Origin of the sequence: Flavobacterium sp. 22659 (assembly GCF_052044235.1) — a bacterium.
Taxonomy (GTDB): domain Bacteria; phylum Bacteroidota; class Bacteroidia; order Flavobacteriales; family Flavobacteriaceae; genus Flavobacterium; species Flavobacterium johnsoniae.
The window spans coordinates 1-57,671 of sequence record NZ_JBQEMU010000030.1; the positions used below are offsets into that span (position 1 = coordinate 1).

The 57,671-nt window shown below is 34.3% G+C and carries 56 protein-coding genes (1 of these 56 running past the window's edge); 29 read left to right on the forward strand and 27 right to left on the reverse strand.

Annotation, left to right across the window (positions count from 1 at the left end; genetic code table 11):
• Positions 1–274 precede the first annotated feature (274 nt).
• From tnpA (ACTJIW_RS22180) to ACTJIW_RS22190, 3 genes are all read left to right on the forward strand, one after another.
• Positions 275–736 (forward strand): IS200/IS605 family transposase, encoded by a 462-nt coding sequence (gene tnpA / locus ACTJIW_RS22180; protein ID WP_440716519.1) that lies wholly within the window; start codon positions 275–277, stop codon positions 734–736.
• Between the two features lie 4 nt (positions 737–740).
• Positions 741–1,484 carry a hypothetical protein gene (locus tag ACTJIW_RS22185; protein WP_440716518.1) on the forward strand — a complete coding sequence of 248 codons (744 nt, stop codon included), beginning with the start codon at positions 741–743 and terminating at the stop codon, positions 1,482–1,484.
• 72 nt (positions 1,485–1,556) lie between these two features.
• Positions 1,557–3,161 (forward strand): fumarate hydratase, encoded by a 1,605-nt coding sequence (locus ACTJIW_RS22190; protein WP_121359790.1) that lies wholly within the window; start codon positions 1,557–1,559, stop codon positions 3,159–3,161.
• A 150-nt stretch (positions 3,162–3,311) separates the two neighbouring features.
• Here ACTJIW_RS22190 and ACTJIW_RS22195 read toward each other — a convergent pair whose 3' ends face one another.
• Positions 3,312–3,812: a PAS domain-containing protein gene (locus ACTJIW_RS22195; RefSeq protein ID WP_440716517.1), complete on the reverse strand. Its 501-nt coding sequence runs from the start codon at positions 3,810–3,812 to the stop codon at positions 3,312–3,314.
• 84 nt (positions 3,813–3,896) lie between these two features.
• Entirely contained in the window at positions 3,897–4,979 is a 1,083-nt protein-coding gene (gene dinB / locus ACTJIW_RS22200) for a DNA polymerase IV (RefSeq protein ID WP_440716516.1), read from the reverse strand.
• Positions 4,980–5,119: 140 nt separating this feature from the next.
• On the opposite strand from dinB, the gene ACTJIW_RS22205 reads away from it, so the two are divergent.
• Together ACTJIW_RS22205 and ACTJIW_RS22210 are read left to right on the forward strand one after the other, a co-directional pair.
• Positions 5,120–5,854 carry a metallophosphoesterase family protein gene (locus ACTJIW_RS22205; RefSeq protein ID WP_012022971.1) on the forward strand — a complete coding sequence of 245 codons (735 nt, stop codon included), beginning with the start codon at positions 5,120–5,122 and terminating at the stop codon, positions 5,852–5,854.
• 49 nt (positions 5,855–5,903) lie between these two features.
• Positions 5,904–6,437 (forward strand): DUF6646 family protein, encoded by a 534-nt coding sequence (locus ACTJIW_RS22210; RefSeq protein WP_012022972.1) that lies wholly within the window; start codon positions 5,904–5,906, stop codon positions 6,435–6,437.
• Positions 6,438–6,598: 161 nt separating this feature from the next.
• On the opposite strand, the gene ACTJIW_RS22215 is transcribed toward ACTJIW_RS22210, so the two are convergent.
• From ACTJIW_RS22215 to ACTJIW_RS22240, 6 genes are all read right to left on the reverse strand, one after another.
• Entirely contained in the window at positions 6,599–9,373 is a 2,775-nt protein-coding gene (locus tag ACTJIW_RS22215; protein ID WP_440716515.1) for a M4 family metallopeptidase, read from the reverse strand.
• Between the two features lie 350 nt (positions 9,374–9,723).
• Entirely contained in the window at positions 9,724–10,380 is a 657-nt protein-coding gene (locus ACTJIW_RS22220) for a CoA transferase subunit B (RefSeq protein ID WP_440716514.1), read from the reverse strand.
• Positions 10,381–10,460: 80 nt separating this feature from the next.
• The gene (locus tag ACTJIW_RS22225) at positions 10,461–11,162 is read right to left on the reverse strand and encodes a CoA transferase subunit A (RefSeq protein WP_012022975.1); all 702 of its coding nucleotides are present in this window, start codon (positions 11,160–11,162) and stop codon (positions 10,461–10,463) included.
• A gap of 168 nt (positions 11,163–11,330) precedes the next feature.
• Positions 11,331–13,637 carry a penicillin-binding protein 1A gene (locus ACTJIW_RS22230; protein WP_012022976.1) on the reverse strand — a complete coding sequence of 769 codons (2,307 nt, stop codon included), beginning with the start codon at positions 13,635–13,637 and terminating at the stop codon, positions 11,331–11,333.
• Between the two features lie 10 nt (positions 13,638–13,647).
• Positions 13,648–14,127 carry a gliding motility lipoprotein GldH gene (locus tag ACTJIW_RS22235; protein ID WP_012022977.1) on the reverse strand — a complete coding sequence of 160 codons (480 nt, stop codon included), beginning with the start codon at positions 14,125–14,127 and terminating at the stop codon, positions 13,648–13,650.
• The gene (locus ACTJIW_RS22240) at positions 14,111–15,481 is read right to left on the reverse strand and encodes a PSP1 domain-containing protein (protein ID WP_073410203.1); all 1,371 of its coding nucleotides are present in this window, start codon (positions 15,479–15,481) and stop codon (positions 14,111–14,113) included. Before ACTJIW_RS22240 ends, ACTJIW_RS22235 begins: the two co-directional genes overlap by 17 nt.
• A gap of 326 nt (positions 15,482–15,807) precedes the next feature.
• On the opposite strand from ACTJIW_RS22240, the gene ACTJIW_RS22245 reads away from it, so the two are divergent.
• The 14 genes from ACTJIW_RS22245 (at position 15,808) to ACTJIW_RS22310 (ending at position 27,440) form a co-directional block, all read left to right on the forward strand.
• Positions 15,808–16,260 (forward strand): hypothetical protein, encoded by a 453-nt coding sequence (locus ACTJIW_RS22245; RefSeq protein WP_440716513.1) that lies wholly within the window; start codon positions 15,808–15,810, stop codon positions 16,258–16,260.
• Between the two features lie 165 nt (positions 16,261–16,425).
• On the forward strand, positions 16,426–16,773 hold the full coding sequence (locus ACTJIW_RS22250; RefSeq protein ID WP_440716512.1) for a hypothetical protein: 348 nt from the start codon (positions 16,426–16,428) through the stop codon (positions 16,771–16,773).
• Complete coding sequence (locus ACTJIW_RS22255; protein ID WP_440716511.1) at positions 16,763–17,113, forward strand: immunity 51 family protein; 351 nt, start codon at positions 16,763–16,765, stop codon at positions 17,111–17,113. The genes ACTJIW_RS22250 and ACTJIW_RS22255 overlap by 11 nt, the downstream gene beginning before the upstream one ends.
• A 162-nt stretch (positions 17,114–17,275) precedes the next feature.
• The gene (locus ACTJIW_RS22260) at positions 17,276–17,746 is read left to right on the forward strand and encodes a DUF4304 domain-containing protein (protein ID WP_440716510.1); all 471 of its coding nucleotides are present in this window, start codon (positions 17,276–17,278) and stop codon (positions 17,744–17,746) included.
• Between the two features lie 36 nt (positions 17,747–17,782).
• Entirely contained in the window at positions 17,783–18,409 is a 627-nt protein-coding gene (locus tag ACTJIW_RS22265; RefSeq protein WP_440716509.1) for a hypothetical protein, read from the forward strand.
• Between the two features lie 123 nt (positions 18,410–18,532).
• The gene (locus ACTJIW_RS22270) at positions 18,533–19,417 is read left to right on the forward strand and encodes a hypothetical protein (RefSeq protein ID WP_440716508.1); all 885 of its coding nucleotides are present in this window, start codon (positions 18,533–18,535) and stop codon (positions 19,415–19,417) included.
• 409 nt (positions 19,418–19,826) lie between these two features.
• Positions 19,827–20,618 carry a hypothetical protein gene (locus ACTJIW_RS22275; RefSeq protein WP_440716507.1) on the forward strand — a complete coding sequence of 264 codons (792 nt, stop codon included), beginning with the start codon at positions 19,827–19,829 and terminating at the stop codon, positions 20,616–20,618.
• A gap of 228 nt (positions 20,619–20,846) precedes the next feature.
• Complete coding sequence (locus ACTJIW_RS22280; RefSeq protein WP_440716506.1) at positions 20,847–22,028, forward strand: ankyrin repeat domain-containing protein; 1,182 nt, start codon at positions 20,847–20,849, stop codon at positions 22,026–22,028.
• A 29-nt stretch (positions 22,029–22,057) separates the two neighbouring features.
• The gene (locus ACTJIW_RS22285) at positions 22,058–23,410 is read left to right on the forward strand and encodes an ankyrin repeat domain-containing protein (protein WP_440716505.1); all 1,353 of its coding nucleotides are present in this window, start codon (positions 22,058–22,060) and stop codon (positions 23,408–23,410) included.
• Positions 23,411–23,427: 17 nt separating this feature from the next.
• Complete coding sequence (locus tag ACTJIW_RS22290; RefSeq protein ID WP_440716504.1) at positions 23,428–23,874, forward strand: hypothetical protein; 447 nt, start codon at positions 23,428–23,430, stop codon at positions 23,872–23,874.
• 143 nt (positions 23,875–24,017) lie between these two features.
• Positions 24,018–24,311 (forward strand): hypothetical protein, encoded by a 294-nt coding sequence (locus ACTJIW_RS22295; RefSeq protein WP_121362794.1) that lies wholly within the window; start codon positions 24,018–24,020, stop codon positions 24,309–24,311.
• A gap of 9 nt (positions 24,312–24,320) precedes the next feature.
• A complete protein-coding gene (locus ACTJIW_RS22300; protein WP_440716503.1) occupies positions 24,321–24,875 on the forward strand; it encodes a hypothetical protein in 555 nt (184 codons plus the stop codon).
• Between the two features lie 16 nt (positions 24,876–24,891).
• Positions 24,892–25,935, forward strand: a complete 1,044-nt coding sequence (locus ACTJIW_RS22305; protein ID WP_440716502.1) for an XAC2610-related protein — start codon at positions 24,892–24,894, stop codon at positions 25,933–25,935.
• Positions 25,936–26,006: 71 nt separating this feature from the next.
• On the forward strand, positions 26,007–27,440 hold the full coding sequence (locus ACTJIW_RS22310) for a hypothetical protein (RefSeq protein ID WP_440716501.1): 1,434 nt from the start codon (positions 26,007–26,009) through the stop codon (positions 27,438–27,440).
• Between the two features lie 86 nt (positions 27,441–27,526).
• On the opposite strand, the gene ACTJIW_RS22315 is transcribed toward ACTJIW_RS22310, so the two are convergent.
• The 4 genes from ACTJIW_RS22315 to trhO form a co-directional block, all read right to left on the reverse strand.
• Positions 27,527–27,757: a ferredoxin gene (locus tag ACTJIW_RS22315; protein ID WP_012022989.1), complete on the reverse strand. Its 231-nt coding sequence runs from the start codon at positions 27,755–27,757 to the stop codon at positions 27,527–27,529.
• Positions 27,757–28,998 (reverse strand): peptidase U32 family protein, encoded by a 1,242-nt coding sequence (locus ACTJIW_RS22320; RefSeq protein WP_440716500.1) that lies wholly within the window; start codon positions 28,996–28,998, stop codon positions 27,757–27,759. The genes ACTJIW_RS22315 and ACTJIW_RS22320 overlap by 1 nt, the downstream gene beginning before the upstream one ends.
• 476 nt (positions 28,999–29,474) lie before the next feature.
• The gene (tnpA, locus tag ACTJIW_RS22325) at positions 29,475–29,909 is read right to left on the reverse strand and encodes an IS200/IS605 family transposase (protein WP_440716499.1); all 435 of its coding nucleotides are present in this window, start codon (positions 29,907–29,909) and stop codon (positions 29,475–29,477) included.
• Between the two features lie 25 nt (positions 29,910–29,934).
• The gene (trhO, locus tag ACTJIW_RS22330; protein ID WP_440716498.1) at positions 29,935–31,293 is read right to left on the reverse strand and encodes an oxygen-dependent tRNA uridine(34) hydroxylase TrhO; all 1,359 of its coding nucleotides are present in this window, start codon (positions 31,291–31,293) and stop codon (positions 29,935–29,937) included.
• A gap of 232 nt (positions 31,294–31,525) precedes the next feature.
• Here trhO and ACTJIW_RS22335 point away from each other — a divergent pair, with 232 nt between their 5' ends.
• From ACTJIW_RS22335 to ACTJIW_RS22345, 3 genes are read left to right on the forward strand one after another with little or no spacing between them, the layout of a single operon-like run.
• A complete protein-coding gene (locus tag ACTJIW_RS22335; RefSeq protein WP_149205913.1) occupies positions 31,526–32,701 on the forward strand; it encodes an efflux RND transporter periplasmic adaptor subunit in 1,176 nt (391 codons plus the stop codon).
• Between the two features lie 3 nt (positions 32,702–32,704).
• Positions 32,705–35,851, forward strand: coding sequence for an efflux RND transporter permease subunit (locus ACTJIW_RS22340; protein WP_440716497.1), 3,147 nt, complete (start codon positions 32,705–32,707; stop codon positions 35,849–35,851).
• Complete coding sequence (locus tag ACTJIW_RS22345; RefSeq protein ID WP_440716496.1) at positions 35,848–37,215, forward strand: efflux transporter outer membrane subunit; 1,368 nt, start codon at positions 35,848–35,850, stop codon at positions 37,213–37,215. Before ACTJIW_RS22340 ends, ACTJIW_RS22345 begins: the two co-directional genes overlap by 4 nt.
• Positions 37,216–37,567: 352 nt before the next feature.
• Here ACTJIW_RS22345 and ACTJIW_RS22350 read toward each other — a convergent pair whose 3' ends face one another.
• From ACTJIW_RS22350 to ACTJIW_RS22380, 7 genes are all read right to left on the reverse strand, one after another.
• The gene (locus ACTJIW_RS22350; protein WP_440716495.1) at positions 37,568–37,978 is read right to left on the reverse strand and encodes a BrxA/BrxB family bacilliredoxin; all 411 of its coding nucleotides are present in this window, start codon (positions 37,976–37,978) and stop codon (positions 37,568–37,570) included.
• A gap of 139 nt (positions 37,979–38,117) precedes the next feature.
• Positions 38,118–38,549 carry an ArsR/SmtB family transcription factor gene (locus tag ACTJIW_RS22355; RefSeq protein WP_440716494.1) on the reverse strand — a complete coding sequence of 144 codons (432 nt, stop codon included), beginning with the start codon at positions 38,547–38,549 and terminating at the stop codon, positions 38,118–38,120.
• Positions 38,550–38,712: 163 nt separating this feature from the next.
• Entirely contained in the window at positions 38,713–39,882 is a 1,170-nt protein-coding gene (locus ACTJIW_RS22360) for a lycopene cyclase family protein (RefSeq protein ID WP_440716493.1), read from the reverse strand.
• Positions 39,883–39,901: 19 nt separating this feature from the next.
• Complete coding sequence (locus ACTJIW_RS22365; RefSeq protein ID WP_440716492.1) at positions 39,902–40,366, reverse strand: thioredoxin family protein; 465 nt, start codon at positions 40,364–40,366, stop codon at positions 39,902–39,904.
• A 184-nt stretch (positions 40,367–40,550) separates the two neighbouring features.
• Entirely contained in the window at positions 40,551–42,803 is a 2,253-nt protein-coding gene (locus tag ACTJIW_RS22370) for a TonB-dependent receptor (RefSeq protein ID WP_440716491.1), read from the reverse strand.
• A gap of 196 nt (positions 42,804–42,999) precedes the next feature.
• Positions 43,000–43,905, reverse strand: coding sequence for an NAD(P)/FAD-dependent oxidoreductase (locus ACTJIW_RS22375; protein WP_440716490.1), 906 nt, complete (start codon positions 43,903–43,905; stop codon positions 43,000–43,002).
• An 11-nt stretch (positions 43,906–43,916) separates the two neighbouring features.
• Entirely contained in the window at positions 43,917–44,270 is a 354-nt protein-coding gene (locus tag ACTJIW_RS22380; RefSeq protein WP_440716489.1) for a MerC domain-containing protein, read from the reverse strand.
• 93 nt (positions 44,271–44,363) lie between these two features.
• Between ACTJIW_RS22380 and ACTJIW_RS22385 the strand changes: the two genes are divergently transcribed.
• From ACTJIW_RS22385 to ACTJIW_RS22395, 3 genes are all read left to right on the forward strand, one after another.
• Entirely contained in the window at positions 44,364–44,756 is a 393-nt protein-coding gene (locus ACTJIW_RS22385; RefSeq protein ID WP_012023018.1) for a Fur family transcriptional regulator, read from the forward strand.
• A 74-nt stretch (positions 44,757–44,830) separates the two neighbouring features.
• Positions 44,831–46,699, forward strand: a complete 1,869-nt coding sequence (locus ACTJIW_RS22390) for an Nramp family divalent metal transporter (RefSeq protein WP_012023019.1) — start codon at positions 44,831–44,833, stop codon at positions 46,697–46,699.
• Positions 46,700–46,795: 96 nt separating this feature from the next.
• Entirely contained in the window at positions 46,796–47,449 is a 654-nt protein-coding gene (locus ACTJIW_RS22395; RefSeq protein WP_073410222.1) for a metal-dependent transcriptional regulator, read from the forward strand.
• A 49-nt stretch (positions 47,450–47,498) separates the two neighbouring features.
• Here the strand turns inward: ACTJIW_RS22395 and ACTJIW_RS22400 are convergent, their stop codons facing one another.
• The 8 genes from ACTJIW_RS22400 to ACTJIW_RS22435 form a co-directional block, all read right to left on the reverse strand.
• Positions 47,499–47,984 (reverse strand): DinB family protein, encoded by a 486-nt coding sequence (locus tag ACTJIW_RS22400; RefSeq protein WP_440716488.1) that lies wholly within the window; start codon positions 47,982–47,984, stop codon positions 47,499–47,501.
• A gap of 9 nt (positions 47,985–47,993) precedes the next feature.
• Positions 47,994–48,392 carry a hypothetical protein gene (locus tag ACTJIW_RS22405; protein ID WP_073410224.1) on the reverse strand — a complete coding sequence of 133 codons (399 nt, stop codon included), beginning with the start codon at positions 48,390–48,392 and terminating at the stop codon, positions 47,994–47,996.
• Positions 48,393–48,614: 222 nt separating this feature from the next.
• Positions 48,615–49,397: an enoyl-CoA hydratase/isomerase family protein gene (locus tag ACTJIW_RS22410; protein WP_073410225.1), complete on the reverse strand. Its 783-nt coding sequence runs from the start codon at positions 49,395–49,397 to the stop codon at positions 48,615–48,617.
• Between the two features lie 11 nt (positions 49,398–49,408).
• Positions 49,409–50,824, reverse strand: coding sequence for a sensor histidine kinase (locus tag ACTJIW_RS22415; protein ID WP_012023024.1), 1,416 nt, complete (start codon positions 50,822–50,824; stop codon positions 49,409–49,411).
• Positions 50,825–51,051: 227 nt separating this feature from the next.
• Positions 51,052–51,600 carry a CopD family protein gene (locus tag ACTJIW_RS22420; RefSeq protein ID WP_121362777.1) on the reverse strand — a complete coding sequence of 183 codons (549 nt, stop codon included), beginning with the start codon at positions 51,598–51,600 and terminating at the stop codon, positions 51,052–51,054.
• A 36-nt stretch (positions 51,601–51,636) separates the two neighbouring features.
• Complete coding sequence (gene hemH, locus ACTJIW_RS22425; RefSeq protein WP_440716487.1) at positions 51,637–52,650, reverse strand: ferrochelatase; 1,014 nt, start codon at positions 52,648–52,650, stop codon at positions 51,637–51,639.
• 135 nt (positions 52,651–52,785) lie between these two features.
• Entirely contained in the window at positions 52,786–53,259 is a 474-nt protein-coding gene (locus ACTJIW_RS22430) for a hypothetical protein (RefSeq protein WP_440716486.1), read from the reverse strand.
• 68 nt (positions 53,260–53,327) lie between these two features.
• Positions 53,328–54,203 carry a helix-turn-helix domain-containing protein gene (locus ACTJIW_RS22435; protein ID WP_440716485.1) on the reverse strand — a complete coding sequence of 292 codons (876 nt, stop codon included), beginning with the start codon at positions 54,201–54,203 and terminating at the stop codon, positions 53,328–53,330.
• A 227-nt stretch (positions 54,204–54,430) separates the two neighbouring features.
• Between ACTJIW_RS22435 and hemA the strand changes: the two genes are divergently transcribed.
• The 4 genes from hemA to hemE form a co-directional block, all read left to right on the forward strand.
• Positions 54,431–55,681 carry a glutamyl-tRNA reductase gene (gene hemA, locus ACTJIW_RS22440; protein WP_012023029.1) on the forward strand — a complete coding sequence of 417 codons (1,251 nt, stop codon included), beginning with the start codon at positions 54,431–54,433 and terminating at the stop codon, positions 55,679–55,681.
• A 110-nt stretch (positions 55,682–55,791) separates the two neighbouring features.
• Positions 55,792–56,715: a hydroxymethylbilane synthase gene (gene hemC, locus ACTJIW_RS22445; protein ID WP_440716484.1), complete on the forward strand. Its 924-nt coding sequence runs from the start codon at positions 55,792–55,794 to the stop codon at positions 56,713–56,715.
• Positions 56,715–57,380 (forward strand): uroporphyrinogen-III synthase, encoded by a 666-nt coding sequence (locus ACTJIW_RS22450; RefSeq protein ID WP_440716483.1) that lies wholly within the window; start codon positions 56,715–56,717, stop codon positions 57,378–57,380. The genes hemC and ACTJIW_RS22450 overlap by 1 nt, the downstream gene beginning before the upstream one ends.
• Before the next feature lie 89 nt (positions 57,381–57,469).
• Positions 57,470–57,671, forward strand: the beginning of a protein-coding gene (gene hemE, locus ACTJIW_RS22455) for a uroporphyrinogen decarboxylase (RefSeq protein WP_073410233.1). It continues 824 nt past the right edge of the window; the window shows 202 of its 1,026 coding nt (coding positions 1–202); its start codon is at positions 57,470–57,472; the stop codon falls past the right edge of the window.

Here is a 57,671-nt window from a genome sequence, read left to right on the forward strand (position 1 = left end):
TTTAAAATTCCCTATTCCAGATAACCGGATTAAAATCCGGTCCTACAATATTGCCGAACCGAAGGTTCTTTTTATTCGAAACCAAAATCAAAAAATTCCAAAGGAATGATTCATCTTGTAGCAACGGATTTTAATCCGTTGATTATAAATATCGCCCCAAATTTAAAGTTCCGTAGGGAACGGCATATTTAAACCAATAAAAAAAAGAAAGTTAAATATTACAAAAAATATTGTTTCAGCCATAAGATTGATTTCATTTGCGAAAAAATTCAAAATGGCAAACACTTATCATCAGGTTTATATTCAGTTTGTTTTTGCAGTAAAATATAGAAATGCAGTAATCGAAGAAAAATGGAAATCAAATTTATGTGGCGTCATTGGAAACCTAATCAATGAAACAGGATGTAAAACAATTATTATCAATGGAGTTGAAGATCATATTCATTGTCTTTTAGCACTTAAACCAACAATAACAATTTCAGAATTGATGAAAACTGTAAAGGCTAAATCTTCCAAATATATCAATGACAACCAATTAACAAAATCAAAGTTTTCCTGGCAGGAAGGTTATGGAGTATTTTCATATAGTCAGTCTCAAATTGATTCCGTTTATAAATACATCCAAAATCAAAAAGAGCATCACAAAAAACAAAATTTCAACGAAGAATATCTAAATTTTCTGAACAAATTCAATGTACAATACGAAGAAAGATATATTTTTGAGGATCTAATGTAATATTATGAAAATACAATATATCTTAATTGCAATTCTTTTTACAGCCTGCCAAAAAGAACAGAAAAAAACAGAGACAGCAGATTTTAATTCTATTGAAATTCCAGAAGTTGCCGAAACTAACGCAAAAGAAACCGAGAAACTTCCGCTGCATATTGACACTATTATTCTTTCTGAGGAGAAAAATGCAAATGTCAGCCGTATTCTGGCAAACTTAATGGAGAAAGAAGTAGATAAAGACAGTATTATAACTTCTAAATTCAGACTTGATTTTTATCAGAATAAAACCAAAGTTGCTTCTTCAAATGTAGAAATCAAACAATATGAAAAAGGCGCTGAATGGTACGGATCATTTGGTTTAAAAGATTCATCAGATAAAAATTCTTCTTTTATAAAAATTACTTCGGGATATCCGGCTTGCGGTTATACTCATGACAACTATCTGTATTACTTAAAAAATAATGATCTGCAGCTTGTTCACCAATGGTATTCAATGTCTGACAGCGGCTGGGGAAGCTGGACTGAATTTGCAAGCGATGAGACTGGAAAAGACCCTAAAAACTTTTATTGCAAAACTGTTGCATTTGAACCTTCAGACGATGATTCTGAGGACTCTGGTATTGTAACTTACTCTGATTCCATTTCATTTTCACTAAAAGGAGACAAATGGAAAAAGAAACTGCTTTCGGCAAAAGAGAAACCTTATTTCGAAAAGAAAATGACTTTTAACGAGTTTCACAACCAGCAATAAAACTGTTTTAAGAGGCCTTATTCAAATTCTTTCTTAGGTAAATAATTTCTAACTTTGTAAAAAAACAAAGAAATGATTGATTTTATATACCAAGATCCTTATCCAATTTTAAAGGATGATACGCAGTACCGCAAAATCACCTCTGATTTTGTAAAAGTTGAAAAATTTGGAGAACGTGAAGTTTTAACCGTTGACCCAAAAGGTTTAGAATTATTAGCTGAAGAAGCTTTAACCGATGTTTCGTTCATGCTTAGAACGTCGCATTTACAAAAACTAAGAAACATTCTTGACGATCCTGAAGCTACAGATAACGATCGTTTTGTTGCCTACAATTTACTTCAAAATGCTTCAGTTGCTGCCGAAGGTCAATTACCAAGCTGTCAGGATACCGGAACAGCAATTGTAATGGCTAAAAAAGGCGAAAGCATCTTTACAGGTGTTGATGATGCTGAATGGTTAAGCAAAGGAATTTTCAATACATACCAAAAACGTAATTTGCGTTATTCGCAGATTGTTCCGATTTCGATGTTTGAAGAGAAAAACTCAGGATCGAATCTTCCGGCACAAATTGATATTTATGCTAAAAAAGGAACTTCTTACGAATTCCTTTTTATGGCAAAAGGAGGCGGATCTGCAAATAAAACATACTTATACCAACAGACAAAATCGTTATTGAACGATAAATCTATGGATGCATTTATCCGCGCCAAAATCAAAGACTTAGGAACTTCGGCTTGTCCGCCTTATCATTTGGCTTTAGTAATTGGAGGAACTTCTGCGGAAGCGAACCTAAGTGCTGTTAAAAAAGCTTCTGCCGGATATTATGACAATCTGCCAACTTCAGGAAACATGGCTGGTCAGGCTTTTCGTGATTTGGAATGGGAAGAACGCGTTCAGAAAATCTGTCAGGAAAGTGAAATTGGAGCTCAGTTTGGAGGAAAATATTTCACGCATGACGTTCGTGTAATACGCTTACCTCGTCACGCTGCTTCTTGCCCGGTTGGGTTAGGGGTTTCTTGCTCTGCTGATAGAAATATTAAAGGAAAAATCACAAAAGACGGAATCTTCGTTGAACAGTTAGAAGTAAATCCAAAACAGTTTTTACCAGAAACGGCGCCGCATTTAGAAGCTCCGGTTGAAGTTGACTTAGATCAGCCAATGGCAGATATTTTGGCTAAACTATCTCAATATCCTATCAAAACTCGTTTAAAACTAAACGGAACTGTAATTGTAGCGAGAGATATTGCTCACGCAAAAATTAAAGAATTATTAGATGCCGGAAAACCAATGCCGGAATATTTTAAAAACCATCCTGTATATTATGCTGGTCCCGCAAAAACTCCGGAAGGAATGGCTTCAGGAAGTTTCGGCCCTACAACAGCCGGACGTATGGACGTTTATGTAGATGAATTCCAGAAAAATGGCGGAAGCATGGTTATGCTTGCTAAAGGAAATCGTACAAAACAAGTTACTGATGCCTGCAACAAATACGGCGGATTCTATCTAGGTTCTATTGGAGGTCCTGCTGCTATTTTGGCACAAGATAATATCTTAAAAGTTGAAGTAGTTGATTTTGAAGAATTAGGAATGGAAGCTGTTCGTAAAATCACTGTTAAAGACTTCCCTGCCTTCATTATTACGGATGATAAAGGAAATGATTTCTTCGAAAATTTATAATTTTTTTTAGTGGCTAAGGTACTGAGGTTCTAAGCTGCTAAGCTTTAAATACAAAACCGCCTGTTGGGCGGTTTTTTTTATTCTTAATTAATAGATCATTTTTCTTTGTGGCTTCGGATTAAAAAGCTGCGTACTTTGCGGTTAAAACCTCTAAGTGGTTTTATCTTCTTTTTCAAATGCTATGAAATGTGAAATTTTGCCTTTTAAATTATAAATCGGCGCTGCATCGACACTGCATTTATAAGTCCTGCCGTCTTTTTTATAGTTTTCTATTGTTTTTTTAAACGGAACTTTTAGTCGGATGGCTTCTTTAATTTCTTTTAAAACAGATTTAGAAGTTGCAGGTCCCTGAAACATTTTAGGCGTTTTTCCTAAAACTTCTTCTTCCTGATATCCTGTCATTCTTTTAATTCGGTTTGATGCAAAGACAATTTTCAAATCTAAATCAGTAATAAGCACTACTTCTTCTTTGATTCTTTCTTCTATTTTGAGATCTTTTTCGTTCCAGGTAAATTGGGAAGCAATTTTATTAACCTTTTTCAAATCGGCAAAAACAGCTTTTAATTCATTTAAATACTCATAATGAAGATCTAAGGCCAGGATTGGCACCAAAGTGCGGTTTGTTATATCTTCAGAGCTATTCTTTTTCATTTTAAATGAATTTTAGAAGTACTTTTCCCTCAAAGATAGCACTAAAATTGCAAATTAGATTACGTTAAAACTTATTTATACGAATTAAAAAGCAAATTTCAATTGCACTACAACCGCTTTTTTTTCTTCGGTATTTAAATTACTGAGTGAAATTCCGAGTAACCGAACCGAATTTTTCATTTTTTCCTGATAAAGCAGTTCTTCTACAATCTCCATAATCAAACTTTTATCTGAAATAAAATAAGGCAGTGTTTTACTTCTTGTCTGCTGGGTAAAATCGCTGTACTTTATTTTTAGAGTCACTGTTTTTCCTGAAACATTATGCTTCTTTAATCGTTTTTCAAGCGAAACAGCTATTCTCTCTAATTGTTCGAGCATGAAAATTTCTGAAGAAAGATTTACATCAAAAGTATGTTCTGCGGCAACAGATTTAGTTATTCGGTGCGGTTTAACTTCGCTGTTATGAATACCGCGAACCACGCTGTAATAAAAAGTACCAGACTTACCAAAGTGTTTTTCAAGAAATTCCAACGATTTGCTTTTAAGATCTAAGCCCGTAAAAATTCCGAGCTGGTACATTTTTTCAGTCGTAACTTTTCCAACACCGTAAAACTTTCTAATAGGCAGTTCTTCTAAAAAAGGAATAATTTCTTCTGGATTAACCGTTTTTTGTCCGTTTGGTTTATTGATATCACTGGCAATTTTAGCTACAAATTTATTGACCGATATTCCTGCCGAAGCGGTTAATCCAACTTCATTAAAAATTCGGTTTCTAATTTCTTGTGCCAATAAACTGGCGCTTGGATTTCCTTTTTTATTTTGGGTTACATCGAGATAAGCTTCGTCGAGCGAAAGCGGTTCGACCAAATCGGTATATTCATGAAAGATTTTATGAATTTTGGATGAAATTTCTTTGTATCTGTCAAATCTTGGGCGGACAAAAATAATTTCGGGACAATATTTTTTGGCCAAAACACCGCTTATAGCACTGCGAACACCAAACTTTCTGGCTTCGTAACTTGCCGCTGCAACTACTCCTCTATTTTCTGAACCGCCTACTGCCAAAGGTTTTCCGCGCAAAGCAGGATTATCCATCTGCTCTACCGAAGCATAAAAAGCATCCATATCAATATGGATAATTTTTCGATATGTTGGCACATCTGACATTATGCAAATTTAAAAAGGAAAAGCAATAAAAAAGCGTTGTCAATAGTTATAAATAGTATCAATTTTTAAAGATTATCAACTAAATGAATCCAAACAAATCATTTTACTTATTTTTGTAGTTACATCCGAAATATTTAAAAATGCGAACATTTGTTATAGGCGACATACACGGAGGATTACTCGCACTTGAACAAGTATTGAAGAAAGCCGAAGTTACTACAAAAGATACTCTTATATTTTTAGGCGATTATGTTGACGGCTGGAGCCAGTCGGCAGAAGTTATTGACTTTTTAATCGACCTTAAAACCAAACAAAACTGCATTTGCATTAGAGGAAATCATGATCAGCTGGCATTAGACTGGCTGGAAAACAGACATGAGGATTTTGATGAAGAAATGTGGTACAAACATGGCGGAAAAGCCACTGTTGAAGGATATTCTAAAATATCTCCTGAAAGAAAAAAAGAACATATAGCGTTTTTTGAATCATTGAAAGATTATTATCTTGATGATGAAAACCGCCTTTTTGTTCATGCCGGATTCACTAATTTAAATGGTGTAGTCTGGGAATATTTTCCAAAATTATTTTACTGGGACAGAACACTTTGGGAATCTGCTTTGGCATTAGACCCAAATTTAAAACCTGACGATTTATATTATCCTAAGCGTTTTACCGTTTATAAAGAAATCTACATTGGTCATACTCCTGTTACAAGAATTGGACAGACTGTTCCTGTAAACAAAGCCTGCGTTTGGAATGTTGATACAGGTGCCGCTTTCAAAGGTCCCTTGACAATTATGGACGTGAATACCAAAGAGTTCTGGCAGAGCGATCCGCTAAACGAATTGTATTCTAACGAAAAAGGTAGGAATTAATCTGTAAAAAACTAAATTTGCACCAGCAAAATAATTAATATTTAAGTTTATGAAAAAAGTTATCATCACATTATTGTTTTTAGTATCATTTGGATTTATTCAGGCACAAGAGGCTTTTACAGGTAAAGGCGACATTAGAGTAAACGTGGGTGCTAATCTTCAAGATGGCGGTTCAGGAATTCAAGGTTCTGTTGATTTTGGTTTAGGAGAAAATTTCTCGTTTGGATTTGTTGCCAATTACTTACTTGGAGTAGATAATTTTAATGGTTTTTACCACAACGACCCAACTCCATACAACGATTACAAACCAGAATTTAAAGATCGTTTTGATGCTAAGGCTAGAATTAATGCTAACTTAAGCAGTGTTATTGGAGTAAAACAATTAGATGTGTATCCTGGTTTAAGTTTAGGGTTACGTAACTTTGGCGGACATGTTGGAGGACGTTACTTTTTTACTGATGGATTTGGTGTTTTCACAGAGCTTGGTTTTCCAATTGCAAAATACAGCACGGAGAAAGATGTATTCGATCATTTAAACAATCAAGTTACTTTCAGCTTAGGAGCTTCTTTTAAACTGAACTAAGTTTATATTATAATCATAGCCGAGGTTTTGTTTGTGATTTAATCATTTAAAAACGTTTCGCAAAGTTTTATAAATTAAAAACCGCTCAATTTAGAGCGGTTTTTCTTTTTCGGGTAATCTGTAAAAACCTTTTAAGGGTTTCTATTTATTAATCTCTGTTTTTATTTTTTAGCAAATTTCTTAACTATTTTTTCTTTACCATTATTCAATTCGATAAGATAAATTCCTGTGCTTAATCTGCTTACATCAATTGCGCCAGAAACTTGTCCAGAACCAAGCTGTTGTCCAAGAGCATTAATAATTTTATACGAATATGCATTTTCTTCTGAAACAGAAACATTTAACTCACTTTCAACAGGGTTTGGATACAATGCAAATCCTTTTGTTTCAGTTTCAACAATTCCTGCAGCAATTGGTTCTGCTTCAATCGTTCCAGAAGCTGTTATGTTTATGGTATAATCTTCAACTTGTCCATAAGAGAATCCTTCACAAGATGTTGGAATAGCATTGTATTTCATAGAAACTCTCATTCTTGTTGCGCCTAAAACTGCAGTTGCCGGAATTGTAATCGTTCCTGTTACCGGAGTAGTTTTTGATGCTGCTTTTGTCCAAACCGTTTCGCCAGAATCTGCAAAATCTCCATCTTGGTTATAATCGATAAATACCGCATAACCTTCATTGTAAGTTGTAGATGTCCAAACCGGAGTTATAGTGATTGTATAAGCACTTCCTCTTGCTGCATTTGTAGAGATAGCAGTATAATTTTCATAACCTGCTGTTCCGGTTGACGTATTATTGATTGTTCCAAAAACTACTTTACTTATTCTTTCATCAGCAGTGCTGTTTCCCTGAGAAGCACAATACGATACTGTCGCTGCTGTTGTAGTTACGCTAACCGCATTACTTGCTTCAGAAACATTTCCGGCAGCGTCTTTAGCTTTTACAGTAAAGCTGTAAGTTGTTAGTGCTGTTAATCCCGTAACATTGTATGAAGTTGTAGTAGATGAACCTTTTAAAGTTGTTCCCTGATAAATATCGTATCCTGTAACAGCAACATTATCTGTTGAAGCTGTCCAGGTCAAATTTGTTGTTGTTCCGGTTGTTCCAGAAGCTGCCAAACCTGTTGGTGCCGATGGTGCTACTGTATCTGTAGTTCCAGAATAAGCCGCGCCTACTCCTATCGCATAAAATGCATTTGTAGTTGCGATAACTTCTGCAGAACCTGCTCCATACAAATCAATTGCAGATTGAATTCCTGATGTTCTTGCATTTGCAAAAGTTGAGTTTGAAGTTAAATAAACATCTTCTAAACGAAATGCAATTTTAGCAGCTTTATCAATTCCAATACCTGTTACGTTGTATGAACTTCCAATATCATTAGTTCCTGTTTTTCCAACAGATAAAATATAAAACCAGTGATTAAAAACGCCAGAGTTGGTATGCACACCGCAATAATCATTACTGCTTGTCGGCGTACAGCTTACACTAATCCAATTTGTTCCTCCATAAGTATCCGGCTGACCTTCTGATTTTGGGTTACTCATTGAACGAAGAGCTACGTGTCCACTTCTTCTTTCAATATCTTCACCTACTAACCAAGTTGACTTTGTCGGTGCGGCACGATATTCAATACAAGCTGCCCAAATATCAGAGAAAGCTTCGTTCATTGCTCCAGATTCTTTTTGATATGCCAAGTTTGCTGTATACGTACAAACTGCATGGCCAATTTCATGTCCGGCAACATCTAATGAAGTTAAAATATCAAATCCGCCTGTACCGCTTCCATCACCGTATGTCATAACACTTCCGTTCCAGAAGGCATTGTTGTTACTTGAATATCCTGCAGCAATTAAATTATAGTGCACATAACTTTTAATTTTTGCTCCAGCATCGTCATAACTGTTTCTGCCGTGTACTGCAGACCAATAATCGTAAGTCATTTCTGCGCCCCAATGTGCATCGAGTGCTCCGTTGTCTTTATTGGTATTATTATATTCTGCTGCTGTCCAGTTATTATCAGCATCCGTAAAGTTTGTTGTTGGATAAGTTGCAGTTCTTGCAGAATTATAGGTTTGAATTCCACTGCCGCGCGTTCCATCCAATAAAATATAAGACGAACCGCTTAAAGTAGTTTGTATAGTCTGCGTTCCACTGTAACGTGTGGCTGCATTTGCGGCAACAATTGTTTTTTTAGAAGAAGAAGCCGTTTCTTTATCAGCACTTTTTGAAGATGAAACTTTTCTTGCATGAACATTATCGTTTAAGTGCTTAATTGCAGCATTGTAAAACAATGCTTTTCCTGTTTGAGCATCTATATACAAATCGCCTCTGCTTAAAGGTTTTGTTGCATAGATATCAAATTTGTAAGCGAGACGAACATTGTCTGTAGTTCTCTTTTCACCCTGTTGTTCCATATCTGGCAGAAGAACCAGTTCGCCAACAGGTTTTTCATATCCAATTTCTTTCGCATCTTGTGGTTTATCCCAAAGATATTCAGACGCGTGTGTATGACTAACTGCTCTGTTAAAAGCTTCCTGGGGAGAAAGAGCTGGAGTAAGTTTTACATTTTCGATGTTGTAATACTCTCCATTCATCGAAACTAATCTTCCGTTTTCAGAATGTAATGTATAATTGGCAAATTCTACTTTAATTCCCTGTTCATACAACTGAAATTTTTCATGCGTGTAACCTTGTTTATCAGTTTCTGTTTTTACTTTTCTAAAAGTCTGATTGTCTTTTAGCCCAAGCTGTTCTTTAAAAACTTTCTGAGAATCTGTTCCTTTATACGTCGATACATCGCTAAAGGTAATTAAACTAGGCTGTCCGTTTTCGGATACATTTTTTTGGCTTATCCTTTTGTCAGTAACCTGCGCAGCTGCAGAAAGTGATAAAATTAGTAAAGCTGCTGTAATAATTCTTGGTAATTTTTTTTCCATAATAATTGGGGGTTTTTAAGTTTGGTTAAATAATTACAAACAAATCAATTAAAGTAAGTAAATACTTAAATTTGAAATAAAAGTATTTTAATTTTGTTAGATAATCGATGAAATTTGCCGTTAATCGATAAAATGCAACAATTTTTACTTTAAATTCACTTTTATTTAACAAACCATAAGAAATTCTCAAATAAAAGTGCGAAATTTTGTATAGTTTAAATATTCAAACAACTGAAAAACAGGACAAAACTCAAAAAAAAGTCAATTTTATGGACAGAATTTTAATTTATTCTTACAAAAAAAGCCGGCTTAATGCCGGCTTTTCAATTTTTCGTAAAATTCTTATTTATTTAGATATTCATTTCCGGAATTTCTCCTTCAATTATCAAATCTGCTTCAGTTGAAGCAATAATATGCTCAACAGACACGCCTGGCGCTCGTTCTAAGAGCTTAAAACCCTTTTCAGTTACTTCTAGAACTGCGAGCTCAGTTACAACCTTTTTTACACATCCTACACCAGTCAACGGCAAAGTGCATTTTTTTAGGATTTTAGATTCTCCTGCTTTATTAACGTGCATCATAGCCACAATGATATTTTCGGCAGAAGCCACCAAATCCATTGCGCCTCCCATTCCTTTTACCATTTTTCCGGGAATCTTCCAATTGGCAATGTCTCCGTTTTCAGAAACTTCCATTGCACCCAAAATGGTTAAATCTACTTTTTGACTGCGGATCATTCCAAAACTAAAAGCCGAATCGAAGAAACTTGCTCCTGGCAATGTTGTTATGGTTTGTTTACCAGCATTAATAATATCGGCATCTTCTTCTCCTTCAAAAGGAAAAGGTCCCATTCCTAAAACGCCGTTTTCGCTTTGAAATTCGACCGCAATATCTTCTCTGACATAATTTGCAACCAGAGTAGGAATTCCAATACCCAGATTCACAAAATATCTGTCTTTAACTTCTTTTGCAATTCGTTTTGCTATATCTTCTTTATTAAGTGCCATATTTATAATGTGTCAATTTGGAAATTAGATGATTAGATAATTCAAAAACAATTATCCAATTGTCTCATTATCTCAATTATCTAATTTCTAGTTCTTACAGTTCGCTGTTCAATTCTTTTTTCAAATTTTTCTCCCTGAAAAATACGCTGTACCATAATTCCGGGAATGTGAATTTGATTTGGATCCAGAGTTCCAACAGGAACCAATTCTTCAACTTCGGCAATCGTGATTTTTCCAGCTCCCGCCATGCAGGCATTAAAGTTTCTTGCAGTCCCTTTAAAAATAAGATTTCCGGCTTCATCACCTTTCCATGCTTTTACAATTGCAAAATCTGCTTTAAAGGCTTCTTCCATAATATGCATTTTGCCGTTAAATTCACGTACTTCTTTGCCTTCGGCAACTTCAGTTCCGTAACCAGCCGGGGTAAAAAATGCCGGAATTCCTGCCTGAGCTGCACGACAGCGTTCAGCCAAAGTTCCCTGCGGTGTTAATTCAACTTCCAGTTCTCCAGAAAGCATCTGACGTTCGAACTCAGCATTTTCTCCAACATACGAAGAAATCATTTTTTTGATTTGTTTTTTCTGCAAAAGCAAACCTAAACCAAAATCATCTACACCTGCATTATTTGAAATACAGGTTAAATCTGAAATTTGAGTATTTACTAATGCAGCGATTGTATTTTCTGGAATACCGCACAAACCAAATCCGCCAAACATAATTGTCATTCCGGTTTCGATTCCTGCAATAGCTTCCTGAACATTATTAACTTTTTTTGTTATCATAACAAATGATCTTTATTACTGTATAATTTTGATAAAAATAAGATTTTTAGATTAAATTATAACGATTTCGTAAAAAATAAATTGAACCATAAAAAAACATCCTTTTGCAATCTTCCTTATCCGGAAAAGTACAAAAGGATGTTACTATTTTAAAGCTGATTCTAAGTTTTACAACTCGAATTCGTCTGTGTTTTGTTCTGTCTGTGTCGTATCTTTTACAATAGCTGGTCTTTGGTAGCAGTCTACTTTTATAGAAAGATTTGCCGGACGTTCAAATTCTCCTTTAGAAACCTGAAGGTTTTTATCTTCATAACATTTCTTCATAAAATACCCCCAAACTGGTAAAGCTGCAGTTGCTCCTTGTCCGTAAGTTAAACTTTTGAAACGTGCTGAACGGTCTTCGCATCCAACCCATACTCCGGTTACTAAGTTTGGAACCATTCCCATAAACCAACCGTCTGATTGGTTTTGTGTTGTTCCGGTTTTACCTGCAATTGGATTTTTAAACATATACGGATAACCTGTCCAGCGATTGTCTCCACTTCCTCCGCCTTGCGTACGTAAACGCACACCAGAACCACTTTCTGTTACCCCTTGAAGTAATTTGATTACTGCAAAGGCAATATCTTTATTTAAAACGTCATGAGACTCTGGAATTGGCTCGTAAATAACCTCACCGCTTTTGTTCTCAATTCTGCTTAAAAACTGTGGCTTTACATAAACTCCCTGGTTTGCAAATGTACTATATGCAGCAACCATGTCTTCAACCGTAATATCTACCGCTCCTAAAGCAATTGAAGGCTGTACCGGGATTTCTGTTTTTACTCCTAATTTTTTAGTCAGTTCTACAACTGCTTCAGGACTTGTTCTGTCAATTAATTTAGCCGAAACTGTATTGATAGAAGCCGCCAAAGCTTGTTTTAAAGTAACCATTCCTCTGTATTTGTAATCAGAGTTTCTTGGTTCCCAGTCTTCTGTTACGTGGTGACGTCCTTTATGGATCATAAAAGGTCCGTCAAGAATAGAGTCGCAAGGAGACATATTCAATTCTTCGATCGCAGTAGCATATACGAAAGGTTTGAAAGTAGATCCTACTTGTCTTGCTCCCTGACCTACGTGATCGTATTGGAAATATTTGTAATTGATTCCTCCAACCCAGGCTTTGATGTTACCTGTTTGAGGTTCCATCGCCATTAATCCTGACTGTAGGAAGTGTTTGTAATAACGAATAGAATCCATTGGTGTCATAACAGTATCACGTTCTCCTTTCCAGGTAAACACTCGCATTCTAGTTTTTATTTTGAAAGAAGCAATAATATCATCTTCGCTTTTATCAGCATCTTTCATTTGAGCCCAGCGTACAGAGTTTTTCATCGCCTGCATCATGATTCTTTCTGTCTCTGCCTGCGTAATATTTACGAATGGTGCATTTTTATTGTTTTTTTGTTCAATAAAAAACTGTTGCTGCAGGTTTTGCATGTGTGCAGAAACTGCTTCTTCAGCATAAGACTGCATTCTCGAATCAATGGTAGTATAAATTCTTAAACCATCTTTATAAATATCATAATCAGATCCGTCTGGTTTCTTGTTTTCAGTTACCCATTTTTTCAAGTAATCACGAAGATATTCTCTAAAATAAGTTGCTGTACCTTCACGGTGGCTTTCTAATTTAAATTTTAATGCAATTGGTAAAGCCTGTAATCTTTCTTTTTCAGCTTCAGAAATCATTTTTGCTTTCACCATCTGCCCCAAAACCACATTACGACGGTTTTTTACTCCTTCAGGATTTCTAATCGGGTTGTATAATCCAGAGTTTTTGAACATTCCAACCAGCATAGCCGATTCGTCGGTTGTTAAATCTTTTGGCTCTTTTGAAAAATAGGTTTGCGCCGCTGAGCTTACTCCTACTGAATAATTTCCAAAATCGTAAACGTTGCAATACATTGCTAAAATCTCATTCTTAGTATATTGTCTTTCTAAACGAATGGCGATAATCCATTCTTTTACTTTTTGCAGAATCCTGAAAGGCAGGAAACGAGAACCTTCTCCGTGAAACAACTGTTTTGCAAGCTGTTGTGTCAATGTACTTGCTCCTCCGTTTGTACCTAAACTAAAAACGGCTCTTAAAGTTCCACGACCGTCAATACCAGAATGTTCATAAAAACGAGCATCTTCGGTAGCAACCAGAGCTTCTACTAAATTTTTTGGAAGATCAGAATATTTAAGCTGTGATCTATTGGTTTTGAAATATTTACCTAATACAACTCCATCCGAAGAAATAACTTCGGTAGCTAAATTAGAATCCGGGTTTTCTAAATCTTCAAAAGAAGGCATTGAACCGAAAAGTCCCCAAGAAGCAAATAAGAAAAATGCCAGAATTCCTAACAGGAAATAGGCGAAGATTCTCCAGAACTTCTTTTTGTAGTAATTAATATCCTTCGTGGTATTTGTTTGATTGTTTTTTTTAGCAGCCATAACTATTTTTCTAATCTTTTTGTTCTATTCTAAAACCTACGTCTGTAATACCCTCCAAAGCCTCGACTCCGGGAATTTTCCCTGATTCTCTAACAGCCTGTTTGATATGAACTTTGTACTTTCCTTTAAACTTCACATCTTCTTTGTAATACAGTTTACTTTCTTTAATATCAGTAAAACCGTTCCCCATTAATGTCCCGTCCGGGTTTGCCATTTGGTATTCTAAAGTATCAACTTTTGTAAAACCGCTTGGTGTTTCAATAGCCACAATTAAAAATAAATTATTGAAAGGATAATTGTTGTTATCTCTCAAATTTACAAACAAATTGTACTTTTTGGTAGAATCTAAAACTGGCAGGTCAAAAGTTACAACGCTGTCTTTGTGCCAGGCACTTCCAACAGATTTGTACTCATCGAATACTCTTTTTTTATCGCACGAAAAAAGAAGTATCGCTGCCAAAAGAAGAATACCGCTATTTTTTATTCTCATTTTTTGTGATAATTATAGGTTTTCTAGGTTCAGCTGGTTTATTATCATTTGAATTCTGCTTATTCGGATTGTTTGAATTATTCGAATTTTTGTGCTTGTTCTTATGATTAGGTTTATTTGGGTTCTGTTTATTCTGCGGATTTGGGTTTCCGCCTGCTGGTTTATTGTTGTTGTTATTTGCCTGTTTTGGTTTTTCCGGCGCAGCAACAACTGCACTTTCAGCATTTTGCTTTTTCTTGCGGTTTGGTTTTTTCTTTCTTTTCGGCTGATCGAAACGTGTTAAACTTTCCTGGCCCATTGCGTTATTAAAGTCTTTTTCAGGTTCTGAAGTAACTTCAATTGCAAAATCTTCTAAAGAAGAAACTTTGTTTTTTTGTTTGTTTTCGGCAATAATTTCTTTTACCTGATCTATTTTTAAAACGTGCCAGTTTGCAAAATTATTGGTATAAGCAAACCACATTAATCCTTTAAAAATATCTTGTTTTTGGCAGACAGCATCTCCTTTTTCGGTTACGAGTTTGGTATCGTAATCCGGAAAATCTTTCAAAGCGTCCATGTAAGTATCTAACTCATAGTTTAGACAGCATTTTAGTTTACCACATTGTCCGGCTAATTTTTGCGGATTAAGTGATAATTGCTGATAACGAGCTGCCGAAGTATTTACACTTCTAAAATCTGTAAGCCATGTTGAACAGCAAAGTTCACGTCCGCAAGAACCAATACCGCCCAAACGAGCTGCTTCCTGACGGAAACCAACTTGCTTCATTTCGACTCTGGTGCTGAATTCTTTTGCAAAATCTTTAATTAAAAGTCTAAAATCGACTCTGTCATTTGCTGTGTAATAAAAAGTTGCTTTCGATCCGTCTCCCTGAAATTCAATATCCGAAATTTTCATTTCCAGTTTATGCTGAATTGCCAGTTCACGTGCGCGAACTTTCATTGGTTCTTCGCGGTCACGTGCTGTAGACCAGATATCGATATCTTTTTGAGATGCTTTTCTATAAATTTTTGGAACTTCGTTACTGTCTGGATTAACTCCTTTTTTCTTCATTTGAATTTTAACCAATTCTCCTGTCAAAGTAACAATTCCAATATCATGACCAGGCGAAGCAACAGTTGCTACAATATCGCCAATGCTTAAACTTAATTTTTCTGAATTTCTAAAAAATTCCTTACGTCCGTTTTTAAAACGAACCTCAACACAATCAAAAATCGCCTCTCCATTAGACGGACTCATGTTCGAAAGCCAGTCAAAAACCGTCAATTTATTGCAGCTATCGGTGCCGCAACTCCCATTATTTTTACAACCCTTAGGCGCGCCGCCATCTGAGGTTGAACAACTTGTACATGCCATAATTATATATGTAGTGCTGCCAGAATGCAGCTTAAGTTCATAAACGTTTGATCGGTAAAGATAGTATTTTTTTTATTTTGCCCTTTATAGATTAGTTCTAAAGGGGTGTTAAATAAAAAATGCCTTGATTTTAAACAAAATTTTGTTCGAAACATCTTCTTTTCTCCAATGAATAGATCAAATAAAAAACTTATTCTGTTTGTTTTATGTCTTATACTGGTCATTTTTACTATTACCCTAAGGTACTTTTGTGAGTTACATTTTGAGTAATTTCTTTCAAACTACAAAAATTATATAAATGCATTAATTTTCAAACATAAACATCAATGGAAAAAAAGCCTTTTTGCATCTCTTTAAGAGAAGGACTCATTATCACAATCTTTAATAATGAACTTGATGAAATTCATGATTACGCTATTGAAGGAGATAATTCACTATGGTATCTTTTAGGTACTGACATATGGTTAGAATTACAAGAGAGAAATGAAAAAATGTTTATTGTGGCGAGAAACTACAACAAGACCTATTTTGAATGTTTTATAAACGATGAAATTTTCAAAAGTATTAAAGTTTATGAAGAATGCGGAATCGTTGTAATGTCATCTTCAAAAGAATTTGAGGAACAAGATTTGCTTACAGATCTAAGTTTTGATTCGACAGAAGATGATCTTGTTGAATGGGCTAACAATAAAATAGAAAATGATTTAAACATGTTTATATGCTGTTATTATACAAAAGAAGCAAGAAAAAAATATCATGACAGTGACTACATCGCATAAAATAAGACAGTATATAAAATTAAATACATCTGAAAAAGACTTAATTGAACATACTTGCCCTCGCTAGCGCGAGCATATTGCATGTAAATTTTCAGACAGGAAAAATTACATGACTTTACAAATAAACTTATTCAAGACATACAAAGAAAACTCAAATAAAAATTCATGAGAATATTTAACACAAATCCCGAAGGTAATGAAATGGCAGAATTAGAAAATGCCCGCTATATTGGTTTAGCTATTAAACAAATTCAAGAAAATGCTGAATGGCTAAAATCCAGTAATAAACCTGTACAAGCACTTTTAACCCATATTGACATATTAGTAATACTTGCAAAAAGATTTCCCGTTAATGCGAATCTATTAATAAAAAAACCTATTGTTAAAGAATGGAATGAAATCTTCAATCAATGGTATGCCAGATCTGGCAGTAAAATACCCGCAAAATTTAGAGATGGGATAAAGACAAATGGAGAGGAGTTATTTAAAGAATTAGATAAATATGGACACTAAAAAATTTACAGAAAAGATAGAGCCTTTTTTTTGGGTAGAACATGATAAAAGTTTTTCTGTTTGTTTAAATGCGGGAATTTTTAAAACAGAAATTTTTAAAATAAGGGAAGATGAAGGCTTTGAAGGTAATGGATATGATTGGACGTCACTTGCAGTCGTATTTTTAAATGAGATTATGCCTAATCTTAAAGGCAAAATTAACTTTGATCCAGAAGCAGGAATGTTTAGTGCATATTCCTCAAATAAATATGATTTACAAGAATTTGCATTATCTTTTAAAAATGCATGTGATAATGACATTGTAATTAGGAATTTATTCTCCCATGTTGAGCTCGATTGATATAATAGACAATTTATATTTTTCCCTCGCTGACGCGAACATCTTGCTCGTGAACACAAATTCTATAAAATTGGGATTATTGATTTAGAAGACGTTCACAAGCAAAATGTTCGCGAAAGCGGGAAAAATGCAAATACACATCGGTCGGTGATATAAAAATCAATGAAAAATAAAAAAATACAAACAGGTAAAATCTTTGGCAAAGCTGCTAAAGAAACCGGATTTAAAGGCAGTGGGGTAACTCGTTATATTGAATTTCCAAATTATTGGTTACTCGTAAATCATCAAAAATCATTTTACAGCATTCATTTTTATGCAAATGTTGGCTTGATTTATAAAGAATTGGTAGATCATACTATTACTGAAGATGAACTAAAAAATGCATTCAAGGGAAAATCTGCTATTTTTCCTCATGTAAAATTTTACATTGAAAGGTGTCCTGAAATGCCAGATGATTTAACTATACAAATTGGCCGTGCAGTTGAAAATGGGCAAGAAGAAAGACTGGAAAATGTACTTAAGGAATCACTAACTAAATTGCTGTCTTTTTTTGAAAAAAACTACAGCAGACAAGATATACGAAAAATGTATGAAGACAAAAAATTATCTGGTTTTGTATATAAGGATGTTTAACGTAGTACAAGTGAATCATATTTGACAATATTACTTATGAATAAACAACAAATGATAGAACTTATGAAACAAAAGGATTCTGCCTATTTTGAGTTCTATAAAAAAGTAAAGGAAAAAACGAATTCATTGCAGTGGGGAGTTGGCGTCACACCTCCATATTCCTTAGAACCTTATCGTTTTGAACTCCTAGGAAATAAACCTGGAAAAATGTTAAAGAAACCATCTAGTCCAGGTAAGAATAGGCATTGTTATTTTTACGACAATCAAGATCGAATCATTCACGCAATTAGTTACGCAAGTTTAGGAGGATCAACTGGAAATAAATCATGGATTCATAATGATGATTTTTATGAATATCATGATAATTCAGTAATACGTTATGTTTATAGCGGAGTATTTGAATCTGGAAATGATAATGAATTGGACAGAGTAGTATTTATTGAAATCAATGACGGACTAATAACTAAAACCTATGAATTAGATAAGCTTAATTTTGAATATATGGAAGCAGAATATTTTTATGAAAATAATAAAATAATCTACATCGATTTTTTGTATCCTGACTCACCTGTAAAAAATAACAAATTTAAATTAATTCATGAACCAAATGAGATCCAAATTATTGAACTTAGAAATGGTATCCAAATTCAGATTTATCCCTGATTGGCAACCCAAACATCTTGTTCATAAGTCCCGTTAAATCATTAAACTTAATCACAATATAATACTCTCAAGTAGAGGGAGAAAGAATTTCACACTTCAAGTCAATTATCGCAACTAAAAAACATGATAGACAGCAAATTAATCAAAATACTTTCTAAAGTATATCAATATAATAATGAGAACTATAACTTTAAAAAAGATATTAGTTTATATAAACTCCCTAACAACTTTAAAGAAAAAGATCTTTCCTTAATACAAAACAGCAGATTTGAAATTAATAGAATAGAACATTACGAACATAATTCTGTTATTAAAGAATTAAAAAAAATAATTACTGAAAATAATTTAGAAACAATTGTCTATAATTTATTCTTAAGAGCTGTTGGAACTGGGTTTCATAGAGGGCTTCAACCCATAATGAGCTATTTATTTGCAATACAAGTTCCTGAGCATGATTTTGAGCCATTGAAAGATCGACATTATCGAAATATTTGTAAAATTTGTGGACTTCCAAAAGAATCATGGGAAAATGATGGAAAAAATCTCTACAATTTATATATAGGATATTGTCCAATGTTTGGTAGTTTAGAGTCTCTTTTAGATCTTAAGGAAGTAGCTGCATTTGAAAACATAAGAGCAACAGATGATGATATTAATATTTTCAAAAAATTAATTACAACCATTGACAATGCAGTCGAAAAAGAAACACCGACCGATTTAAAAAACAGAATATCAAGAGAAAAGATCTTACCGAACAGTAATAGTGTTTCAAGAACATGGCTTATCAAAATTTTGGCTGAGTTGGGTATAATGAAAAATACATTCGATGAAAATTATAGTTCTTTAAATAAGTTTGTTCCATATTATCAGAGATTAGAATGGGAATTTAAACTACATGAAAAGGCTCCAAATCATAGAGTGGAAATTGATTTCCCTATATCAGCATGGCGTGGTAAATTAGGAATAAATTATAGCATTGTCGAACAAATTCTGACAAAATTAGAATAGCATAAATGATTTTCCTTTCTTACTCAAGCATTTTGCTCGTGAACACAAGTTCTATAAAACTGAGATTATTGATTTAGAAGACGTTCACGAGCAAAATGCTCGCGCTAGCAGGGAAATTATTTCTATTATCTTAAAAAAAAGAAAATTCTAATTCAATATTTCTTTGGTTAATAGACGAAAAAGAACTTGTGTTTGTTTGTCAATCTTTTTGACTTATTTATTTCTTATTTGAAAAATGATATTAAATGATAGTTCAATTTCTCGATTGGCTCCCTAACTCAAACTTTTAGCCATAATATTATATCTTTAACTAATATTATATTAAAGAAAATAATAGATTCTTTTAGCCAATTTATTATCATTTTACCCAGCTTATTTTACAAAACAATTAAAAATCAAAATTAAAATCATGCCGTTTTCAATAATTACAAACCGAATCGAAAAAGAAACTAAACTTAAAAATTTCGATACTCTTGAAAGTGAAATAAATAATTGTAAAAACATTGACGATTTTATCATTTTAAACAATGACCCTGCTATTGATAAAGCTATTTATTTACAAGCAATAGTTACAGACAAAGAAAAATTTACGCTGGAAATAAGACTGGAATACGACAATGATTTTTCGCAATATGGAATTGAAAAAGTGTCAAAAACAGAATGTTTACATATTTTCAGGCAATATTACGAGGGCAATTTACCTGATTTAAATCAATGGGAAAACATAACAAAATATCTTCTGGAATATTATTATGATACAGAAATTGGTCTAAATCAAGAAACTGTACATCCATCCTTCAATGATTACTTTAAATCTGATTTTTATTTCAGCATAAGTGACTTTTATTCTCCTTTTGGTAATGATGCCGGTTTTGACGCTATGATCGAAACTGAGAAATTTTTACAAGAAGATGATTCAAACAACTTTCATCTTATCCAGTTTATTAATGAAATCAAGGTTGAGAGTTATGATTATAATGCAAATAAAGACAATGAAAATTTACATTTTTTAGTTTACGATCATAACGCAATTGTATCAATTGGTTTTACAAACTTAAAAGTAAACGGATTTATCATGGAAGATGTGAAAGAAAAAACTCTGGCTTCGCTTAATTTTTTAAATCAGGTTCAAAATCATGAGAATTACCAAATCATGGTTTCAGATTTAAATAAAATTGAAGCCCAAACGTATGGTTTATAAAAGCTGCTGAACTTCGTTTCAGCACTTTTATTTCTGTTTTTAAACATCATTTTTTCAAAAAACCTTATTCTGTCCATTTTATGCCGTAAAGAGGCATTTTAAATTTTTATTCTGAAATATATTTGACAATTTTATGTTTTATCTTACAACATGATTTATGTTCTCATGAATTTAGAATTCTTGAGAATATAAATTACGCTTATATTTCAACTCAAAAATATTTTTTACATGCAGACACAGAATATTATCGAACAGTACATTTTTCAAGGAAATCTTGACGCCGCGAGAGAAGCAATTAAAAATGGCGAATCCTTTTCTGAGCAATATCTTAAAAACAATTTTTCGCAGATAACCGCCAAAATTTTTGAAGCAAAAGCTCTTGATCTTGTAGAAGCTTTGATAAAAACAGGCTTTATAGAAACTGATATTTACGAATTAGACAGTTTTGATAAATCGATTTTCAGTTCATTGGCCCGAAATATAAAAGGTGATGACGAGTCTTTGGCTTTCTTCAAAGAAATAATGTCGAAAATGGACAATGTCAATGACGAAATAAGCGACCAGACTTTATTGGGTTACTGCATCGAAAAGGAAGCTGTTCCGGAAATCATTAAAAGTTTAATAGAAGATTTTGGCTGTAATGCTGATTATAAAAACAATGCACAGGAAAATCTGATTCATAAAATTGTAAACAACTATTCTCTAAATGCAGAGAAAGGCAAAGAATACATCAAAACTCTTGTTGAAAACGGAGTTGACATCAACGAAAAAAATGTTGTTGGTACTACGCCCCTAATGTATGCAGTGAAAAGAAACAAAAAAGAATACATTCCATTGTTATTAGAAAACGGGGCCGATCCTAACGAAAAAGACAATCAGGAAAACAGTTCCTTTTATTATGCCGCTGGCGAACAATTTTCTATGCCAATGTATGAACTTTTAGCAGAATCATCTACGGCAGACTTTAACAGCATCAATAAAGACGGAAGAACTTTGCTGACCGAATTTATCCGTATGATGTCTGATTCAGAAAATGACTTGAATTCACTACAAAGATTATTATCTGATGGTGCTGACTTAAAACACAGCGCTTTATATTATGGAAATCCAAAATCAGGCATAGATTATGTAGCTGAGAAAAAATCCGGTATTCTAAAATCTGTATTAGACAGCGGCTCTATTGATATCAACGAACAGGACAATCAAGGAAACACCATCTTACACAAAGTCTGCGCATACAATGTAAATTATGATGCCGAAGCTGCAAAAGAAATCTATAGAAAAGTAAAACTGCTGCTTGAAAATGGCGCCGATAAAGACATTAGCAACGATAAAGACGAAACAGCCTTAATACTTGCTTCTACAGATAATTTGAAAATCAAAACTGTTGAACTTTTAATGAAAGCCTAATTTTTAGAAATATATAAAATCACGATTATATGTCAATGTCATTTATAATTGCCTGTGAAAACGGCAACCGAAAAATAGCCGAATTACTCCTTCAAAATAAAGAAGTAGATGTAAAATATACCGATGAAAAAGGAAGAACTGCTCTTCATTATGCCGCACATAGAGGATATCTGGATATTGTAAAAATTTTATGCGAAGATGGTGCAGATTTAGATTATGAAGATCATGAAGGCGAAACGCCTTTGTTCTTTGCCTGCCTTCAAAAACAGAAACAAACGGCATTGTATCTTTTAGAAAATGGAGCAAAAATCGAAATCAATGACAAAAGCGGAAACAGTCTTTTGCATTTAACGGTTCAGACAGCACAAATTGAAATTGCAACAAAGTTGCTTGAAGCCGGAGTTGATGTTAATTTACTGAATAACAACGGAGAAACTCCGCTTATATTGGCATCTGCAAGACTAAACAGAGAAATTATACAATTGCTTTTAGACAAAGGAGCCGATATTAATGTAACGGATAAGCAGGGAAATACACCATTACTTTATGCTTGTTACACCAAATCGATTCCAATGGTAACTTTGCTTTTAGACAATGGTGCCGAAGTAAATCATACCAATCATGCCGGAGAAAATGCTCTTTTAATTGCCTGTTACGAAACCAATAGAATGCTTGCCAAATTATTGGTAGAAAGAGGTGCCGATGTATTTACATCAAACAACAATGGATATTCTCCTATTTGGTATGCTTGTTCAAATAATCAGAAAGAAATTGTGGCTTTGTTCCTGGAAAATGGTGTTGATGTAAATTACAGTAAACCAGTCGCAGGCGATACCTTATCAATGAACGATTATTTGGATTGGGTTGTAAGCGCATCTAATATCGCTAACGATTCTAGTTTTACACTCAACGATTCATATAACTATGGCGGAGAAAGCCTTTTGCATGTTGCAACAAAAAAAGGAAATTTAAGTATGGTAAAACTGCTTATCGAAGCCGGAGCGAATATCAATATTCAAGATGAGTCTGGAAATACGCCTCTTCACTACAGTGCTGCCAACGGAAAGAAAGATGTTGTAAAATATCTGCTTGATAATAAAGCCGATGCATCAATCGTAAACGTGAAAGAGCAAAAAGCAATTGACTATTCAAACGTAAAAGGTTTTAATGAAATTACAGAACTAATCTTGAAATATGCTCCTTCGGGAACGGTTGTAAACCTAATAAATACAACAACGCAAACCGAAGCACCAAAAGCCGATTCTTCAAATTCTATGGAAGCAAAGAAAAAAGCATTACTGGATTTAAAAGAACTTCTGGATGCCGGAATTTTAACTTCAGAAGAATTTGAAAATGAGAAAAGTAAAATTTTGAAAGGGTAAAAATAAAACAACAAAATATGACAACCCAAATTAAAACAATCATTACCAACCTTGAGCAATACATTCAAAAAGCATACGAAACGGGAGATGAATATGAATTTATAGATCTTGCTTATGAAATATGTGACGAACTTGAAGCAATAGAAGATAATTTCAACGCAATAGAGCCGCTTTTTGAACTTATTGAACGCAGTCCAGATATAGACTATGGCTGCCCAGGCCCATTAGGCAGTTTCATGGAAAATCATTATAAAAACGGATACGAAGAACTACTTTTAAAATCTATTGAACGTAAGCCAACAGAATACACCTTGTTCTTATTACATCGTCTGATAAACGACAAAAATAATTCTGAACATCAAAAATATCTGGATTTAATGAAGAGCATATCTTTAAATACAGCATATCCTCAAAACATTATCGACAATGCAAAAGACAGTTTGACCTATTTTGAACAAATCTAGAAAAGCTGAAACAAGCATTTCATAAAACAATAAAAAAAGCCTTTATTAGACTTTGAAAGAACTTCCAGATTTATGTCCGAAGAATTTGAAAGTGAGAAAAGTAAAATTTTAAAAGGCTAAATTTTCATTTATAAGATTTTGCAATGAGAAAAATTATATGGATAAGTTTATTAACGGGACCAGTTTTTACTGTACTTACTCTTTCAACCGCCAGTTTACATAGACAGGTTGATGGAAGTGACAGTTACGGTTTTCCTGCTCGTTTCTATACCATTTATAGTGAAATGGTTTACCCTGCTCCAGCTTCAGAAATGACACGTTTCATTTTTCTAAATCTAGTTATTGATATTGTATTCGCTTTTATAATTACAATGCTGATTTTTGGAATTTATAAAAAGTTAAAAAAGATGTTCATCAGAAATAAAGTAAAATCCTAAAACCTTAAAATGATGTTTGATATTGTATCTGTAATCTCAAAACACACTGCATTTTTAGAAGACAAATTAAAGCAGTTAGATCTTAATCAAAGAAAAAGTATTGGTAAAGCTTTTATTCAATTCTATTTTCTATTGCCTGAAACAGTAGAATGTATCGAACATCATTTAAAAATTAAAATTTCTGAACCAAAGCTGATTGAGGATTTAGAGAATAATACTCTTCAGTATTTTAAAGATGCATTAAAAAGCTATGATGCCGAAACAGATGAATATGCCGAAAATTTTGAAGAACTCGATCCTATGGAAGTCAACATTATAAGCGGTTTAGAAAATTCTGTACGTGCTTACGACAAATCAGAATATGCTGTTTACAACTTTTTATTGGTGATTGATATTTTGGATTATTATGAAAATTTCTCTGAAAACCCTGAATACTGGAATAATCTGCTTAAAGAAGAAATTGATTTTCAACAGAAAATTATGGAACAGATTTCAAACGGAGCAGTTATTGACGAAAGCATCTATTTTGAGCGATATAAAGAAGTAAAGTTTGATGAAATCTAAATCAATACGATAACTTATGAAATTAAAATTATGCTTAGCCGTCTTTCTTTTAGCAGAAATCTATCACGCAAATGCTCAAAAAGCTTATATCATTAATGATTTTCTTAAAGATTATACTTTGTATTTTTTTAGTCATAAAACTGAATCTGAAACAAAAGAATATTATAAACTTACAGAGAATCAAACTAAGAAAACAGTACTTGAATATGGTTCGAATGAACTTTCTAAATCAGAAACACTAAAAACAGCTAAAATCACTGCTTTCAAAAGTATTCCAGAAAGTAACATTCGTGTTTTAGGTGATGTAAACTTTGATGGCAGACAAGATATAGTAATCCACGAAACAGAAATAAACGATGATGGCTGTTATACTGCTCAGGCAACAGCGTATGTTTTCATTAATACACCAGGCAATTTTCTCAGCAGTCCAAGTATTAGCCGCTTATATAACGATGCTTATTGTGTACGAGGCGGATCATTTGAAATTGACTCTAAAAACAAACGTGTTATTACTTCGAGCAGCGGCGGAGCAGCGCTTCATGTCTCCTCTTACTACAGTATTTCTGGCATTGAAGCAAAAGAGATAGCTTCTTTTGAGGAAAGAGCGGATGCACTTTCTCCATTTATAACAATAACAGGTAAAAAATGGAAAGACAACAACTGGGTTACCGTTTCAACTTTATCTGTTTATGAACCAGGCTTAGACAAAGTGTTTTCTTTTGACACTAAAAACGGAAAAGGACGGGTGCTTTTATTTAAAGTTAAAGATATTCTGTACTATGCCTTTCAGCAAAACGACGAATATAAATTTATCTCTTTTGCTTATCCTTCTAGTCCTGAAAAAGCGGACAAATCGGTTTTTAAATTTAGAAAACAGAATGCTGCTTATGAATTGGAATTTAACAGCGGTCCCATAAAATATATCGCATATGAAACTCCAACCGAAACAGGTATTAAAATTTATGTAAATGGGAAATTATCTGACTGGCAAGGAATGACCAAAGAGGGAAGTTTACAAGCATTGGTTAAAAGCAAATTTCAGAATGTTCTAAACGACTAATTTGTTTTTAAAACAAGAACATACTGTAAGTATAATATATCCGATTTTAAATAAACTCAAAACTAACCAAAATGAACACCGAAAATTTACTTAACCAGTCAGAAGAAGAAATAAACTATTTTTATCACTTTAATTTTTCAAAGTTTAAGGCGGTAACTTTCCCTCTGGCAATTATTGCCCTTCTTCTTATCATAAAACAGTTTGTCACAAACAATTTTTCCATCTCGCATGGCGGAGGAGCGGGATTGTTAGGCATGCTAACGCCTTTTCGAGGACCACAAAGCCTGCCTATGTGGACAAATATTTTGAATACAATAATCGATATATTAACTCTAATAATAACACTTTGCTGGGAAGCTTTTAATGAAAAGAAATTTGACAAATTAAAATATATTCTCTTATTATGTCTGCCAGCAATATTATCAAATATAATCTCTACTTTTTCAGACCTTCGTGAATCTTACGATAACAGTTCGTTTTTTATAATTTATGTTCTTTTAGGTTATTTGCAACCTTATGCCTTATATGGAGCACTAAGAGGAAAAATACTTTACGGAAAAAAAATTAGCTTTTTAGGTTATTTAATAGGAATGTTTACGCTTATAAACATAGATGCTTTATACCAAAAAACAGTTTCTATATTAACTTTCAGCGATTTTTATGGTTCTGTTCCATCTTACGAAATAGTATTTTCAAGATTATTTGCGATACTGTCTTTTTTCTATTTTATACTTTTATTAGATGCAGGATTTTCTTTTAAGAGTTTTATAAAAATACCTGCTACTGCTTTTCTAAGCTATAAAAAATTTACAATGCATTTTTTCCTGCTGTTTACTTCATTCCTTGCTGTTCATTTTGTTTTTACAGAACAATTCTCTGTGAATTGGTTCAGTTCTTTGGCACCAAGCATTTCGAGAACTTACTATGACATATATACAGCTATTCGCGTGGTTTTTCAACTTACATTTGTCTATTTATTATTCTCTCAACTATTGCTTTTACAGTTAGGTGCTTTGCGCAGAAGACCTTTATGGATATATCTGGTGAGCTTTATACCTATAGTTAATTTGATTCCTTTATTATTCTTTTTTCGCAAAAATACTCCATTGACAGATGCTGAATATTTAGAAATAGAACAAGATGAAAATCAAAGAAAATTATACTTCCAGGCATTTCTTCTGTTTGCAGTAAGTGTTTATGCATTTTACAAATTTATAGGGCTTGGATTAAACCGTCAGAACTTAATTTGCTTAACTGGAATAGTTATCGCATTGTATATTTCTATAATCTATTTTAGAAAAGGTGTTTGGATAGGTTTTGCATTATTAGCTCTAGGATCCCTATTCTTTTTCTATAAGGAAATCCCAAGTGGTTTCTATTATTTCTGCGTCTTTTCTTATGGGGCAATTGGAATATATAATCTTCATATTGCCATATTTTGGGAATCTCCAGAATGGGCTGAAATTGAAGAGAATATTGAAAGAGTAAAAATCGAAGAGGCATAAACATTACCATCGTAATATATTGTTACAATGCGTTAAATGCAAAAGAGTCGCAAAATTGCGACTCTTTTTTATGTGATAAAATATTCCTAGGTTTCTTTAACTGTAATAATCTTTACTGGACAAGCTTTCGCGGCCAATTCACAACTTTCGACAATAGTATGATTTGGAGATTTTAAAGTATAAAAGCCTTTTGCATTCTGCGAATGAATTAAAACCGATTTCCCGTCTTTTTTAGACATTTGAAAATGGACGGGATCCATTTCGACACAGTAATTACAGCCAATGCATTTATCTCTTTGTAAAGTTACGATAACCATTATGCCTCAACAATTTTATATAATTTGTCCGACATTCTGATTCTAAATGGCAGTTTGAAACTGCAGTCATCGCCTTTTGTGGCTTTTTCTCCCGCGACATCATTTACAAACATTTCATCAATAATCATTTCCTGAGCGCCGGTGCTTGGTCCTGTTACTAAGATTTTATCGCCGATTTTAATATCATAAGCCTCAATCTTAAACTGCCCAACCTCAGCTTTTGGAAAATAATGGGTTCCTTTACCCACATACACCTTTTTCTGAGTCGCTGCAGATCCTGGAATATCACTCCATTCTCCTAATTCCTGACCCAAATAATATCCCGACCAGAATCCGCGGTTGTAAACGGTTTCTAATGCTTTCACCCAAACTGCGGTTTTTTCTTTTGAAAAAGTTCCGTCGTAGTACGCGTCGATAGCTTCACGATACGTTTTAGTTACCGTTGCTACATATTCCGGAGCACGACCTCGTCCTTCGATTTTTAAAACTTTAATTCCGGAATCAATTACCTGATCTAAGAAATCCAAAGTGCACAAATCTTTTGGCGACATCATGTATTCGTTATCCAATTCAATTTCAAAACCTGTTTCCTGATCGATAACAGTATATTTTTTTCGGCAGTTTTGTTTGCACGCACCACGATTCGCAGATGAATTATTCGAATGCAGACTCAAATAACATTTCCCCGAAACTGCCATGCATAAAGCGCCATGACCGAAAATTTCGATTTCTACTAAATTTCCGTTTGGTCCTTTGATCTGTTCTTTTTCAATTTGATCTGTGATGTTCTTTACCTGACGTAAGCTTAATTCACGGCTTAAAACCATAGTATCGGCAAATAAGCTGTAGAATTTAATGGTTTCAATATTTGTTATATTCAATTGTGTTGAAATATGAACTTCCATTCCAATTGATCTTGCCATAGCAATTACGGCTTGATCAGAAGCAATTACCGCTGTAATGTTTGCTTCTTTAGCTTTTGTCAATAAGATTTTTACAACTGATAAATCGTGATCGTAAATAATGGTGTTTAAAGTCAAATAGCTTCGAGCGTTTTTGGCTTCGCATCGATTGGCAATTTCTTTTAAATCGTCAATCGTAAAATTCACTGTCGAACGTGCACGCATATTAAGCTGTTCAACTCCAAAATATATGGAATCACAGCCATTATCTAAGGCAGCCTGAAGCGACTCAAAATCTCCCGCTGGAGACATGAGTTCAATTGCATTGTTAATTGTCATTTTTGATTCTATTATTTCAATGAAATGATTTTTTAATCAGTCATCTAACAATTGACAAAAATAATGTGGGTGTAGATTAGATTCCTATGATTTATATCATAGTTTATATTTTAAAAAATATTTGTAAATCCTTACACAATCTTCGTTAAACATAGCCCACGGTTTCAACCGTGGGAAACGTATTGTTGCGTAACGTTGAAGATTCAAATTTTAAAAAATACACAATTGTTGAGGATATCCGTTGCGTTTCTGCGATTGAAACCCCAGGCTATGTTTTATCTAAGAATGTTTTTCAAATATAGCCCGTGGTTGAAACCACGGGGAACGTGTCGAATTCAATCCTACAAAATGCATAATCGTTGAGGAAATTCATTGTGTCCATGCGGTTGAAACCGCAGGCTATGTTTTTCTATCGCATGTTTATTAAATATAGCCCGTGGTTTCAACCACGGGAAACGCATCGTTAAGCCAAACGATCATTTATCCCCCAATCCATGCAATTTTACAAAATCATCAAATTCATCTTGTCCGTTTTTCTTAAGATGATGTTGTTTTTGATTTTTGATATAATTATAAACAGCATCTAACTGAGATTCGCTTACTGCAAAAGCTGCGTAACCAGTTTGCCACGCGAATTTTTCAGGAATTAGATTTACTCCATTTATACAATGAGAAGATCCTCCTTTTGCTTGACGAATTACATCTGATAGAGATTTTTTCGGATTTAATAAAAATAAAACATGTATGTGGTCAGGCATTCCGTTAATGATTCTAACAGGACAATCCAAATCAATTAATTCATCGTGAACATAATCATGCACGTTTTTCTCAATTGAAAAATCAATTAATTCCTTACGATTTTTAGTTGCCCAAATTGCGTGAATCCATAATTTGGTAAAAGAATGTGACATTGTAAATTAGGGTTTTAAAAAACCGCTAATTTACAATTTTATACAACTTATCTGACAAACGAATACGAAATGGAACCTCAAAGGTAACTTTATCACCAATTTTAGCAGTTTGAGTTTCTGCTCCATTAACAATGATTCTATTCAAAACCATTTCCTGATCACCCGTAGTTGGGCCAGAAATTAGGATTTTATCACCGCTGTTTAACTCTTGGTTTTCTATAGTAAATTGTCCAACCTGAGCTTTTACATAATAATGTTCCGCTTTTCCAAGAAGTACTTTCTTTACTTTTATTTTCTGACGAATATCTGCTGGCTTTTGAGCTGTTGCCAAAGCAGTTTCTGGTAATTCTCCTGAATGTTTGAATTTAAGGTTTTCCGATTTTCCTTTTCTAAATACCTTGTTTCCAACTTGTTTTCCAGTTCTTAAACGAACCTGGTCAACCAAAGGCATGTGGATAATCTCTAAACATTCTGTAGAACAGCAGTTTTCCATTGCAGCTTTACAGTCATCACACTGAATAAACAATAAATGACAGCCGTCATTCTCGCAGTTTGTATGGTTATCACAAGGTTTTCCACATTGGTGGCATTGTGAAATAATATCATCTGTAATTCTTTCGCCAAGACGATTATCAAATACAAAGTTTTTACCGATGAATTTACTTTCTAAACCTTCTTCTTTCAATTGTTTAGCGTAATTAATAATACCGCCTTCTAACTGATAAACGTTTTTGAAACCTTGGTGTTTAAAATAAGCACTTGCTTTTTCACATCGAATACCTCCAGTACAATACATTACCAGATTTTTATCGTCTTTGTGATCTTTAAGCTGTTCGTTGATGATTGGCAGACTCTCCCTAAAAGTTTCTACATCTGGAGTAATCGCACCTTTAAAATGACCAACTTCACTTTCGTAGTGATTTCTAAAATCTACCACAATAGTATTTGGATCATCAAGGATTTCGTTGAATTCTTTGGCTTTTAAGTGAACGCCAATATTAGTAACATCAAATGTTTCATCGTTTAAACCGTCGGCAACGATTTTGTGACGCACTTTGATGGTCAATTTTAAAAAGGAATGATCGTCTTGTTCTACAGCAACATTCAATCGTATGCCTTTCATGAAATCATAAGCTTCGAGGGTTTCTCTAAAAGCTTCAAAATTTTCGGCAGGAACACTCATCTGAGCATTAATTCCTTCATGGGCAACGTAAATTCTTCCCAATGCATCTAGTGCATTCCAGGCAAGAAATAAATCGTTACGAAATTTTTGTGGATCTTGAATTTTGGCATACGCATAGAAAGACAACGTTAGTCGTTGTTTACCGGCATCATCGATCATGATGGCTCTTTCTTCTGCGCTTAAAGTGTTATACAGTTGCATGCTATAAACATTTTTAAGTTAAGAATAAATGAATTGCGAATCTATAAATGGAATAAATTCGGGCGCAAAGGTAAGGCTTTCTTTTCAATTTTAAAAACAATAAAAATGCTTGATTTTTGGACCATACTAAGAAATGTAAGTTCATAATTAAAGTGATTTTTATAGGCAACAAAGTTGCTTTAATAAAAAACAATCATTGTTTATCAATTGGTTACAAAAATTTATTAAATTTATGTGTATAATTTTAACATTTATGATTATGAATGCTTTAAAACTACCAATCCTCCCCCTCTTCTTTCTTTTAACCTTATTTACTTCCTGCAAAAAAGAACAGCCCAAAGCTCCTCCTCCAATGCAGGCTCCTTTTGTTACGGTCAAAAGTGAAGATGTCCCCATTTATAAAGATTTTGCAGGACAGACTTTTGGAGATTTAGACATTGAATTAATCGCAAGAGTTGATGGTATTCTCACCGGAATTCATTTCAAAGAAGGCCAGAGAGTCAAAAAAGGCCAGCTTTTATATACCATAGACCCGTTAGAATATGATACCAAAGTAGAGCAGGTTCGCGGACAAGTTGCCGGCGCTCAAAGTAATTTGGTAAATGCCGAAGAAGAATTAAAAAGAATCCGTCCGCTTGCTGATATGAATGCAGTCAGTAAACGTGAATTGGATGCCGCTGTCGCGAAAGACAAAGCCGCACGATCCAACCTCAACAGTGTACAGGCCAGTTTAAGAAATCAGCAGATTGAAAGAAGCTACTGCGATATCAAATCTCCAATTGATGGCGTAATTGGACTTTCGAATGCCCGATTAGGAGATTATATTACCAGAATTGGAAATGATGCAAAACTCAATACCGTTTCTAAACTAGAAAAAGTAAGAGTACAATTTACGGTCAGTGAATCTGATTATTTACGATATCAAAAACAGGTCAAAGCCGGAGAACGTATTACTGATCTTTCTTTAATACTATCTGACGGAAGTACCCACCCATACAAAGGAAGTCTCAATTTCTCCGATACTAAAATAGATCCTACAACCGGAACTGTAACCATCGAAGCACAGTTTCCTAATCCAGATGGCACTTTACGATCCGGACAATTTGCAAAAGTTCGTGTTTTAATTCGTACTCAAAAAGATGCCATTGTTGTTCCTCAAAAAGCAGTAACCGAAATTCAGGGACTTTTTCAGGTTTCAATTATAGATTCTAAAAACACGATTCAAACCCGAATGGTTGAAGTCGGACAAAAAATTGGTGTCGACTGGATTATTACCAAAGGTTTAAAACCCGACGAAAAAGTCGCTATTATTGGAAATCAGTTTATTCAGCCCGGATCAACTGTTGTTCCCGTTCCTTATGTAGCCGACAAAGATAAAAAGCAGATTGCATCATCTCTAAACAACTAGATTATGGATAATTTCTTTGTACGCAGACCAATCGTTGCTATTGTTCTCTCCATTTTCATTGTTTTAATTGGAGGCCTTTCTGTCCTTTCAACACCTATTGCTCAATATCCGGAAATTGCACCGCCTTTGGTACAAGTTTCAACAAGTTATCGTGGAGCAAATGCTTTAAACGTTGAGCAGGCCGTTGCCACGCCAATCGAGCAAAAGGTAAACGGAGTTGAAAACATGCTTTACATGCAGTCCACAAACACAGGTGATGGGAGTATGACGTTAAATATTACGTTTGATATGGGAACGGATTTGGATAATGCTACCATGCTGACCCAGAACCGCGTTAACGAAGCGACCAACAAACTTCCTAATGACGTTAAGACAACAGGAGTTACCACAAAAAAGTCGCTCTCAATGCCCATGCTGATTTTGTCCCTGTATTCTCCCAACAAAACTTTTGATGGAAACTTTCTGACCAATTATGCCAATATCAACATTGTAGATGCTTTGGCGCGTATAAAAGGAGTTGGAGAAGTTACGCTTTATGGAGGAAGTAATTATGCCATGCGAATTTGGGTCAAGCCCGATATTATGGCCAAATACAATTTGACGGTGCCTGATATTATACGATCTATCCAGGATCAAAATGCCATTGCGCCCGGAGGAAAATTTGGTGCTCCGCCGGCAACCGAGAATAACGAGTTTACTTATAACGTCATGCTGAAAGACCGTTTGGTGAATCCAGAAGATTTTGAAAATATCATTTTAAAATCAAACATCAATAATCAGCAGGTTCGTTTAAAAGATATTGGAACGGTAACTTTAGGAACAGAAAGCTATGCTTCAATTGCGAAATTAAATGGAAATCCAGCAGGAACTATCGGAATTAAACAAATGCCGGGTTCTAATGCATTGGAAGTTGCCGAAAATGTAAAAAACACAATCGAAAGACTCAGCAAAAGATTTCCACAGGATTTGAAATATCGTGTTTCATTAGATACTACTCTGGCCATTTCCGAAGGAATCAATGAAATCATGCACACTTTGGTCGAAGCCATTATTCTGGTAATTATCGTGGTTTTTATCTTTCTCCAAAACTGGCGTGCGACTTTAATTCCGCTTTTAACCGTTCCTGTTTCGTTGATTGGGGTTTTTATGCTTTTTCCAATACTTGGATTTTCCATAAATGTACTTTCGCTTTTAGGATTAGTATTGGCCATCGGAATTGTCGTCGACGATGCCATTGTGGTTGTTGAAGCCGTAATGCATCATATAGAACACGGAATGTCTCCCCGCGAAGCCACCAATCAGGCTATGAAAGAAGTTTCGGGTCCCGTAATTGCCATTGCGATTGTATTGACCGCCGTTTTTATTCCCGTAGCTTTAACACCTGGAATTACAGGAAGATTGTATCAACAATTTGCTATTACAATTGCTATATCAGTGATTTTCTCTGCATTAAGCGCTTTAACTTTAAGTCCGGCTTTATGTTCCCTTTTATTAAAACCCAATCAGGAAGCAAAAGGCTGGCTCGGAAAATTCTTTGGATGGTTTAATGATAAATTTGGAAAATTCACCAATAAATACACTGGCTTTTCTGGTTTTCTAATTAAAAAAACGGCTCGAAGCTTAATCTTCATCGGAATTATCGTTGGAGCGATTATTCTGTTGGGAGGGAAAATTCCCGGCGGTTTTGTACCCGAAGAAGATCAAGGCTATATGTTTGTAAACATTGAACTTCCTGGCGCATCATCTTTAGAAAGAACGGGGAAAGTGATTCAGAAAGTAGAACATATCCTTTCAAAAAATCAAGGTGTTGAATATTATACTTCGGTCGCTGGATTTAGTTTAATCAAAAACTCGGTGGCAACCAACAACGGATTTTTCTTCGTTGCTTTAAAAGAATGGAAAGAACGGGAACAAGACGTTTTCCAAATTTTAAAAGAAGTCAACGGAAAAGTGGTTTTCGGAATTCCCGAAGCAACTGTTTTTGCATTTGGTCCTCCGCCGATTACAGGAATTGGAAATGCAGCCGGATTCTCGATGATGCTTCAGGATCGGGAAGGAAATACTCCACAGTATCTCTTTGCAAATGCACAGCAATTTATGGCTGAAGCCAAAAAGAGACCTGAAATTGGAACGATTCGAACGACTTTTAATCCGAATGTGCCACAGATTAGTCTGGACATCGACAGGGAAAAAGTAACAGAACTCAATCTTTCTTTATCTGATGTGAATATCGCTATTGGTGCCAGTTTAGGAGGGCAATACATTAATGAATTCAACAAATTTGGACGACAGTATATCGTATTGCTTCAGGCTGACCCAAGTTATACCGTAAATCCAGAGGACATTAATAAGATATTTGTTCGGAGCAAAGACAACAAAATGATTCCGATTTCGAGTATTGCCACAATCCGAAAAGTAAGCGGTCCAGAATTTACAACTCGTTTCAATTTGTACCGAGCTGCAGAAATTGGCGGAACTCCCGCTCCCGGATTTACTTCGGCGCAAGCCATGACTGCTTTACAGGAAACGGCCGCTAAAGTACTTCCTGCAGGAATGGGTTACGAATGGGCAAACATGAGTTATCAGGAAAAACAGGCAGAAGGAAAAGGAAATACCGTTTTTATCATGGCACTGCTTTTCGTGTTTCTAATTCTCGCCGCCCAATACGAAAGCTGGAAACTGCCTTTCAGTGTTTTACTCGGAACGCCTTTTGCGGTTTTTGGTGCATTTCTAGGATTATACATCTGCCGATTACTCAGCCCGGATTATGTAAATAATGTTTTTGCGCAGATTGGTTTGGTAATGCTGATCGGATTAGCTGCCAAAAATGCGATTCTGATTGTAGAATTTGCAAAAGAAGAATATGAAAAAGGAATGCCTGCCAAAGATGCTGCTTTATATGCTGCAAAACTGCGCTTCCGTCCTATTTTAATGACGGCTTTTGCTTTCATTTTGGGAGTTGTTCCATTGCTGACGGCAACCGGTGCAGGAGCCCAAGCCAGAAAAGTTATGGGTATGACAGTTTTTAGCGGGATGCTTGTCGCTACTATTTTGGGAGTTTGTCTGATTCCCGTATTGTTTGTATTTATTGAAACCTTCGGAAAGAAAAAAACCGATGAAACCGATGAACCTAAAAAGGACGAACAATGAAAACTCTAAAAATACTTCTAGTGATATTTTTGGCAGCTGTTTTTCCTTACGGATGTATGGTTGGACCAAAATATGCCAAACCCGAACAGCCTCAGGCAGATTCTTTCCGTTATAGCCATCAGCCTGCTGATAGTACAAAATCGGTTACGACTATAAAATGGTCATCGATATTTAACGATGATGTCTTAATTGGTTTGATTGAAAAAGGAATCCAGAACAATTATGATCTTAAAATTGCCATTGCTCGACTAGAGCAAGTACAAGCCAATCTTGGAATGGCAAAAGCCGATTTATTTCCTGCTTTTCAATATTCAGGTCAGGTCAATAGTGCCGAAACTTTCATGCAGCCTTCGTCTGTATTTGCCAATATGTCTTGGGAACTTGATTTTTGGGGAAAATACCGTCATCAGACTAAAGCTTTACAAAATGAACTTTTAGCTTCTGATGAAGCCCGAAAAGTAGTGTTGTCTAATATTGTAAGTACAATTGCGACTTCTTATTTTGAACTGCGTGACTTTGATAATCAATTGGAAATTACCATTCACACTTTAGAAACCAGACAAAAAGCGTATGATATTATCAACGAACGTTTTATAAGCGGTTATGTTGCGGAATTGGATAAAGTACAAATCGAACAGCAGGTTGCCATTGCCGAAGCAAATATTCCGCTAATTAAAAGACAGATTACGGCTTTAGAAAATTCAATTTCAATTCTGATTGGACAAGTTCCACAGCCTATTCCAAGAGGAAAAACCAACAGTGAATTATTGATTTTAACAGAGTTCCCAACTTCTGTACCATCTGCATTACTGGAAAACAGGCCCGATGTAAAACGTCAGGAGTATTTATACAAAGCCGCTTTTGAAAGAATTGGTGTTGCACAAGCGTTGCGATATCCGTCATTTAACATTGGGGCGCTTGCCGGTTTTGCAAGTATTACGGTTGGAGATTTATTTAACGACGGTTCTTATACACAAAATGTCGGTGCTGGAGTTGCAGGTCCGATCTTCAACTTTGGAAAAAACAAAAGACGCGTTGAAGTGAATCGACAAATTGCAGAAGAAATGAAATTCAATTTCCAGAAAACCTATTTAACCGCAATTTCTGAAGTCGAGAACTCGCTCCAAAACGTGGCGATGTTTAAAGAAGAATGGACTGCCAGAAACAGACAAGTCGTTGCCGCTCAAAAAAACTACGATCTTTCAAACGCCAGATATTACAACGGTTATGTTTCGTACTTAGAAGTTTTGGACGCACAAAGATCCTTGTTTGAAGCGCAGTTGAGCCTTTCTCAGTTAACTCAAAAACAATTAAGTTCAATGGTTCAGTTATATAAAGCGCTGGGCGGAGGATGGAGCTTTTAAAGGTTCTGAGATGCTAAGAAACTAAGGTTCTAAGATTTTTTTAAGTCGCTAAGATTCTGAGATACTAAGTTTTTTGTTTTTATCTAGCTATGATTCCGTAGGAATGTTTCATCGGTAGAAAAAAAATAGCAATCGCCCATTTACGTTAGGAACGTTTGGACGTCATTTTTTAATTATCTAATGATGTCAAACGTTCCTACGGAACGTAAAACATTTATAACAATATAATTTTCTACCAACGGAATGTTCCTACGGAACAAAATATAGAACGAAAAAGGGCTGTTTCAAAATTGAAACAGCCCTTTTTCTAAACTTTGTATCTCTGTAACTTTGTTACTTTGAACCTATTAAATTAACAAAACTCGTTAAACGCATCTTGCAAATTCTCAGCGATCATTTCAGCTGGACGTCCTTCGATATGATGACGTTCTAACATGTGAACCAATTCTCCGTTTTTGAACAAAGCCATAGATGGCGATGATGGAGGAAAAGGAAACATATGTTGTCTTGCAGCATCAACCGCTTCTCTGTCAACACCAGCAAAAACTGTAATTAGGTGATCTGGTTTTTTAGCTCCTTGTAAACTCATTTTTGCTCCCGGACGTGCATTTCTAGCAGCACAACCGCAAACAGAGTTTACAACAACTAAAGTGGTGCCTTCAGCTTTGATAGCATTCTCAACAGCTTCAGCACTATGTAAATCTTGAAAACCTGCAGCTGTTAATTCAGCTTCCATTGGTTTTACCATGTCTAGTGGATACATATTTTTATTTTTTAAAATTTTACTTTTGATCTGCAAAGTTACAAAGTTTACTCGCAACTAGTTAATTTGAAGTATAAAGTTTTGTTATAGTTCAATATTAAAATTTAAATCAAAAGAAAATTATTACGCCGCAAACAATCTAAAGTGTCTCATCTTTTATTTTCTTATGAGGAAATTCATAATTGTACTGCTTCAAATGGCTGTTTCTTCCTTTTACCTTATGTCTGGTTTTTAAAACGGTAGATTTATCCTGTTCAGAAATATCAATTGTTGAAATGAAATTGGCAAAAAACTTTTTAAGTATTTGTATCTTATCTACTTCGATAGAGTAGATTATTTTTTTCCCTTTATTTTTTATATTTACCAGATTTGCTTTTTTCAGTTCCAGCAAATGTTTAGAAATTGTTGATTGTGCAAATGGCAGTAGTTCGACAATTTCACCACAAGTTCTATTGTTTTTTTTCCATAAAAGAGTCATAATATGAATTCTAGTCGAATGCCCCAGTGCTTTACAAATTTCACCAATTACTTCTGTTTCTTTATCAAATTTTATTTTTTTACGATTTCCCATTAGTTCGTTATCGTTAATAACCGATTATATAAGGCAAATCTAAATGTTATCCTATTTTTATTACCTCCCCCAAAAGTTATTAAAACCAAAAAATAAGACATTTTTTCATCCTTTAGCTCTTTCCTTAAATTTAGGAATCTAAAAGACGTCTTAAACAAAAAAATTATTTTAAAGCCACACGAAACAATGCTTTAATAAAAGGCAGTTTGGGACATTTTAAAATTACTTTAAGATCTTCAGCGAGACTTGTTTCTTCATCAAGGAATTTAAAGATCAAAGCAGGATTTCCTTTTCTGAATAAAGATGAAAAAACAGTACTTCCTAATTCATTATGACGATAAAGTATATCTAAAAGAAGTAAATCATAAAACCAGAATCGGCTTTTCTTATGAAATGCTTTCATATTGAGCGGAGCCGAAGTATTATTTTGAAGAAATTCCACTAATTCCGATGATTTTTTATCCGAGTTTTTAAACGTATAACCTGTGCTGGCTTTTGTCCATCCGCCCGCGGTACCAATATTTAAAACCCGTTTGGTATTTTTTTTCCAAAAAGGGTAACAGGTCATGGGAATACTTCCCTGCTCCTTTTCTGTAATTTCAAATTCATTAATCCCGAGTTTTTTCAAATACAGTTGAATCTCCTTTTCATATTCTTCTGCAGCAAGCAGTTTTTCTGAAAACAGTGTATATTCAACCAATGCTTCGGTTTTAGAAGCTGGCAAAACATACATAAATCTTGTATTCCCTTTCTGCTCTACCGAAAAATCCATGAAAGTTACCTCATCCGGATTAAAAACTTCTGATTCTGATTTTACAAACCAGCCCGCAAAATGCTGCTGCAAAACAGGATATTTCGTTTGGCTTTCGGCGAAAGCCTTAGTATATATGCTGTTGAATAAATAATCGCAGGTATATCGATTTTCTTCAGTTCCAACAAAAACATGTGTTTCGAGTTCGTTGATATCCGTTACTTTTTCATTTAAAAAAGTAATATTCGATTGATTTGAAATGGCTTCGAAAACAAAATTATAAAAATCTAATCCGCTGATTTTATTATATGTGTAAGGCTTCAAATCCAAATTGCGTTTAAAATTTTCATTGGCAAACAAGGCCGAATCCCATTTTTTTGAAACAACCGGATTCCATACACTTTCTGTTTTTTCCCAAAAACACCAGGTTCTGTCATTTGTTTTCTTAAAATCCTGATCCAGCAGCAGAATAGTTTTATCTGTGAATTTTCCAGATAACACCATTTTGTAAATGGTCATTAAAGATGCAAGACCTGTTCCGGTAAAGATGTAATTGAAATGTTTAATTTGCGAAGAGTTCATTCTCAAAAATAAGAAAAATTTATTCTTGTAGTTTTTCTAAAAGTACTTTAAAATCTTTAGACGATAAATAGTTTGAATATTGAAAAACAATCTCATTTTTCTCATTCAAAACACACAAAACCGGATATGCAATTTGATTGTTTTGAGTTCCCAATTGCAAAGCCAGTTCATGAATACCGACATTATTTCCAGAAGGCAGATATTTAAAAGTTTGATTATTAAATGTAATATCCCGTTTTTCTTCGGCATTGAAACTAATGAAATAAAAATCAGAGTTTAATTTTTCGATGATTTCTTGGTTTTTGAAGGTCGCTGTTTTCATTCTTTGGCAAAACTGACACCAATTGGTATGAATGAAAACAATGATTTTTCGTTTTTGAATTTGCTGTAAACTGTCTATTTCTTCAAAAGAATTGTTTTTCAGCTGACAGAAACCCGTTGCTGAAATCCCGAAGAAGAAGATTAATAGAAATAGCTTTTTCATTATTCTTTTGTTTTTTGCCACAGATTATAGGGATTAAAAGGATTTTTTCTAACGTCACCCTGAGCGAAGCCGAAGGGCGCTTCAATTGAAACGAAGGCTTCGACTTCGCTCAGTCTGACAAATTTTTATAAGAAATGAATAAATAAAAATCCGTATAATCCGTATAATCTGTGGCCTAATAAATTTATCTCAAAGTATATCGCAATCCCAAAAATCCTCGAATAGTCTGGTTTTGCCCATAAACATAAGTGGTATCAAACGTCAAACCATACGGATTATCAGGAGTAACCAATACTTTTCCTGCTGAATCGTATTGCACATTTTTATCAAACGGATCATTGGTTCTCGAAATTAAAAAAGGATTATTTTGTTTTGGCGTAAAGTTCAATAAGTTTTTAACTCCGCCATAAACTTCAAAATCTTTCCATCCCGAATAGGTAAACTGAATGTTTTGAATACTGTACCAAGGCGATTTTGGACTTCTTGGATCTGTTTCACTTAATAAAGGAAGTTTCATTGGACTGTAAACATTTCCTGTATAATCTATTGATAAATCCCAAGGCTGAATTTTATATGAAATGCTCCACGTTCCAGTAAAATTCTCAGTCAAATAAGGTCTTTCTGAAATTCCGTTTTCGACATTTTTATTATCTAAAACCGTTGCCCCTACAATAAATTTTAATCCCGATGGAAAATTAAGATCAATATTCGTGCTGATTCCCTGACTTAAAGCGTAGCCTTCAATATTATTATAAATGATTTCGTTTGGATTTGTTTCATAATCTGAAATAATCTTGTTGCTGAATCTGGTATAAAAAGCTGTTGTTTCAATTCCCATAAATGTTCCATTTCCAAAGTTGATTTTCTGAATATAATTCAAATTCACGTTTACTGATTTCTCTGGTTTCAAGTCATTTTTAATTACAACATCTCTCGAACCGGTTAAAGCGGCATGATCTTCGGTAAATAGATTCACAACCCGAAATCCTGTTCCGGCATTTAATCTAAAAATTGTGTTTTCGTCTGCTTTAAATCGATAAGCAAATCTTGGTGTAAATATCGAACCGTGAATCGAGTTATAATCGTATCTGGCTCCCAGCAAAACCTGACTTTTGGGAGAAAATGTAATTTCGTCCTGAACAAAAATTCCGGGAAGCCAGGTATTTTCAGCCTCTTTAGTTGCCGGTGTATTATCGTCATAATACGTATATCGGCTTGCAATTCCCGCCAGCAGATCGTTTCGTCCAATTTTTTTATCCCACGTTAATTGCACAAATCCAATTTTCTGATTGGCAATATATGATGTCGTTCCGTATCGGCTGTCCTGATAATGAACATTTCCAGAGAACGAAAACATTAGTTTTTCTTCAAAAGGTAATTGGTAGCTTCCAATTAATTCGGCTCTTTTGGTATAAATACTTTCGCCGTAGATTTCGTCACCGCCCCGGTATTTCTTTTCCCAGCGAATGTCTCCTCCCCATCGGTCTTCGTACATACCGCGCGCTGCAATAGTAAAAAGGCGATTATGATTTCGTTTAAAACTCCATTTATTAAAAACCGAAATTCGTTCAGAAAGCGTGACATCAGTAAAATTATCTTTGTCTTTATCGATAACCTGATCGTAGTTAAAATAATTAATTCCGATAAGTGAAATTGCTTTTTTACCTGCATTAAACTTCATTCCCAAGTCAAGATTACTTTCAAAATAAGAAGTCGTAAAATAATCCGCAGAAAAAGCCGGCGCATTGGCTGGGTTTTTAGTAATAATATTAATCAAACCTCCAACTGCCTCACTTCCGTAAAGAGACGAAGCGGGGCCTTTTACAATTTCAATTCTTTCAACCAATGAATTTGGAATTCCAGACAAACCGTAAACCGTCGAAAGACTGCTTACAATTGGCATTCCGTCGATCATTACCAAAGTATATGGACCTTCTAATCCGTTTATATGAATATCTCCTGTATTACAGACACCGCAATTCAATTGTGGACGAACGCCGTTTATATTCTGGAGCGCATCATAAATACTTGGGGTTGGGTTTTTCTTGAAAAAAACCGGAGAATACACCTCAACAGGAACAGCACTTTCTAATCGTTTTACAGGTTTTAAAGTTCCCGAAACTACAACTTCGTTCAATTCGTTTTGATCTTCTTCTAATTCAAAATCTAAGTTCAAATCCTGATTTTCTAAAAGGGATATTCTTTGAACTATAGGTTTGAATCCTGCAGAGGTTACTTGTAATTTATAGGTTCCTTTTGGAATATTTAGAAACTGATAAATTCCCAAAGAATCGGTTTTTGTTTTAAAGTTTGTATTTAACAAAATAACATTAATTCCCTGCACAACAGGACTATTTGCAGTTATTTTTCCTGATATATTTTGAGAATATATAGATTTAGATGTTATTATTAATATTGTCAAAAATAAATATTTCATTGTTTTAAAATTAATTTTAGACAAAACTAAAAATTAAATTTGACATACACTTATCCCGAAACATATTTTTTAAAACATTTCATTTTCAATCCGTTAAAAATGTTGTGCAAATTTGAACAGCGTCCAGCAAAAGTCAGGGCTGTGCAATTCTTTCAATAAAACCCGACAGGTTTTAAAACCCTGTCGGGATTATAGCTCAAAAATCTTCATCAATAAGTTCTTTGTTAATCACCGCTCCCGCGAAAGAACCAGTAGAAACGGCAATAGCAACAGATCGCATTGGTGTTGTACAATCTCCACTTGCAAAAATTCCAGAGATATTTGTCTTTTGCATTGCATCAACTTTTAATAAGCCTTGTTCGTTAAGATCACAGCCCAAAGTTTCAGGAATTGCGCAATGCTGTTCAAAAGGCGGTCTGGCATAAATAGCTTTTACTTCTACTTTATCCTGATTTTTGAAAACAATATTTTGAACATAACCTTCTTGATTTTCAAAAGATTCAATTTGTTCTTCAAAAATCTGCACGCCATGATTTTTAAGAATCTGAGTTTGTTCAGGAGTTAGCTCTGATTTTCCATTGGTACATAAGCGGAGATCTTTTGTCCAGTTCGAAATCAATTTGGCATATTCAAACCCCATTTCACCATTGGCAATAATCGCCGTTTTTTCATTTTTAACTTCATACCCATGACAATACGGACAATGTAATACTGAAATTCCCCAACATTCTGCAAAACCATTAATTTTCGGAAGCAAATCTTTAACTCCTGTCGCAAATAATACTTTTCTCGAAGTAAAAACATCGCCTGATTCAGTTGTAATTTCGAAGCCTTTATTTTTTTTAAATGCCTTTACTGCAAGTCCATTAAAAAATTGAACTGTTTTATAAATGTCAACCTGTAATTTGGCTTTCGCCGAAATAACAGCAGGCTTTTCACCGTCTTGTGTAATAAAATTATGAGAATGCGGCGTCTGCTTGTTACAGGGCAGACCGCTGTCGATAACTAAAACCTGACGCAGAGAACGTCCTAAACTCATAGCGGCAGATAATCCGCTGTAACTTCCGCCAATTATAATAACGTCAAAATCATTTCGTTTCATAACTAATACTTTTAATGTTTTTGTTTTCTGTGAAATTTGTAATTAATCAAATGCCCTGTAATCATTCCAATTCCTCCAAAATATATTAAATCCAGATGTATCTCTAAGAAAATATCTGTCAAAATACTAATCCAGATTAGACAAATTGAAACAATCAAAATTGAAGAAACCAAAAGATTTGATTTTTTCGTAATTTTGAGAATTGCAAATAAGCCTATCGAAGCAAATACTAAATCGATAATTGGATTATGACTTATGCCCAATGGAAGGATGGTTAAAATTGGAAAAATCAAACAATGGATCAAACAAATTGAGGCGCTTGAAATTCCTAAAATATCGTAAAAGGATGAGGTAGTTTTCTTCATTTCTTGTACATTTGCTTAATGCAATTTTGTTGCAAATATACACAATAAATTCAATTGCAACATTGTTGCTTTAATTTTTAATACAAAAACAAAATGAAAGCCACGCGTAACACTACAGCAAAGACAGCCGTTTTAGAGGTTTTTGAGAAATCTAAAACTGCACTGTCTCACACCGAAATTCAAAAACAATTGAACGATGTCTGCGACCGCGTCACAATTTATAGAATATTAGATCGTTTGGTAAATGAAGATGTAATTCATAAAATCTCCAATTTAGACGGAACAGTAAAATATGCAAAATGCAATCATTCGCATCAGCGTGTGCACATACATAATCATGCACATTTCAGCTGTGAAAACTGCCATGAAATCACCTGTCTGGAAACTGTAAAACCAAGCTATATTATGCCGCACAATTATAAAGTAAACGAAATTAACTTTACACTTTCAGGATTGTGCCCAAAATGTTTGAATTCTAACATTTAACTTTTAGACTCGTCTAAAAATATTGTTCAGCGAATGTAATTTTTACATATATTTGTTAAAACAATACTTTTACAATGACTAAATCTTTAGAAGAAGTAAACCAATCGGTTGCTACAGAACATAAAAAAACAGGATTCAGGAAAATATTAGCCTTTTTAGGCCCGGCATATTTAGTCAGCGTTGGATATATGGATCCCGGAAACTGGGCAACAGATATTGCAGGCGGAAGCCAGTTTGGCTATACGCTTGTCTGGGTTTTACTTATGAGTAACTTAATGGCTCTGCTTTTGCAGAGTTTAAGTGCACGTCTTGGAATTGTTACACAGCGCGACCTTGCGCAAGCTTCAAGAGAGACTTATTCAAAATACATTAACTACATTTTATATTTTCTGGCAGAGATCGCTATTGCCGCCTGCGATTTGGCAGAAGTTCTGGGAATGGCAATTGGAATCAATCTTTTATTTGGAATTCCGCTTCTTGAGGGTGTTTTAATTACCGTTCTTGACACTTTCCTTCTTTTATTTTTGATTAACAAGGGAATTCGAAAAATGGAAGCGTTTATAATTGCTTTGGTTGCAATTATTGGGTTTTCATTTATTTTTGAAATGATTTTTGCCGAACCTGAAATTCACAAGATCATTGGCGGACTTGTGCCTTCTATTCCAAATTCGGCTGCTTTATATATTGCAATTGGAATTATTGGTGCAACGGTAATGCCTCATAATCTTTATCTGCATTCTTCTTTGGTACAAACGAGAAAATTTGACCGAACCCCTGCCGGAATCAAACAAGCTTTGAAATACAATCTTATTGACTCAACAATTGCTCTTAATCTCGCATTTTTTGTAAATGCTGCGATATTGATTCTGGCTGCCGCTACTTTTCATAAAAATGGAATGTTTGAAGTTGCTGAAATTCAGGATGCGCATCAGTTTTTAGAGCCTTTACTGGGAACTAAATGGGCACCGATTTTATTTGCCGTTGCTTTAATTGCTGCAGGACAAAGCTCAACAGTTACTGGAACTTTGGCGGGACAAATTGTAATGGAAGGTTATCTCCATTTTAGAATTCAGCCATGGGTCCGCAGAATCATTACACGTTTAATTGCTATTGTTCCGGCCTTAATTGTGATTTACATTTATGGTGAAGATATAACCGGGAAATTATTAATCTTAAGTCAGGTAATTTTGAGCCTTCAATTGGGATTTGCCATTATTCCGCTGATTCACTTTGTGAGCGACAAATCGAAAATGAATGGTTTTCATATCTCTAAAACTACTCAGGTGGTATCGTGGATTATTGCTTCAATCATTGTTTCATTGAATGCAAAATTAGTTTATGACGAAATCACTTCATGGCTCGAAACTTCTAACAATCCCGCCTTGTTATGGTTTACTGTTGTTCCGCTGGCTTTTGGATTTTCGGCATTATTGCTGTACATTATTTTTAAACCGTTTATCGCTAAATTCAAAGCAAAAACAATCAATCACTCTCCACACAACCTGAAACTTCATTTTTCTCAAAAGAAAACTCAGGAAGTTAAAAACATTGCGGTTTCTGTAGATTTTTCTCATGCCGATGAAGCTGCACTTAACCATGCCTTCGAGTTGGGCGGAATGGATGCAAAATATACGTTAATCCATATTGTTGAAACAGTAGGCGCTTTAGTGTATGGCACTCATGTTCACGATCATGAAACTACTATCGACGAAAAATTATTATTAGGATACAAAGAAATGCTTTCAGAAAAAGGATTCAATATTGAAACTGAACTTGGTTTTGGAAAACCAGCTAAGATAATTCCGGAAATCATAAACAATGGACTTTTCGATATTCTGGTAATGGGAACCCACGGCCACACTGGACTAAAAGATATTCTTTTCGGTACAACGGTAGATAAATTGAGACATAAAATTTCTATACCTTTGTTGATTGTTAAATAAAAAGGCTCAAAGGTTCAGAGTTACAAAGGGACAAAGATTTTCGACTTTGAACCTTTGAGCCTTTGCAACTTTGTCGCTCAAAAAGAAAAAAAAAAAATGACCTTTTCAGAAGAAAACTACTTAAAATCGATATATCATCTTACGGCTTCGTTAGAAACTGAAGTAAGCACTAATGCTATTGCTGAAATGATGGAAACGAAAGCTTCCTCTGTAACAGATATGCTGAAAAAACTCGCAGAAAAGGATTTGGTTAATTATAAAAAGTACCAAGGCGTTTCATTGACAGAAAACGGAAAACTTGCTGCTAAAATGATCGTAAGAAAACATCGCTTATGGGAAGTTTTTCTGGTTGAAAAACTCAATTTCAGCTGGGATGAAGTTCATGATATTGCAGAACAGCTGGAACACATTAAATCAGAACAGCTGATTAACCGTTTGGATGATTTTCTGGGAAATCCAACTGAAGATCCGCATGGTGATCCAATTCCGGATGCAAACGGCCGAATCATTAAAATAGAAAAACAGCTTTTATCTGAATTAGAAGAAAATCAAACCGGAGTTTGTGTAGGCGTAAAAGATACTTCATCAGAATTTTTGAAATACCTCGATAAACAAGAAATCGCTTTGGGTTCTAAAATCGAGTTTTTATCTAAAGAATCATTCGATTTATCAGTCAAAATTAAAGTTGACGGAAGAGAATTATCTATTTCGAATAAAATTGCTTCTAATTTGTTTGTAAAGCTGGTTTAGAGGGATGTTTTCAAGAAATAAACTAAGAGGTTCTTAGAGTATTCATAAATCAATATTTTTTATCAGTTTGTGAAACCCATTTTCCTGCTGTATCAACATTTTGTCTCAACAATAAATTTAGCTGGCCAACATGATGCTGGACATGTCTCATGTTGTATAAAATCATTTCAATTCTGTTATAATTTTTCTTCTTTGTGATGAATCTTTCTTTTGAAGTTTCTTCGTTTAGTCCTTCAATTAAAAAGAAAACCTTTTTACGGCAATGCTCAAGATATTCAAGCAATTCTTCCTTTAGGTAAATTCTTTCCGGTAAAATTCCTTTTGGATCAAATTCAGATAAAGAAAATGGTTGTGGTGGAGAAAATTCGTCTGGTTTTACAGATGAATAATAATCAAGCCAAAAAATGGTGTGATAAGCAGAATACCAAAAATCTTTTTTATCCCAAAAACTCTCAGGACACACTAAGATTGAACTCTCGAGCATATCTATTACAGCTCCAAATTGCCTCCATAATATTTCCTTAATTTCCTCCATCGTTTAATTTTAAACAATTCCTTTCTCAATCATTTCCAACATTACAGGCGATGCATTTTTAAATGTCGGCGGCTGTTCGATAATACTTCCTGCATTCTTTTTATTTACCTTAAAAGTCACATCGTTATCTGTTGTAAATAAAAGTGCAGTTAAAAAAGGCTTTTTGATGTAAGTACCTAAAACCAATAACGCTTCATCTAAGGTATGAATGCTTTCAATTTCTTCTGTTTTATAACGAGAAGTTAAGGAAATAGAAAACGTATTGTCTTCGTTGAGAACCAAGCGGAAATAGATATTTTTAATTTCAGTATCGCCCATCGTTTTGGCCAAAGTAAGTTTAGCGAAAGTTCCTGCTTGGATACTTTCTTTAACTCGTTCACAAAAAAGGGCAAATATTGGTTCGTACATTTTTTTAAAAGGTGCTAAGGTTCTGAGATGTTGAGGTTCTAAGTTTTTAAAACCTTTGTTTATTATTTAACCGCAAAGTTCGCAAAGATTTACGCAAAGAACACAAGAATTGAGCAAAAAAAATCAGCCACAGATTATAGAGATTAACACAGATTCCTGTAAATCCTTTTAATCCAAATAATCTGTGGCTAAAAATTAATATTTTTTGCGGTTAAGAAAAAATTACTTTCCTGTAAATTCAGCTTTACGTTTTTCTAAAAAGGCTGTTGTTCCTTCTTTAAAATCCTGTGTTCCGAAACATTCTCCAAATGATTTGATTTCAGTATCGAAACCATTTTTGCCATCTTTGAAATTAGCATTGATTGCTTTTATAGCTTTTCCTATTGCAAATGGCGCATTCTTAATGATTTTTTGAGCGATTACGTTTGTAAACGAAAGTAATTCTTCCTGAGGCACAACATAATTTACCAAACCGTAATCTTTTGCTTGTTCAGCAGTAATCATTGCTGCAGTCATAATCATTTCCATCGCACGGCCTTTTCCAATTAATTGCGGCAAACGCTGTGTTCCTCCATAACCAGGAATCAATCCTAAAGTTACTTCTGGAAGTCCCATTTTAGCATTGTCTGACGCTACTCTAAAATGACAAGCCATAGCCAATTCTAATCCGCCTCCAAGAGCAAACCCGTTAACGGCAGCGATAACCGGTTTTTTAAGGTTTTCGATAAAATCAAATAAAGACTCCTGCCCTTCTGCCGCTAATTGTGCACCTTCTACAGTTGTATAATTAGCAAATTCCGAAATATCTGCTCCAGCCACAAAAGCTTTTTCACCGCTTCCGGTTAAAACAATAACACGAACATCATCATTTTTAGATAACGACTCAACGGCATTACTTAAATCACTAATTGTTGCTTTGTTTAAAGCATTTAACTTAGTTGGTCTGTTAATGGTAATGGTTGCAACTTTTTCTTCAATTGAAATTAAGATATTTTCGTAGTTCATAACAACTGGTTTTATGAGTTTGTGATAGGTAAAGAAACCCTGAAAGTCGTTCCTTTTCCGTAAGTTGATTCAAAGGTAATTGTTCCTTTGTAATTTTCTATAATGTTTTTGATAATTCCGAGTCCAAGTCCCATACCGCTGGTTTTAGTGGTAAATTTTGGTTCGAAGATTCTTCCGATATCTTGTTTCTGGATTCCAATTCCGTTGTCTTTTACCGCGATTTCAACATTATTGTTGCGTCGTTTTACGGTAACAATAATAGACTTTTGAAACTGACTTTCCGGAATTGCCTGCGTAGCATTTTTAACCAAATTGGTAATGACACGAATCAGTTGTGTACGATCCATTTTAGAAATGATTTCTTCTTCTTCTTTTTCAAAAGAGATATAATCTTCGTTGAAAATATCCAGAGCCAGTTCGACAACCTCAACAACATTCAATGTTTCATTTTGCTGAGCCGGCATTGAAGCGAAGTTCGAAAATGCCGAAGCAACTGAAGTCATCGTATCGATCTGCTGAATTAAGGTTTCAGAATAATCATTCATCTTTTGTTTCACATCAGGATCATTCGGATCAAACTTTCGTTGAAAACTCTGAACCGTTAATCGCATCGGCGTAAGCGGATTTTTAATTTCGTGCGCAACCTGTTTTGCCATTTCGCGCCAGGCTTCCTCACGTTCACTTTGTGCCAATTTAATAGCACTCGTTTCGAGTTTGTCAACCATTCCGTTATACGCTTTGATAAGGAAATTGACTTCTTTGCTGTTGGCTTCTAAAACAATCTTTTCGTTTTTCTGATCCAGATTGGTTTCCTCCAAACGATCTGATATGGTTTTTAGTGATTTTGTGATGTAGGTTGAAAGGAAATAAGCCAAAGCAAAAGCGACAATCAGCATAAAAGAATAAACCTGACTCAAACGAATCAGGAAAGTATTCAACTCGTTATCATAATAACCGTCGTCTTCTAAATACGGAAGATTAAGGATTCCGAGTGGTTTGAATTTTTCGTCTTTTATTAAACTGTATGAAGATCGGTTTTTAACTCCGTCGATAGTTTTAATGTCTACAAAACGTTTTTCGATAGAAGAACGAACCAATTTTAGAATATATTCGGGAATTGGAGGAGCAATTTTATCAACAGCAAAAGACTCTTTGGAAGATTTTAAAAGTTTTCCGTCAAGACTGTAAATGTTGATTTCGATTTTGTGAATCTGTGCTAACTCGTGAATTTTATCTTTGAAGATTAAATCTAAGTTTTGTGTTTTAAGCGGATAAGTCGTTGTAGAAAGCACATAATTGATGTGTTCTTTTACCGCATTTTCTTTTCTTTCTAAACGTTCCTGATGGTATTCTTTTGCCTCAGTCTTAAACTGAATAATCGAAATCGAAGCCAATAAAAAAGATGCCACAACAATCAATACAATCATCGATAGGAAAATCCTAGTTCGAAGTGAAAGCATTGTCATTTTGAAGTTGTTAAACATAGTTTTTGTTTTTTCGCCACGAATTTCACTAATTTACACTAATTCTTTTTTTTGCCACAGATTAAAAAGATTTAAATGATTTTTTTTAATCCTCATAATCCTTTTAATCTGTGGCAATAATTGCTTAAAATAAATTCGTGCTAATTAGTGCAATTAGTGGCAAACTCTTTTTATTTTTTTTCTCGTATACGCTTGTAAAAACGAAATCCCAGCATAATTAAAACCGAGAATAAAATGATTCCGATTACGCCGAAAATCCAGTTGATGGCACTTTTTAAAACTACTAAAAAGACAACGGCAAATAAAATAATCGTTGCGCCTTCATTCCATAAACGCATAAAATTATTGGTATATTTTACCTCATCGTTTTGTAATTGCTTAAAAATCTGATGGCATTTTCCGTGATATAAATATAAAAGAAAAACGAAACATAATTTTACATGCATCCAGGACTGTGAAAGCCAAATATGTCCTGCTTCTGTGAAAAACAACATCCAAAAAGCAAAAATACTCGCCAAAACTGCCGACGGCCATGTAATAATGTACCACAAGCGGTAGGCCATTATTTTGTATTGCGCCTGAAGAATTTCTTTTTCCGGTGAAGGTTTTTCATTTGCCTCAATTTGGTACACAAACAAACGCACAATATAAAACAAACCTGCAAACCAAGTAATCACAAAAATGAGGTGCAGTGATTTTAGATAGTTATAGTATTCCATCATAAAGTCTTTTTTCTTTACTCTTTCTTCTATTTTCTATTTAGCCCAATCATTAATCCAGTTAGAAACCGTCTGACACCATTCGTCATCATCATTCAAACATGGAATTGCCAGGAACTCTTCTCCCCCATTTGCTTCAAAATCTTCTTTGGCGCGCATTGCGATTTCCTCTAAAGTTTCTAAACAATCTGAAACGAAAGCTGGTGTAACAACGGCCAATTTCTTGATTCCTTTTGCCGGCATGTTGTCAATTTCAACATCTGTATAAGGTTCCAACCATTTATCTCCTGCTAGACGAGATTGAAATGTTAGACTATATTTGTCTTCTGGAAGTCCTAATAATTTTACGACTTGTCTTGTGGTTTCGTAACATTGGTGGCGATAGCAGAATTCGTGCGCCGGCGATGGCGTGTTGCAGCAAGAACCGTCAATTTTACAATGCGATTTAGTTACGTCTGTTTTGCGGATATGACGTTCTGGAATTCCGTGATACGAGAACAACAAATGATCATATTCAAAACCAACTAAATGTTTCTGAATTGAATCGGCTAAATTCTTGATATAATCCGGTTTGTTATAAAATGCCGGAACATCAGTAAATTTCATGTGCGGGAATTTCTTCTTGCGAATTTCTTCTGCTTTTACTAAAATAGTCAAAGTAGAAGCCATTGCATATTGCGGATATAGCGGAAAAAGCATTACATCTGTAACTCCTTTATCGCTCAATTCCTGAAGTCCTTTTTCGATGGTCATGCTTCCGTAACGCATTGCTAAGGAAACAGGAACATTTACTAAAGGCTGTACTTTTTTCTGCATTCTTTCTGAAAGAACAACTAATGGAGAACCTTCTTCCCACCAAATTTTTGCGTAAGCGTGCGCAGATTCTTCTGGTCTTTTTCTTAAAATAATACCGCGAACTAATAATGCTCTCAATAAATACGGAACGTCAATCACGTATTTATCCATTAAAAATTCATCTAAATATGGTTTTACATCTTTTGGAGTTGGACTTTCTGGAGACCCAAGATTTACTAATAATACGCCTTTCATTATGTTTTTTTGCTTTAAGCTTTTATTTGTTTTAAAAAATTTCGGCAAAAGTAAACTCTGTACTTTATTCGAAATATGATATTTATTACTTTTTAATTATGTACTTATTTATAAAATTGATATTTGAAAACATCTTTAATTTTTATCTTTTTTATATGTATCGAATAGTTTTCCTAAAAATTTAAACTCTTTCTCTGTTCCAAAATTTTCTATTTCAATTTCTTTTTTAGAACTAATAAGATAAAATTGACGGCAGGAAAGACAAATCTTAGCTATACCTGAAATTTGATTTTTCTTTTTAAAAACTAAAATATCTCTATACTGAGGAGCACAAGCATATACATTTTCTAACATCTTTAAAGAAGATTTCTCCAAAAAAATATCGCTTTTTAAATACTCGGCGTCTTTTTGAGATAACTTAAACTTAGAAAATCCTTCTGAATTAATTGTTTTATAAAAGATACCATTATTTATCTTGTCTGGATAATCATCGAAGAAAATTTTATCAAAAATACCATTGTCAATACTTTTACTATTGTTCTCTCCCATTTCTTCTTCTTTGCTTTTATTCAATGAATAATATTCAACACTGTCAAAATCAAAAAACATTTTTTCTTCTTTTGATTTACAAGAAAGTATTATGAAAAGCAATAAAACAACTGAGCACTTTCTAATCATTAAACATTCGCATTAATCGACATCAAATACTTTTTGGGTGTTGTTCCGAATTTCTTTTTGAACGCTGCTATAAAATGACTTCCTGTACTGTAGCCAATTTTCAATCCCACTTCGTTTACGTTATAAGAACCACTGTCTAACAATTTTCTAGCGAAATCCATTTTGTAATCAAACAGAAAACCATAAACCGTATCGCCGTAAATTTGTTTGAAACCCATTTTAAGTTTCTTCAAATTCAAACCAATTTCATCTGACAGCTCTTGCAATCCCGGAGGTTCAGCCATATTGGCGATGATAATTTCTTTGGCTTTTCGGATTTTTAAAACGTTATCTTCATCAATTAAAAACGGACATTGCTCTGCATTTGGATCTTCAGTTCTGTTAAAATACAAACTCAACAATTCGTATCCTTTTCCTTTATAATAAAGGTTTTTTATGGATGGATGAAGGTTATAATGAAACAACTGACTCAAAACAATCGCCATTGACGGACTGATATTTCCTTCGTTATAATACTTTTTGTCCTTATTATCGGGACTTAAAAAAGTAATATAATCGGCTTCGGCAGAAAACAACGCGTGAAATTTTTTAATCGATACAATTACCGAAATCGCCCACGAGTTTGGCGCCAGCTCTAAATTAAGCGGTAATTCTTTTTGTGGGTTGTATAAAAGAAGTGATTTTTCCTCTTTCAATTCTAAAGCATAATTGCCCTGATTGAATAAAAATTTTGCATTTCCTTTTATCCCGAAGTGAAACTGTATCAGGCCTGTACCTATTATTTCGTACTGTGCATAAAAAGGTTCTGAACCATCATTTTGAAAACGAATCAGCGTAAAGTCGTCTTCAATTTTTATAACTTCTTGAGAACTCATAGCGATATTTTTTTGAAACGAAAATCAAAGCAAACTCAAAATGTTATTTAGAACGACTCTAAACTAATCACTTCAAAGGAGTTGATTTTGCTACAAAAGTAGTCCTTTTTACTCAAAAACACCTATTTAGGTTCAAAAAAACATACAGCGACATAAAAAGTACTTTTAGCGTTATTTTTATCAATGCTATAGTAATAATTTTGTTGCACTTTTATGAAAGTGAATTTATGGAAAACAATAACGTACCGAAACACCTTTATTTTTACTCAGTTGGTCTGAGTTATAAAAAAGCTGATGCTGAGGTTAGAGGTCAATTTAGTTTGGATGCCGTTGCCAAAACGCGATTGCTGGAACAAGCTAAAAACGATGGAATAGAAAGTTTACTAGTTACTTCAACTTGCAACAGAACCGAAATCTACGGTTTTGCCGAACATCCATTTCAATTAATAAAACTTATCTGCGATAATAGTAACGGATCTGTAGACGCTTTTCAAAAAGTTGGTTTCGTTTACAAAAATCAGGAAGCAATTAATCATATGTTTCGTGTAGGAACTGGTTTAGATAGTCAGATCTTAGGCGATTTCGAAATTATATCTCAAATAAAAACATCTTTTACGCATTCAAAATCAATGGGATTAGCCAATGCTTTTATGGAAAGATTGGTAAATGCGGTAATTCAGGCAAGTAAAAGAATCAAGACTGAAACAGAAATCAGTTCTGGTGCTACTTCGGTTTCTTTTGCATCTGTACAATATATTTTGAAGAATGTTGAAGATATCAGTAACAAAAACATTTTACTTTTTGGAACTGGTAAAATCGGAAGAAATACGTGTGAAAATTTAGTAAAACACACTAAAAACGAGCACATCACTTTAATCAACCGTACCAAAGATAAAGCAGAGAAATTAGCAGGAAAATTAAATTTGATTGTTAAAGATTACTCTGAATTACACTTAGAACTTCAAAAAGCCGATGTTGTGGTTGTTGCAACCGGCGCACAAAACCCAACGGTTGACAAAGCAATTTTGAATCTTAAAAAACCTTTGTTGATTTTGGATTTATCGATTCCGAAAAACGTAAATGAAAACGTTGAGGAATTAGAAGGTGTAACTTTAATTCACATGGATTATCTGTCTCAATTGACAGATGAAACTTTGGAAAACAGAAAATTACATATTCCCGCTGCTGAAGCAATCATCGAAGAAATCAAAGAAGAATTTGTTACTTGGATGAAAGGCCGAAAATTTGCTCCTACAATTAATGCTTTAAAAGAAAAATTAAACGCTATTAAAGCTTCTGAACTAGATTTTCAAAGCAAAAAAATCGCCGATTTTAATGAAGAGCAAGCTGAAATTATCAGTAACAGAATCATTCAAAAAATCACTACACATTTTGCAAATCATTTAAAAGACGACGATACCATGGTCGATGAAAGCATCGAATGGATCGAAAAAGTCTTCAAAATAAAAGCATCTTAACAAAATCAAATTTTAAACCATATAAGTTATATAAGTTCATTTAAAAACTGTGTTTTACCCAAACTGCTTAAAATTTACTTATATAACTTATATGGTTCAAGAAACAAAACATGGCTGAAAAAACAATCAGAATTGGAACGCGCGATAGCGAATTAGCACTTTGGCAGGCACATACTGTCGAGAAAAAACTAAACGATTTAGGTTATAAAACCTCAATTGTTGCGGTTAAATCTCAGGGCGATATTATTCTGGACAAACCTCTTTATGAGTTAGGAATTACAGGAATTTTTACCAAAACGCTGGACATTGCTATGATCAATGGCGATATTGATATTGCGGTACATTCTATGAAAGACGTTCCAACAGCTTTACCAAAAGGTATCGTTCAGGGTGCTGTTTTACCAAGAGCCAATGTTCTGGATATTTTAGTTCACAAAGGAAATCCTGATTTTACAAATCCAAGTATTATTGCGACCGGAAGTCTTAGACGTCAGGCGCAATGGTTCAATAAATACCCAAATCATAAAGTTGTTGATTTACGCGGAAACGTAAATACGCGTATGCAGAAATTACAAGACAATGATTGGGATGGAGCTGTTTTTGCAGCTGCAGGTTTAGAGCGCATCAACTTAAAACCAGAAAATTATATCAATTTAGATTGGATGATTCCAGCACCGGCACAAGGAGCAATGCTTGTTGTGGCAATGGAAAATGACAATTATACATTGGATGCCCTTTCTCAGCTAAATGATATTGAAACCGAAATATGTACACATATCGAACGTCAGTTTTTAAGAACACTTGAAGGCGGATGTACTGCCCCAATTGGAGCTTTAGTAACGTATAACGAGGACGAAGATACTTTGCATTTTCAAGGTGTTTTACTTTCTATTGATGGAAAACAAAAACTGGAAATCAACAAAACCGTTGATATTTCGGAGTGGAAAAAATTAGGTTTCAACTCAGCTCAGGAAATCTTGAATAATGGCGGAACGGAATTAATGCAAAAGATTAAAGAATCCCTGAAAAAATAATGGCAAACCCAATTCAGATATTATCTACTAAAATACTATCGCCTCTTCATAAACAAGAGTTGTTTAAAATTGGTATCGAAGTAATCGAAGCTGATTTCATTAAAACAGAAAACAAACCTTTCGAATTAAAAGACCTTAACGAAAGTCTGATTTTCACAAGTCAAAATGCCGTTCACAGTGTTTTATCAAATCCAAAATCCGAAGAGCTTAAAAGCAAAAATGTGTATTGCGTTGGACTTAAAACCAAAACGCTTTTAAGCGATAATGGCTTTAATGTTGTGGCTTATACAGGTTACGCATCTGATTTGGCAGAAATTATCACTTTGATTTATGGAAATGAAAGTTATACTTTTTTCAGCGGCAACTTAAGAAGAGATACTCTGCCGGAAGCTTTGAAAGAAGCTGGCATAAAACTCAATGAAATTCAGGTTTATGAAACTACACTGCAGCCACAAAAAATAAAAGCAAATCCAGAAGCGCTTTTGTTTTTTAGTCCATCTGGAGTAAAAAGTTATCTGAAAGACAACACCATAAATAAACAGCTTTGTTTCTGTATTGGAGAAACCACCGCAGAAGCTTTACATAAAATCACCAAAAACATCATTATCGCAGATCAGCCCACAATTGAAGACGTGATCGAAGATGTAATTCAAGAATATAAATAGCAATAAGCTTTAGGCAGTAAGCCGTAAGCAAAAAATCATAGTTAAACAAGCTGAAAGCCTAAAGCTTAAAGCCTAAAGCAAGGAAAAAAATGTTAAAAAACGACCTATTTTTAAAAGCATTAAAAGGAGAAACCGTTCAGCGTCCGCCAGTATGGATGATGCGTCAAGCCGGAAGATATTTACCGGAATTCATCGAATTACGTGATAAATATGATTTCTTCACACGTTGTCAGACTCCAGAATTAGCTGCTGAAATTACTGTACAGCCAATCCGCAGAATTGCTCCAGATG

What these genes read in the sequence shown, in the direction of transcription:
- tnpA (WP_440716519.1), top strand. Translation starts at nt 275, where the DNA reads ATGGCAAACACTTATCATCAGGTTTATATTCAGTTTGTTTTTGCAGTA.
- ACTJIW_RS22185 (WP_440716518.1), top strand. Translation starts at nt 741, where the DNA reads ATGAAAATACAATATATCTTAATTGCAATTCTTTTTACAGCCTGCCAA.
- ACTJIW_RS22190 (WP_121359790.1), top strand. Translation starts at nt 1,557, where the DNA reads ATGATTGATTTTATATACCAAGATCCTTATCCAATTTTAAAGGATGAT.
- ACTJIW_RS22195 (WP_440716517.1), bottom strand. Translation starts at nt 3,812, where the DNA reads ATGAAAAAGAATAGCTCTGAAGATATAACAAACCGCACTTTGGTGCCA.
- dinB (WP_440716516.1), bottom strand. Translation starts at nt 4,979, where the DNA reads ATGTCAGATGTGCCAACATATCGAAAAATTATCCATATTGATATGGAT.
- ACTJIW_RS22205 (WP_012022971.1), top strand. Translation starts at nt 5,120, where the DNA reads ATGCGAACATTTGTTATAGGCGACATACACGGAGGATTACTCGCACTT.
- ACTJIW_RS22210 (WP_012022972.1), top strand. Translation starts at nt 5,904, where the DNA reads ATGAAAAAAGTTATCATCACATTATTGTTTTTAGTATCATTTGGATTT.
- ACTJIW_RS22215 (WP_440716515.1), bottom strand. Translation starts at nt 9,373, where the DNA reads ATGGAAAAAAAATTACCAAGAATTATTACAGCAGCTTTACTAATTTTA.
- ACTJIW_RS22220 (WP_440716514.1), bottom strand. Translation starts at nt 10,380, where the DNA reads ATGGCACTTAATAAAGAAGATATAGCAAAACGAATTGCAAAAGAAGTT.
- ACTJIW_RS22225 (WP_012022975.1), bottom strand. Translation starts at nt 11,162, where the DNA reads ATGATAACAAAAAAAGTTAATAATGTTCAGGAAGCTATTGCAGGAATC.
- ACTJIW_RS22230 (WP_012022976.1), bottom strand. Translation starts at nt 13,637, where the DNA reads ATGGCTGCTAAAAAAAACAATCAAACAAATACCACGAAGGATATTAAT.
- ACTJIW_RS22235 (WP_012022977.1), bottom strand. Translation starts at nt 14,127, where the DNA reads ATGAGAATAAAAAATAGCGGTATTCTTCTTTTGGCAGCGATACTTCTT.
- ACTJIW_RS22240 (WP_073410203.1), bottom strand. Translation starts at nt 15,481, where the DNA reads ATGGCATGTACAAGTTGTTCAACCTCAGATGGCGGCGCGCCTAAGGGT.
- ACTJIW_RS22245 (WP_440716513.1), top strand. Translation starts at nt 15,808, where the DNA reads ATGGAAAAAAAGCCTTTTTGCATCTCTTTAAGAGAAGGACTCATTATC.
- ACTJIW_RS22250 (WP_440716512.1), top strand. Translation starts at nt 16,426, where the DNA reads ATGAGAATATTTAACACAAATCCCGAAGGTAATGAAATGGCAGAATTA.
- ACTJIW_RS22255 (WP_440716511.1), top strand. Translation starts at nt 16,763, where the DNA reads ATGGACACTAAAAAATTTACAGAAAAGATAGAGCCTTTTTTTTGGGTA.
- ACTJIW_RS22260 (WP_440716510.1), top strand. Translation starts at nt 17,276, where the DNA reads ATGAAAAATAAAAAAATACAAACAGGTAAAATCTTTGGCAAAGCTGCT.
- ACTJIW_RS22265 (WP_440716509.1), top strand. Translation starts at nt 17,783, where the DNA reads ATGAATAAACAACAAATGATAGAACTTATGAAACAAAAGGATTCTGCC.
- ACTJIW_RS22270 (WP_440716508.1), top strand. Translation starts at nt 18,533, where the DNA reads ATGATAGACAGCAAATTAATCAAAATACTTTCTAAAGTATATCAATAT.
- ACTJIW_RS22275 (WP_440716507.1), top strand. Translation starts at nt 19,827, where the DNA reads ATGCCGTTTTCAATAATTACAAACCGAATCGAAAAAGAAACTAAACTT.
- ACTJIW_RS22280 (WP_440716506.1), top strand. Translation starts at nt 20,847, where the DNA reads ATGCAGACACAGAATATTATCGAACAGTACATTTTTCAAGGAAATCTT.
- ACTJIW_RS22285 (WP_440716505.1), top strand. Translation starts at nt 22,058, where the DNA reads ATGTCAATGTCATTTATAATTGCCTGTGAAAACGGCAACCGAAAAATA.
- ACTJIW_RS22290 (WP_440716504.1), top strand. Translation starts at nt 23,428, where the DNA reads ATGACAACCCAAATTAAAACAATCATTACCAACCTTGAGCAATACATT.
- ACTJIW_RS22295 (WP_121362794.1), top strand. Translation starts at nt 24,018, where the DNA reads ATGAGAAAAATTATATGGATAAGTTTATTAACGGGACCAGTTTTTACT.
- ACTJIW_RS22300 (WP_440716503.1), top strand. Translation starts at nt 24,321, where the DNA reads ATGATGTTTGATATTGTATCTGTAATCTCAAAACACACTGCATTTTTA.
- ACTJIW_RS22305 (WP_440716502.1), top strand. Translation starts at nt 24,892, where the DNA reads ATGAAATTAAAATTATGCTTAGCCGTCTTTCTTTTAGCAGAAATCTAT.
- ACTJIW_RS22310 (WP_440716501.1), top strand. Translation starts at nt 26,007, where the DNA reads ATGAACACCGAAAATTTACTTAACCAGTCAGAAGAAGAAATAAACTAT.
- ACTJIW_RS22315 (WP_012022989.1), bottom strand. Translation starts at nt 27,757, where the DNA reads ATGGTTATCGTAACTTTACAAAGAGATAAATGCATTGGCTGTAATTAC.
- ACTJIW_RS22320 (WP_440716500.1), bottom strand. Translation starts at nt 28,998, where the DNA reads ATGACAATTAACAATGCAATTGAACTCATGTCTCCAGCGGGAGATTTT.
- tnpA (WP_440716499.1), bottom strand. Translation starts at nt 29,909, where the DNA reads ATGTCACATTCTTTTACCAAATTATGGATTCACGCAATTTGGGCAACT.
- trhO (WP_440716498.1), bottom strand. Translation starts at nt 31,293, where the DNA reads ATGCAACTGTATAACACTTTAAGCGCAGAAGAAAGAGCCATCATGATC.
- ACTJIW_RS22335 (WP_149205913.1), top strand. Translation starts at nt 31,526, where the DNA reads ATGTGTATAATTTTAACATTTATGATTATGAATGCTTTAAAACTACCA.
- ACTJIW_RS22340 (WP_440716497.1), top strand. Translation starts at nt 32,705, where the DNA reads ATGGATAATTTCTTTGTACGCAGACCAATCGTTGCTATTGTTCTCTCC.
- ACTJIW_RS22345 (WP_440716496.1), top strand. Translation starts at nt 35,848, where the DNA reads ATGAAAACTCTAAAAATACTTCTAGTGATATTTTTGGCAGCTGTTTTT.
- ACTJIW_RS22350 (WP_440716495.1), bottom strand. Translation starts at nt 37,978, where the DNA reads ATGTATCCACTAGACATGGTAAAACCAATGGAAGCTGAATTAACAGCT.
- ACTJIW_RS22355 (WP_440716494.1), bottom strand. Translation starts at nt 38,549, where the DNA reads ATGGGAAATCGTAAAAAAATAAAATTTGATAAAGAAACAGAAGTAATT.
- ACTJIW_RS22360 (WP_440716493.1), bottom strand. Translation starts at nt 39,882, where the DNA reads ATGAACTCTTCGCAAATTAAACATTTCAATTACATCTTTACCGGAACA.
- ACTJIW_RS22365 (WP_440716492.1), bottom strand. Translation starts at nt 40,366, where the DNA reads ATGAAAAAGCTATTTCTATTAATCTTCTTCTTCGGGATTTCAGCAACG.
- ACTJIW_RS22370 (WP_440716491.1), bottom strand. Translation starts at nt 42,803, where the DNA reads ATGAAATATTTATTTTTGACAATATTAATAATAACATCTAAATCTATA.
- ACTJIW_RS22375 (WP_440716490.1), bottom strand. Translation starts at nt 43,905, where the DNA reads ATGAAACGAAATGATTTTGACGTTATTATAATTGGCGGAAGTTACAGC.
- ACTJIW_RS22380 (WP_440716489.1), bottom strand. Translation starts at nt 44,270, where the DNA reads ATGAAGAAAACTACCTCATCCTTTTACGATATTTTAGGAATTTCAAGC.
- ACTJIW_RS22385 (WP_012023018.1), top strand. Translation starts at nt 44,364, where the DNA reads ATGAAAGCCACGCGTAACACTACAGCAAAGACAGCCGTTTTAGAGGTT.
- ACTJIW_RS22390 (WP_012023019.1), top strand. Translation starts at nt 44,831, where the DNA reads ATGACTAAATCTTTAGAAGAAGTAAACCAATCGGTTGCTACAGAACAT.
- ACTJIW_RS22395 (WP_073410222.1), top strand. Translation starts at nt 46,796, where the DNA reads ATGACCTTTTCAGAAGAAAACTACTTAAAATCGATATATCATCTTACG.
- ACTJIW_RS22400 (WP_440716488.1), bottom strand. Translation starts at nt 47,984, where the DNA reads ATGGAGGAAATTAAGGAAATATTATGGAGGCAATTTGGAGCTGTAATA.
- ACTJIW_RS22405 (WP_073410224.1), bottom strand. Translation starts at nt 48,392, where the DNA reads ATGTACGAACCAATATTTGCCCTTTTTTGTGAACGAGTTAAAGAAAGT.
- ACTJIW_RS22410 (WP_073410225.1), bottom strand. Translation starts at nt 49,397, where the DNA reads ATGAACTACGAAAATATCTTAATTTCAATTGAAGAAAAAGTTGCAACC.
- ACTJIW_RS22415 (WP_012023024.1), bottom strand. Translation starts at nt 50,824, where the DNA reads ATGATTGTATTGATTGTTGTGGCATCTTTTTTATTGGCTTCGATTTCG.
- ACTJIW_RS22420 (WP_121362777.1), bottom strand. Translation starts at nt 51,600, where the DNA reads ATGGAATACTATAACTATCTAAAATCACTGCACCTCATTTTTGTGATT.
- hemH (WP_440716487.1), bottom strand. Translation starts at nt 52,650, where the DNA reads ATGAAAGGCGTATTATTAGTAAATCTTGGGTCTCCAGAAAGTCCAACT.
- ACTJIW_RS22430 (WP_440716486.1), bottom strand. Translation starts at nt 53,259, where the DNA reads ATGTTTTTTGATTTTGACAGTGTTGAATATTATTCATTGAATAAAAGC.
- ACTJIW_RS22435 (WP_440716485.1), bottom strand. Translation starts at nt 54,203, where the DNA reads ATGAGTTCTCAAGAAGTTATAAAAATTGAAGACGACTTTACGCTGATT.
- hemA (WP_012023029.1), top strand. Translation starts at nt 54,431, where the DNA reads ATGGAAAACAATAACGTACCGAAACACCTTTATTTTTACTCAGTTGGT.
- hemC (WP_440716484.1), top strand. Translation starts at nt 55,792, where the DNA reads ATGGCTGAAAAAACAATCAGAATTGGAACGCGCGATAGCGAATTAGCA.
- ACTJIW_RS22450 (WP_440716483.1), top strand. Translation starts at nt 56,715, where the DNA reads ATGGCAAACCCAATTCAGATATTATCTACTAAAATACTATCGCCTCTT.